Annotated in this window: 60 protein-coding genes (2 of these 60 only partly in view); 29 read left to right on the top strand and 31 right to left on the bottom strand. The window is 70.7% G+C overall.

The window, feature by feature from the left end:
• A protein-coding gene (locus GXW71_RS15660; protein ID WP_211853466.1) for a TorF family putative porin crosses the window boundary here: on the top strand, positions 1-419 show its 3' portion. Its footprint begins 382 nt before the window's first position; 419 of the gene's 801 nt are visible here — the last part of the coding sequence; its start codon lies off the left edge, out of view; its stop codon occupies positions 417-419.
• 133 nt (positions 420-552) lie between these two features.
• Positions 553-1,524 carry a S1C family serine protease gene (locus tag GXW71_RS15655; protein WP_211853465.1) on the top strand — a complete coding sequence of 324 codons (972 nt, stop codon included), beginning with the start codon at positions 553-555 and terminating at the stop codon, positions 1,522-1,524.
• A 49-nt stretch (positions 1,525-1,573) separates the two neighbouring features.
• Here GXW71_RS15655 and GXW71_RS15650 read toward each other — a convergent pair whose 3' ends face one another.
• A complete protein-coding gene (locus tag GXW71_RS15650) occupies positions 1,574-4,747 on the bottom strand; it encodes a glycerophosphodiester phosphodiesterase family protein (RefSeq protein WP_211853464.1) in 3,174 nt (1,057 codons plus the stop codon).
• 253 nt (positions 4,748-5,000) lie between these two features.
• Positions 5,001-5,915: a LysR substrate-binding domain-containing protein gene (locus GXW71_RS15645; protein ID WP_211853463.1), complete on the bottom strand. Its 915-nt coding sequence runs from the start codon at positions 5,913-5,915 to the stop codon at positions 5,001-5,003.
• Positions 5,916-5,977: 62 nt separating this feature from the next.
• On the opposite strand from GXW71_RS15645, the gene GXW71_RS15640 reads away from it, so the two are divergent.
• Together GXW71_RS15640 and GXW71_RS15635 are read left to right on the top strand one after the other, a co-directional pair.
• Positions 5,978-7,156, top strand: coding sequence for a mandelate racemase/muconate lactonizing enzyme family protein (locus GXW71_RS15640; RefSeq protein ID WP_211853462.1), 1,179 nt, complete (start codon positions 5,978-5,980; stop codon positions 7,154-7,156).
• Between the two features lie 50 nt (positions 7,157-7,206).
• On the top strand, positions 7,207-8,187 hold the full coding sequence (locus GXW71_RS15635) for a Bug family tripartite tricarboxylate transporter substrate binding protein (RefSeq protein WP_211853461.1): 981 nt from the start codon (positions 7,207-7,209) through the stop codon (positions 8,185-8,187).
• A gap of 21 nt (positions 8,188-8,208) precedes the next feature.
• Here the strand turns inward: GXW71_RS15635 and pdeM are convergent, their stop codons facing one another.
• From pdeM to GXW71_RS15615, 4 genes are all read right to left on the bottom strand, one after another.
• Positions 8,209-8,946, bottom strand: coding sequence for a ligase-associated DNA damage response endonuclease PdeM (gene pdeM, locus GXW71_RS15630; RefSeq protein ID WP_211853460.1), 738 nt, complete (start codon positions 8,944-8,946; stop codon positions 8,209-8,211).
• Complete coding sequence (locus tag GXW71_RS15625) at positions 8,943-11,483, bottom strand: ligase-associated DNA damage response DEXH box helicase (protein WP_211853459.1); 2,541 nt, start codon at positions 11,481-11,483, stop codon at positions 8,943-8,945. Before GXW71_RS15625 ends, pdeM begins: the two co-directional genes overlap by 4 nt.
• Positions 11,484-11,688: 205 nt before the next feature.
• Entirely contained in the window at positions 11,689-12,861 is a 1,173-nt protein-coding gene (locus GXW71_RS15620; RefSeq protein WP_211853458.1) for a mandelate racemase/muconate lactonizing enzyme family protein, read from the bottom strand.
• 5 nt (positions 12,862-12,866) lie between these two features.
• A complete protein-coding gene (locus tag GXW71_RS15615) occupies positions 12,867-13,853 on the bottom strand; it encodes a Bug family tripartite tricarboxylate transporter substrate binding protein (protein ID WP_211853457.1) in 987 nt (328 codons plus the stop codon).
• A gap of 94 nt (positions 13,854-13,947) precedes the next feature.
• Between GXW71_RS15615 and GXW71_RS15610 the strand changes: the two genes are divergently transcribed.
• The 6 genes from GXW71_RS15610 to bfr all read left to right on the top strand — a co-directional run bounded on the left by GXW71_RS15610 (position 13,948) and on the right by bfr (position 19,706).
• Positions 13,948-15,000, top strand: coding sequence for a ligase-associated DNA damage response exonuclease (locus GXW71_RS15610; RefSeq protein ID WP_211853456.1), 1,053 nt, complete (start codon positions 13,948-13,950; stop codon positions 14,998-15,000).
• Positions 14,997-16,604, top strand: a complete 1,608-nt coding sequence (locus GXW71_RS15605; protein ID WP_211853455.1) for a cisplatin damage response ATP-dependent DNA ligase — start codon at positions 14,997-14,999, stop codon at positions 16,602-16,604. Before GXW71_RS15610 ends, GXW71_RS15605 begins: the two co-directional genes overlap by 4 nt.
• 50 nt (positions 16,605-16,654) lie before the next feature.
• On the top strand, positions 16,655-17,443 hold the full coding sequence (locus GXW71_RS15600) for an HpcH/HpaI aldolase family protein (protein WP_211853454.1): 789 nt from the start codon (positions 16,655-16,657) through the stop codon (positions 17,441-17,443).
• Positions 17,444-17,818: 375 nt separating this feature from the next.
• Entirely contained in the window at positions 17,819-18,862 is a 1,044-nt protein-coding gene (locus tag GXW71_RS15595; RefSeq protein ID WP_211853453.1) for a Fe(3+) ABC transporter substrate-binding protein, read from the top strand.
• Positions 18,863-18,885: 23 nt separating this feature from the next.
• Positions 18,886-19,065: a (2Fe-2S)-binding protein gene (locus tag GXW71_RS15590; protein WP_211853452.1), complete on the top strand. Its 180-nt coding sequence runs from the start codon at positions 18,886-18,888 to the stop codon at positions 19,063-19,065.
• Between the two features lie 134 nt (positions 19,066-19,199).
• On the top strand, positions 19,200-19,706 hold the full coding sequence (bfr, locus tag GXW71_RS15585; RefSeq protein ID WP_211853451.1) for a bacterioferritin: 507 nt from the start codon (positions 19,200-19,202) through the stop codon (positions 19,704-19,706).
• 30 nt (positions 19,707-19,736) lie between these two features.
• On the opposite strand, the gene GXW71_RS15580 is transcribed toward bfr, so the two are convergent.
• On the bottom strand, positions 19,737-20,087 hold the full coding sequence (locus tag GXW71_RS15580) for a phage holin family protein (RefSeq protein ID WP_211853450.1): 351 nt from the start codon (positions 20,085-20,087) through the stop codon (positions 19,737-19,739).
• Between the two features lie 135 nt (positions 20,088-20,222).
• Positions 20,223-21,905 carry an ABC transporter permease gene (locus GXW71_RS15575; RefSeq protein ID WP_211853449.1) on the bottom strand — a complete coding sequence of 561 codons (1,683 nt, stop codon included), beginning with the start codon at positions 21,903-21,905 and terminating at the stop codon, positions 20,223-20,225.
• A gap of 51 nt (positions 21,906-21,956) precedes the next feature.
• Between GXW71_RS15575 and GXW71_RS15570 the strand changes: the two genes are divergently transcribed.
• Positions 21,957-22,379: a tetratricopeptide repeat protein gene (locus GXW71_RS15570; RefSeq protein WP_211853448.1), complete on the top strand. Its 423-nt coding sequence runs from the start codon at positions 21,957-21,959 to the stop codon at positions 22,377-22,379.
• 18 nt (positions 22,380-22,397) lie between these two features.
• Here the strand turns inward: GXW71_RS15570 and GXW71_RS15565 are convergent, their stop codons facing one another.
• The gene (locus tag GXW71_RS15565) at positions 22,398-23,357 is read right to left on the bottom strand and encodes an N-carbamoyl-D-amino-acid hydrolase (protein ID WP_211853447.1); all 960 of its coding nucleotides are present in this window, start codon (positions 23,355-23,357) and stop codon (positions 22,398-22,400) included.
• A 104-nt stretch (positions 23,358-23,461) separates the two neighbouring features.
• Here GXW71_RS15565 and GXW71_RS15560 point away from each other — a divergent pair, with 104 nt between their 5' ends.
• Entirely contained in the window at positions 23,462-24,445 is a 984-nt protein-coding gene (locus GXW71_RS15560; RefSeq protein ID WP_211853446.1) for a Bug family tripartite tricarboxylate transporter substrate binding protein, read from the top strand.
• An 85-nt stretch (positions 24,446-24,530) separates the two neighbouring features.
• Positions 24,531-25,124, top strand: a complete 594-nt coding sequence (locus tag GXW71_RS15555; protein WP_211853445.1) for a M23 family metallopeptidase — start codon at positions 24,531-24,533, stop codon at positions 25,122-25,124.
• A gap of 27 nt (positions 25,125-25,151) precedes the next feature.
• Here GXW71_RS15555 and GXW71_RS15550 read toward each other — a convergent pair whose 3' ends face one another.
• A complete protein-coding gene (locus tag GXW71_RS15550) occupies positions 25,152-25,454 on the bottom strand; it encodes a hypothetical protein (protein ID WP_211853444.1) in 303 nt (100 codons plus the stop codon).
• Between the two features lie 17 nt (positions 25,455-25,471).
• Positions 25,472-26,860: a dihydroorotase gene (locus GXW71_RS15545; protein ID WP_211853443.1), complete on the bottom strand. Its 1,389-nt coding sequence runs from the start codon at positions 26,858-26,860 to the stop codon at positions 25,472-25,474.
• Between the two features lie 157 nt (positions 26,861-27,017).
• Here GXW71_RS15545 and GXW71_RS15540 point away from each other — a divergent pair, with 157 nt between their 5' ends.
• Positions 27,018-27,791 carry a 3-ketoacyl-ACP reductase gene (locus GXW71_RS15540; RefSeq protein ID WP_211853442.1) on the top strand — a complete coding sequence of 258 codons (774 nt, stop codon included), beginning with the start codon at positions 27,018-27,020 and terminating at the stop codon, positions 27,789-27,791.
• 197 nt (positions 27,792-27,988) lie between these two features.
• On the opposite strand, the gene GXW71_RS15535 is transcribed toward GXW71_RS15540, so the two are convergent.
• Positions 27,989-28,894, bottom strand: a complete 906-nt coding sequence (locus tag GXW71_RS15535) for a LysR family transcriptional regulator (protein WP_211853441.1) — start codon at positions 28,892-28,894, stop codon at positions 27,989-27,991.
• Between the two features lie 148 nt (positions 28,895-29,042).
• Here GXW71_RS15535 and GXW71_RS15530 point away from each other — a divergent pair, with 148 nt between their 5' ends.
• From GXW71_RS15530 to GXW71_RS15505, 6 genes are all read left to right on the top strand, one after another.
• Complete coding sequence (locus GXW71_RS15530) at positions 29,043-30,581, top strand: MmgE/PrpD family protein (RefSeq protein WP_211853440.1); 1,539 nt, start codon at positions 29,043-29,045, stop codon at positions 30,579-30,581.
• Positions 30,582-30,583: 2 nt separating this feature from the next.
• Positions 30,584-31,087, top strand: coding sequence for a GNAT family N-acetyltransferase (locus GXW71_RS15525; protein WP_211853439.1), 504 nt, complete (start codon positions 30,584-30,586; stop codon positions 31,085-31,087).
• The gene (locus tag GXW71_RS15520; RefSeq protein ID WP_211853438.1) at positions 31,084-32,220 is read left to right on the top strand and encodes a bifunctional 2-methylcitrate synthase/citrate synthase; all 1,137 of its coding nucleotides are present in this window, start codon (positions 31,084-31,086) and stop codon (positions 32,218-32,220) included. Before GXW71_RS15525 ends, GXW71_RS15520 begins: the two co-directional genes overlap by 4 nt.
• Positions 32,221-32,611: 391 nt before the next feature.
• Positions 32,612-32,827 carry a hypothetical protein gene (locus GXW71_RS15515; RefSeq protein WP_211853437.1) on the top strand — a complete coding sequence of 72 codons (216 nt, stop codon included), beginning with the start codon at positions 32,612-32,614 and terminating at the stop codon, positions 32,825-32,827.
• Positions 32,824-33,462 (top strand): histone H1-like repetitive region-containing protein, encoded by a 639-nt coding sequence (locus tag GXW71_RS15510; RefSeq protein WP_211853436.1) that lies wholly within the window; start codon positions 32,824-32,826, stop codon positions 33,460-33,462. Before GXW71_RS15515 ends, GXW71_RS15510 begins: the two co-directional genes overlap by 4 nt.
• Before the next feature lie 76 nt (positions 33,463-33,538).
• Positions 33,539-33,997 carry a GNAT family N-acetyltransferase gene (locus GXW71_RS15505; RefSeq protein ID WP_211853435.1) on the top strand — a complete coding sequence of 153 codons (459 nt, stop codon included), beginning with the start codon at positions 33,539-33,541 and terminating at the stop codon, positions 33,995-33,997.
• A gap of 13 nt (positions 33,998-34,010) precedes the next feature.
• Here the strand turns inward: GXW71_RS15505 and otnC are convergent, their stop codons facing one another.
• From otnC to GXW71_RS15440, 13 genes are all read right to left on the bottom strand, one after another.
• The gene (otnC, locus tag GXW71_RS15500; protein WP_211853434.1) at positions 34,011-34,664 is read right to left on the bottom strand and encodes a 3-oxo-tetronate 4-phosphate decarboxylase; all 654 of its coding nucleotides are present in this window, start codon (positions 34,662-34,664) and stop codon (positions 34,011-34,013) included.
• Positions 34,657-35,916 carry a 3-oxo-tetronate kinase gene (otnK, locus tag GXW71_RS15495; RefSeq protein ID WP_211853433.1) on the bottom strand — a complete coding sequence of 420 codons (1,260 nt, stop codon included), beginning with the start codon at positions 35,914-35,916 and terminating at the stop codon, positions 34,657-34,659. The genes otnC and otnK overlap by 8 nt, the downstream gene beginning before the upstream one ends.
• Before the next feature lie 12 nt (positions 35,917-35,928).
• Positions 35,929-36,123, bottom strand: coding sequence for a hypothetical protein (locus GXW71_RS15490; protein WP_211853432.1), 195 nt, complete (start codon positions 36,121-36,123; stop codon positions 35,929-35,931).
• A 55-nt stretch (positions 36,124-36,178) separates the two neighbouring features.
• Positions 36,179-37,048 carry a methyltransferase domain-containing protein gene (locus GXW71_RS15485; protein ID WP_211853431.1) on the bottom strand — a complete coding sequence of 290 codons (870 nt, stop codon included), beginning with the start codon at positions 37,046-37,048 and terminating at the stop codon, positions 36,179-36,181.
• Entirely contained in the window at positions 37,048-38,091 is a 1,044-nt protein-coding gene (locus GXW71_RS15480) for a glycosyltransferase family 4 protein (RefSeq protein ID WP_246526605.1), read from the bottom strand. The genes GXW71_RS15485 and GXW71_RS15480 overlap by 1 nt, the downstream gene beginning before the upstream one ends.
• Positions 38,092-38,105: 14 nt before the next feature.
• Positions 38,106-38,528, bottom strand: coding sequence for a 6-pyruvoyl trahydropterin synthase family protein (locus tag GXW71_RS15475; RefSeq protein WP_211853430.1), 423 nt, complete (start codon positions 38,526-38,528; stop codon positions 38,106-38,108).
• Positions 38,529-38,541: 13 nt separating this feature from the next.
• Entirely contained in the window at positions 38,542-39,519 is a 978-nt protein-coding gene (locus GXW71_RS15470) for a zinc-dependent alcohol dehydrogenase (protein ID WP_211853429.1), read from the bottom strand.
• Positions 39,516-40,289 carry a RibD family protein gene (locus GXW71_RS15465; protein WP_211853428.1) on the bottom strand — a complete coding sequence of 258 codons (774 nt, stop codon included), beginning with the start codon at positions 40,287-40,289 and terminating at the stop codon, positions 39,516-39,518. The genes GXW71_RS15470 and GXW71_RS15465 overlap by 4 nt, the downstream gene beginning before the upstream one ends.
• Positions 40,290-40,322: 33 nt before the next feature.
• The gene (locus tag GXW71_RS15460) at positions 40,323-40,838 is read right to left on the bottom strand and encodes a hypothetical protein (protein ID WP_211853427.1); all 516 of its coding nucleotides are present in this window, start codon (positions 40,836-40,838) and stop codon (positions 40,323-40,325) included.
• A complete protein-coding gene (locus GXW71_RS15455; RefSeq protein ID WP_211853426.1) occupies positions 40,835-41,362 on the bottom strand; it encodes a permease in 528 nt (175 codons plus the stop codon). The genes GXW71_RS15460 and GXW71_RS15455 overlap by 4 nt, the downstream gene beginning before the upstream one ends.
• Before the next feature lie 158 nt (positions 41,363-41,520).
• Positions 41,521-41,925 (bottom strand): hypothetical protein, encoded by a 405-nt coding sequence (locus tag GXW71_RS15450; RefSeq protein ID WP_211853425.1) that lies wholly within the window; start codon positions 41,923-41,925, stop codon positions 41,521-41,523.
• Positions 41,922-42,269, bottom strand: coding sequence for a rod-binding protein (locus tag GXW71_RS15445; protein ID WP_211853424.1), 348 nt, complete (start codon positions 42,267-42,269; stop codon positions 41,922-41,924). The genes GXW71_RS15450 and GXW71_RS15445 overlap by 4 nt, the downstream gene beginning before the upstream one ends.
• A complete protein-coding gene (locus tag GXW71_RS15440; protein ID WP_408901826.1) occupies positions 42,269-43,375 on the bottom strand; it encodes a flagellar basal body P-ring protein FlgI in 1,107 nt (368 codons plus the stop codon). The genes GXW71_RS15445 and GXW71_RS15440 overlap by 1 nt, the downstream gene beginning before the upstream one ends.
• 292 nt (positions 43,376-43,667) lie before the next feature.
• Here GXW71_RS15440 and GXW71_RS15435 point away from each other — a divergent pair, with 292 nt between their 5' ends.
• Together GXW71_RS15435 and dksA are read left to right on the top strand one after the other, a co-directional pair.
• Positions 43,668-44,090 carry a flagellar assembly protein FliX gene (locus GXW71_RS15435; RefSeq protein ID WP_211853422.1) on the top strand — a complete coding sequence of 141 codons (423 nt, stop codon included), beginning with the start codon at positions 43,668-43,670 and terminating at the stop codon, positions 44,088-44,090.
• 142 nt (positions 44,091-44,232) lie between these two features.
• Positions 44,233-44,649: an RNA polymerase-binding protein DksA gene (dksA, locus tag GXW71_RS15430; RefSeq protein ID WP_211853421.1), complete on the top strand. Its 417-nt coding sequence runs from the start codon at positions 44,233-44,235 to the stop codon at positions 44,647-44,649.
• Positions 44,650-44,670: 21 nt separating this feature from the next.
• Here the strand turns inward: dksA and GXW71_RS15425 are convergent, their stop codons facing one another.
• From GXW71_RS15425 to GXW71_RS15400, 6 genes are all read right to left on the bottom strand, one after another.
• On the bottom strand, positions 44,671-45,384 hold the full coding sequence (locus GXW71_RS15425; RefSeq protein WP_211853420.1) for an SOS response-associated peptidase: 714 nt from the start codon (positions 45,382-45,384) through the stop codon (positions 44,671-44,673).
• Between the two features lie 13 nt (positions 45,385-45,397).
• Positions 45,398-46,192, bottom strand: coding sequence for an MORN repeat-containing protein (locus GXW71_RS15420; RefSeq protein WP_211853419.1), 795 nt, complete (start codon positions 46,190-46,192; stop codon positions 45,398-45,400).
• A 139-nt stretch (positions 46,193-46,331) separates the two neighbouring features.
• Positions 46,332-47,066, bottom strand: coding sequence for a flagellar basal body L-ring protein FlgH (gene flgH, locus GXW71_RS15415; RefSeq protein WP_211853418.1), 735 nt, complete (start codon positions 47,064-47,066; stop codon positions 46,332-46,334).
• 20 nt (positions 47,067-47,086) lie between these two features.
• Complete coding sequence (gene flgA / locus GXW71_RS35470) at positions 47,087-48,067, bottom strand: flagellar basal body P-ring formation chaperone FlgA (RefSeq protein WP_211853417.1); 981 nt, start codon at positions 48,065-48,067, stop codon at positions 47,087-47,089.
• An 11-nt stretch (positions 48,068-48,078) separates the two neighbouring features.
• Positions 48,079-48,864: a flagellar basal-body rod protein FlgG gene (gene flgG, locus GXW71_RS15405; RefSeq protein WP_211853416.1), complete on the bottom strand. Its 786-nt coding sequence runs from the start codon at positions 48,862-48,864 to the stop codon at positions 48,079-48,081.
• Between the two features lie 26 nt (positions 48,865-48,890).
• The gene (locus tag GXW71_RS15400) at positions 48,891-49,634 is read right to left on the bottom strand and encodes a flagellar hook-basal body complex protein (RefSeq protein ID WP_211853415.1); all 744 of its coding nucleotides are present in this window, start codon (positions 49,632-49,634) and stop codon (positions 48,891-48,893) included.
• A 245-nt stretch (positions 49,635-49,879) separates the two neighbouring features.
• Here GXW71_RS15400 and GXW71_RS15395 point away from each other — a divergent pair, with 245 nt between their 5' ends.
• The 7 genes in view from GXW71_RS15395 to GXW71_RS15365 are tightly spaced (at most 26 nt apart) and all read left to right on the top strand, a layout consistent with a single transcriptional unit that may run on beyond the window.
• The gene (locus GXW71_RS15395) at positions 49,880-50,365 is read left to right on the top strand and encodes a flagellar basal body-associated FliL family protein (RefSeq protein ID WP_211853414.1); all 486 of its coding nucleotides are present in this window, start codon (positions 49,880-49,882) and stop codon (positions 50,363-50,365) included.
• The gene (gene fliM / locus GXW71_RS15390) at positions 50,362-51,456 is read left to right on the top strand and encodes a flagellar motor switch protein FliM (RefSeq protein WP_211853413.1); all 1,095 of its coding nucleotides are present in this window, start codon (positions 50,362-50,364) and stop codon (positions 51,454-51,456) included. Before GXW71_RS15395 ends, fliM begins: the two co-directional genes overlap by 4 nt.
• Complete coding sequence (locus tag GXW71_RS15385) at positions 51,453-51,884, top strand: DUF6468 domain-containing protein (protein ID WP_211853412.1); 432 nt, start codon at positions 51,453-51,455, stop codon at positions 51,882-51,884. Before fliM ends, GXW71_RS15385 begins: the two co-directional genes overlap by 4 nt.
• Positions 51,881-52,558, top strand: a complete 678-nt coding sequence (locus GXW71_RS15380) for a MotE family protein (RefSeq protein ID WP_211853411.1) — start codon at positions 51,881-51,883, stop codon at positions 52,556-52,558. The genes GXW71_RS15385 and GXW71_RS15380 overlap by 4 nt, the downstream gene beginning before the upstream one ends.
• Positions 52,559-52,584: 26 nt before the next feature.
• Positions 52,585-52,971, top strand: a complete 387-nt coding sequence (locus tag GXW71_RS15375; protein ID WP_211853410.1) for a chemotaxis response regulator CheY — start codon at positions 52,585-52,587, stop codon at positions 52,969-52,971.
• The gene (locus tag GXW71_RS15370) at positions 52,964-53,569 is read left to right on the top strand and encodes a hypothetical protein (protein ID WP_211853409.1); all 606 of its coding nucleotides are present in this window, start codon (positions 52,964-52,966) and stop codon (positions 53,567-53,569) included. Before GXW71_RS15375 ends, GXW71_RS15370 begins: the two co-directional genes overlap by 8 nt.
• A protein-coding gene (locus GXW71_RS15365; RefSeq protein ID WP_211853408.1) for a hypothetical protein crosses the window boundary here: on the top strand, positions 53,569-54,045 show its 5' portion. 2,589 nt of this gene lie beyond the right edge of the window; the window shows 477 of its 3,066 coding nt (coding positions 1-477); its start codon is at positions 53,569-53,571; its stop codon lies beyond the right edge, outside the window. The genes GXW71_RS15370 and GXW71_RS15365 overlap by 1 nt, the downstream gene beginning before the upstream one ends.

The raw sequence follows: 54,045 nt of genomic DNA, 5'->3' as shown, positions 1-54,045 counted from the left end.
CCTATCCGGGCTACACCGCGCAGCCCGGCCAGTTCGAGCTGTCCTATCTTGAAGTCGGCGTCCGCGGGACCGTCGATGTCGGCAACGATGTCAGCCTGACCGCGGCGATCAATTATTCCCCGAACTTCTTCGGCCGCTCCGGCTCGGGCGTCTATCTGGAAGGCGGTGTCGACTGGAAGATCCCGGGGATCGACGTGACCTTGGGCGGCCGCCTCGGCTATCAGTTCATCGACCGCTATCAACGCTTCGGCATCGCGAATGATGGCTACCTCTGGTACGGCATCACCCTGTCGCGTGACATCGCCGCGGGGTTCAGCGCCTCGGTCGGCTTCTACGGCACCGATTTGAGCGAGCGGGAATGCGGCGGCCTCAAGATCTGCAACGCCCGTTTCGTCGGGACCCTGACCTGGAAGTTCTGATGCGGCCGCAGAAGGCTTCTGCGTGATCGGCCGGCGGGGCGAGGCTCCCGCCGGCCTTTTTTATGCTAGGCATAGGGTCAGGATCGCGGCGGCCGCCCTTGGCCGCCACCGAGACAGGACCAGGGGCCCGTATATGGCAAAGGATGATTGGGAGATCCCGGAGACCCTGCAGCCCGACCAGGGCGCGCTCGGCTTCGATCTCGCCCGGGCGCTTTCAGCGGTGGTCTCGTTGCGGGCGCAGGTACCGGAGGACGGCTTCACCGCGCCGGTCCTCGGGACCGACCGCGAAGGCAGCGGCGTGCTGATCCGCGAGGATGGGTTGTTCCTGACCATCGGCTATCTGGTGACCGAGGCCGAGAGCGTCTGGTTGCGCTTCGGCGACGGGCGGGTGCTGCCCGGGGTGCCGCTGGCGATCGACCAGGAGACGGGCTTCGGGCTGGTGCAGTCGCTGGGCCGCCCGCATGTGCCGCCGCTGCCGCTTGGCGACAGCGAGGCGCTGCAGGTCGGTGCGGAAGCGATCCTGGCGGGCGGCGGCGGCCGGGCGCATGCGCTGGCCTGCCGGCTGGTCGCGCGCCAGCCCTTCGCGGGCTACTGGGAATACCTGCTGGAGGACGCGCTGTTCACGGCGCCGGCGCATCCGGCCTGGGGTGGCGCCGGGCTGATCGGGCCGGATGGGGCGCTGATCGGCATCGGGTCGCTGATCCTGCAGGAAGGCGACGAGAAGCGGCGCAAGGACCTCAACATGGTGGTGCCGATCCACCGCCTGCGCCCGGTGCTGGATGACCTGTTGACGCGCGGCCGTCCGGACCGCCCGGTGCGCCCTTGGCTCGGCCTCTATGCGACCGAGGATGAGGAAGGGGTGACCATCGCCTCCCTGGCTCCGGGCGGGCCGGCGGAAAAGGCCGGGATCCGGGCCGGGGACCGGGTGGTGTCCGTGGCTGATGCCCCAGTCGATGATCTGGCGACGCTGTGGCGCGCGGTCTGGTCGGTGGGTGCCGCCGGCGCGCGCGTGCCGATGAAGCTGGCCCGGCGCAGTGCCATGCGGCAGATCACCGTGGTCTCCTCGGACCGCACGCAGTTCCTGAAGGCGCCGCGGCTGCATTGAGACCGGCCCGGCCGCGCGACGCGGCCGGGTTTTCTTCAGGGGCGAACCATCAGGCGACGATCATGATGTCCGAGGCCGAGAGGTCGGCCCGGGGCAGGCGGGCGATGAGGACCGCGTCCTCGGCACCCGAGCCGTCGGCATCCCACCAGAGCAGCTTCGCGCAGTCGTCGAACAGGAACTGCCCGCTTCCCTCCCGCGTGGTCCCCTCCGGGAGCTCACCATTGGCATGGACCACGTCGAAGCGCCGACGGGACAGGAGGCCTTCCTCGAGATCGCCGCCGAAGCCCGCCGCCGAGATCACGATCCGGTCGCCCCAGCCGAAGTCGCGGATGACATCATCGCCTTCGGCGGCGGTGTCATAGACGAACGCGTCCGCGCCTTTGCCGCCGTACAGGATATCGCTGTCCGCGCCGCCCTGCAGCGTATCGCTGCCCTTGCCGCCCCACAGCCGGTCGTCGCCATCCCCACCGCGCAGCCGGTCGTCCCCGGTGCCGCCGTCCAGCTCATCACCGCCCGCATCGCCCGCCAGGGTGTCGTCGCCGCGGCCACCTGACAGGTCGTCGTCGCCACTGCCGCCACCCAGGACGTCGTCGCCGCCTTCGCCCTTCAGGCGATCATCCCCGGCATTGCCGGTGATGCGGTTGTCGAGCCGGTTGCCCAGGACCGTGGCACCGGCATCGCCGCGCAACTCGGCATCCTCGATCCCGGCCGCGAGCACCAGCCTGTCGTCACCGCCATAGATCGCGGTGTCGATGCCGTCGCTCGCCTTGGCGCGGGTCAGCGCTTCGGGATCGAAGACCAGGATGTCGTTGCCGCCCTGCTGATTGGCGAGCGCGATCGCGCCGTCGCCAGCCTTGAGCTGGTCCACGACCTGGCGGCCGCTGCCGGGGAAATCGGTGAAGATGCCGTCGAAGCCGGCCAGTGCGATCTTGACGTATTCCTCGACCGGCCGCTGCACGCTGCCATCCTGGTTGAGGAACAGGAAGGGCTCCTCGTCGCGCAGCGTGAAGACCACCACCTCGAGGCCGGCGTCATGCGCCCAGTCGACGATCGGCACCACCTCGCCGGTGAGCTGGTTGGTGATCGTCGCGATGCCGTCGCCGTCGAAATCGACCGGCGCCGCGGCCGGCGCGGTGAGGTAGATATCCTCCTTGTAGGGGCTGATCGCCTCCGCATACAGCGCGGCCATCGCCTGGAAGGCGGCGGAGGAATAGAGGCCGCCGCCGCCGATCTCGGCGACCGTATCCTTGGTCAGCGCGAAGTCGAAGCCGTCGAACAGGCTCGGGTCCGCGCCGCGCGCGGCATTGGCCGGGTCGAGATGGAACAGGATGTCCGGCGAGTAGTTGTTGAACATGAGCTGCACCAGCGGCAGGTCGATGCCGGCGGCCGGCATGATCCTGGTCTGCAACTCGATCAGGTTGGCGATCTCGAAGGACTGGATCGAGACCCGGGACGGATCGGTGAAGTCATTCGCGACCAGCGTGTCGACCAGCAACTGGCTGGTGTCGACATGGATCGGCGTGCCGTCGGCATAGCTGCCCGCATATTCGAAATAGGTCGGGTGCTTGGTCTCCGGGATGATGCCGATCTGGCGGCCGGTCTCGGCCTCGACCTGCTTCACGAGGTCGATCACCTCCTCCAGCGTCGGGATCCGGAACTGGTCATTGTATTCGGCATTCTCGGGCCGGACCTGCGGGATGCGCTCGCGGGCATAGAGCGTCTTGATCTCGGCGAGGGTAAAGTCCTCGGCGAACCAGTCGGTGACGGTTTCGCCCTCGATCACCTTGGTGGTGCGGCGATCGGCGAATTCGGGATGGTCGGCGATGTCGGTGGTGCCACCGAGCATCGGCTCATGGCGGACGATCAAGTGGCCGTCCTTGGTCACCACCAGATCCGGCTCGATCACGTCGGCGCCGTGTTCGATCGCCACGCGGTAGGCCTCCAGCGTGTGCTCGGGCCGCGAGCCGCTGGCGCCGCGATGGCCGATGACGGTCGGCGCGTCGCCGGAGAGCGTCGGGAAGCTCTCGTCGATCGTGAGGTCCACCGAGACCAGCCGGTGATCGGAGGCGGGGAAGCCGTTCGGCAGCAGGGCCGGGTCGAAGGTCCCCGCCAGCGGGAAGAGCGGGTCGCCCGTTTCCGGCCAGAATACCTGGGCGTCGACGGGCGTCAGGCCATTGGTGGAGGGCAGCACGTAATCGGCGCGCAGATTGCCGGGCGCGCCATCGGCGAAGTCGGCGGTGTCCTGCGCGGGATCGCCGCCATGGCCGGCATTGGCGCCGCCCTGCAGCGCCGCCTGCTCGGCGCCGCCCGGGCTGGTCGGCACCAGGCTGCTGTCGATGATGGGATTGTCCAGCAACTGGTTGATCGCGGTGTCGACGCTGTCGCCATCCTTCGGGTCGGCGTTCATGTCGCCCATGATGACGAAGCGGGCGCCGGCCTCGAGCCCGCCGGTATTGCCCTGGTCGTCATAGATGTAATCACCCTGGCCGGGGGTGACGTAGTCGCTGATGAAGCGGATCTCGTCGGCGTTGCGCAGCCCGTTGCGGTCCTCCGCGCCATCGAAGGTCGGCGGCGTCGGGTGTGCGACGATGATGTGGATCACCTCGCCATCCACCAGCACCGGGATGTCCCAGTGGCTCTTGGAGGAGAGGCGCATCACCGCGAGCTCCTCCGGCGAATACCAGTCCTCCGGCGTCGCCGTGGTGGGATCGTCGGGCAGGCGCGCATCGGGCATGTCCTTCCAGAGGAAGGTCTGGAAGCTGCGGATCTGGTCGTAGAGGATCTCGTGCTTCGAGTAGATCGCCATGCCGTACTGGCCGGGATAGTTGCCGAAGCCGAGGGCGTCGTCGCCATAGCCCGGCGCGCCCGGCGCCGTCACCGCCTGACCGTTGTTGTTGAGGTCGAAGCCGGAGGCGATGCCGGTGTTGGAGGGCGCGGTGAAGGCATAGCCGAAGTTGATCGGCGTGCCGCCGCCATCGGCGAGGCCGAGGGTGTTCTGGCCGACTCCCAGATAATTGTCGCGGAACAGGTCGAGCGCCTGGTTGTCGGGGACGTAGTCGAACTCGTTGATCAGCACGATGTCCGGCGCGTTGCGCTGGATGACCTCGGCCACCGTCCGCGCCTGCTGGTTGCCGGGTGTCGACAGATCCGCAACCAACTCGCCTTCGGCGCTGCGATTGAGCGACGCGTTGAAGGTCGCGACGCGGATCGTGCTCTCGGTCATGCTGTGCTTTCCCCTGATGCCGTCCTGGCACCCTTGTCGGGTGGACCATGCCGGCGGGGATGCGACGCATCGATGACGCCGGGATGTGCGTGTTATGAACCGCCCGTCACCTCCCGATGAGGTGATCGGGTACGATCAAGGCGTCCTGGGAAACGTCTCCGGGGCCGAGATGATTCCCGGTGGCGTCAGGGAAGACATCGTCGCGCGAGACGGGCGCGATGGCAGCGGAACGCTGAACAGATGATCCGCCCTGTCAGGAGGACGCGTCTCCGGCTGTCCGCGCCTGCTGACCGCTGTCATCGAGCAGGCTCACAAAAGCCTGCGCCAGGCGGGACGGCACCCTGTGCCGGGCGAGCACCAGGCTGACATCCAGCAGAGTGCGCGGGCGCAAGGGGCGGACCAGCAGACCTTGGGCGCGCGCCTCCTGCAGCCCGAACCCGTCGAGCACGGCGATGCCGGCGCCGGCCCGCACCAGCGCGCAGGCGGCCGCGGATTGTGAGGTCTCGATGGCGATCCCGCCGGGAAGCCCGGCATCGGCGAAGGCGCGCGCCAGGATGGCACCCACCGGCTGCTGTGGCCCGAGCGAGATGATCGCGTGCTGCCGCAGATCCATGGCGTTGAGGATCCGCTTGTCCTTCAGCGGATGATCCGGTGGCAGCGCACACCCGACCTCGGAGGCCGTCAGACGCCGCGCCTCGATCCGCCGGTCCGCGGCCGCACCGAGGATCAGGCCGATATCGGCGCGATGATCGGCCACCATGTTGATGGTCTCGAGCGCCGTGTAGCTGCGCAGCACGACCGAGACGTCGGGGCGCGCATCGCGAAACGCCTTGATCGCCGGCGGCAGCATGGTGGTGGTCAGCGCCGGCACCGAAGCCACGGAGAGCTGACCCGAGCGGCCGGCGCGCAGATCATCTGCCAGCCGCTGCATGTCCTGCAGCGCCGTGAAAGCACCGATCAGCTCCGGCAGCAGCGCGTGCGCCTCGGCCGTCGCGATCAGGCGTTTCCGGTATCGGGTGAAGAGCGCGAAGCCGAGCCGCTCCTCGGCCTGATGCAGCATCTTGCTGGCGGCCGGCTGGGAGATCCGCAGCGCCTCCGCGGCGGCGGTGACGTTGCCGCACTCCATGACGGCACGGAAGACCTCGAGCTCGCGCAGGTTCAGCGTCATAACCACTTGTCTATGATATCGGGAAAACTGCTTATTTGACAGCATGACCGAGGATGCCGAGCGTGCCGTCGCGCCAGAACGCGATGGGGGAATACGTGCGGATCGTAGGGATCAACGGCTACCACGCCGGCTTCTCGCCGACGCCGGCGCTCGGCAACGCTTCCACCTTCATCCGCCGCCGCGACTTCCTGCTGGTCGAGCTGGTGACCGATGCCGGCATCAGCGGCTGGGGCGAGGTCTTCTCCTCGCCCTTCGCCGCGGCCGCCTTCATCAAGGCGAAGCTCGCCGGCCTGGTGCTCGGCCAGTCGCCGCGGGACTTCGGCCGCCTCTGGCGTTCGATGCTCGGGACCCTCGGCTATGACCGCCGCGGCGCCGCGATGATGGCCGTCTCCGCCATCGACATGGCGCTGCATGACGCGGCGGCACGCGCCGAGGGCATCAGCGTCGCGGCGCTGCTGGGCGGTGTGCTGCGGAGCCGGATGCTGGCCTATGCCAGCGGCCCCTTCATCGCCGAGCAAGGCGGGCCCTATGCGCATTACGGGGAGCATGTGGAGGGACTGCTGCGCCGCGGCTTCCGCGCCATCAAGCCGCGCGCGGGCGTCAGCCCCAGGGCGGATGGCGCCATGGCCCGAGCATTGCGGCAGCAGGTCGGCGACGACGTCGCGCTGATGGTCGACATCAACCAGGGCTACACGGTCGGGTCGGCGATCGAATCCGCGAAGCGGATGGAGGAAGCCGCCCTGCTCTGGATCGAGGAGCCGCTGCAGCCGGAGGACATTCCGGGCTACCAGGCGGTGGCTCGCGCGGTGCCCTGCGCCATCGCCGGCGGCGAGGCCCTGGCCAGCCTCGCCAGCTATCGCGACTTCCTGCAGGCCGGCACCTTCTCGGTGCTGCAGCCGGACCTCACGGTGTGCGGCGGCTTCTCGGGCCTGGCGCGTGTCGCGGCCCTCGCCGAGGCCTATGACGTGCCGGTGATGCCGCATGTCTTCGGCACGGTCGTGAACTTCCACGCCGCGCTGCAGATGGCGGCGCTGCTGCCGGCGCGCCGCGGCGGCGGGCCGCTGCCCTATCCCTTCATGGAATGCGACGTGACGCCGAACCCGCTGCTGACCCTGCTCGGCACGCCCGAACTCGCGGCGGACGGCACGATCGGCCTGCCGGAGGGGCCCGGCATCGGCATCGCGCTGGATGGCGCCGCCTTGGCGCCCTGGCTGACCGAGCACTGGCACCTCGCCCTCTGACGCAGCCCACGAGACGAGACCTGCGAGCGGCAGGCAACAGGGAGATACGGATGGATGTCATGATGATCCGGCGGCGCGGCCTGCTCGGCATCGCCGTCGCGCTGAGTGTTGCGCGGCCTGGCGCAGCCCAGGATTTCCCTGCGCGCCCGATCCGGCTGATCGTCCCCTATCCGCCGGGCGGCGCCACCGACATCACCGCGCGGCTGCTGGCGCAGGAGCTGCTGGCCTCGCTCGGGCAGTCGGTGGCGGTCGAGAACCGCGGCGGCGGCGCCAGCGTGACCGGGACCCAGGCCGTGGCGGTGGCAGCGGCGGATGGCCACACGCTCGGCGTCGTCGACACCGCCTTCGCCGTCAATCCCGGCCTGCTCCGCAGCCGGCTGCCCTATGACACCAGGCGCGACTTCACCTTCATCTCCCTGCTGGTGACCTCGCCCTTGGCGCTCGTCGTGCCTGCTGCAGCGCCGTGGCGGACGGTCGCGGAACTGGTGCAGGCGGCCAAGGCAAGTCCCGGACAATTGGCCTTCGGCTCGGCTGGGAACGGCACCGCGATCCACATGGCGGGCGAGCAGTTCCGGCAGGCCGCTGGCTTCACCTATGTGCATGTGCCCTATCGTGGCGGCGGGCCGATGATCACGGATCTGATCTCCGGGCGCATCCAGCTTGCCTTCGGCACCATCCCGGCGACCGCGGAGCATGTCAGGGGCGGGCGGCTGCGGGCGCTGGCGGTCACGGGCACGGCCGCCTCGCCGCTGCTGCAGGGCGTGCCGAGCATGGCGGAGGCCGGGCTGCCGCAGGTCGATGCGGCGCTGATGAACGGGCTGATCGGACCGGCCGGCTTGTCGCCCGCCGTCACTGAACGCCTCGCCGCCGCAGCGCGCGCTGCACTGGAGGTCCCCGCGACGCGGTCCCGCCTGTCCGAGCTCGGCTTCGATGTCATCGGCAGCACGCCCGCCGCCTTCCGCGACCGGATGCTCGCCGAGATCGCGCAATGGGAGCGCGTGATCGCGGCCGGCGGCATCGAAGCGGACTGACACAATCGGCGTCCCGGCGGCTCACGGGAGCAGGCGCAGGGCGGCGCGATCTCCGTCGGATGGAGTGGCTGCCGACGCCTGACGCGCCCCTGGCGCCAGCGGGAAGCTGAACAGCCGCCCGGTGCCCAGCAGCAAGGCGCGGCCGCCGCGCGGGAAGAGGCCGGCGATCGCGGGATCGCTCACCTCGAGCCCACCTGTATAGGCACCGAAGGCGGGCAGCAGCACGCGCCTGATATCGGTGACGAAGCAGGGGCGAGTGACGAAGCCGGCCCGCGTCGGCATCGCGGCCTTGGGATGCAGATGGCCGGCGATCTCGGCACCCTTCGCGGGCCGAGCCCCGGGGATGTGGCGGAAGGTGAAGGGACCATCGACCAACGCCTCGGCGGCCTCGCCCGGCAGGTCGCGCGGTGGCGCCGGGTCGTGGTTGCCGAGCAGCCAGGTCAGCGCCAGGCCCGAGACCATATGGGCGAAGCCCTGCGCGATGGTGGGCGCGAGCCGCGCCGCGCCCTGGCCGTCGTGAAAGCTGTCGCCCAGGAAGAGCAGCCGCTCCGGCCGGTGCCGGCGCAGCAGCAGGCGCAGACGCTCCAGCGTCTCGGCGCTGTCATAGGGTGGGATGAAGCGGCCGCGGGCAGCGAAGTGGCTGCCCTTCTCCAGATGCAGGTCGGCCACGACCAGGAGGCGCCGCGCCGGCCAGACCAGCGCGCCGGCGGGATCGAGCATCAGCCGCTCCCCGGCGATGTGCAGCGGCGCCAAGCTCATGCGCGGAGCGACTTCGGCACCGGGCGGCTGGTGCGGTTGCGGCGCTGGCGCTTATGGGCCGGCCGGTCCATGTCCCGGGCACGGATGCGCACGCCCTCGACGACCTCCGCCAGGGTTTCGGCGAAATGCTCCTCGCCGTCGGTCGCCCCCTCCACCAGCGCGGCGGCCTCGGCGAGCAGCGCGTCCTCGGCGCCGCCGGACACCCATTCATGGCCCTGCTCGATCAGCGCGGGGACCGCCAGCGGCGAGACGCGGTCGAGGCGCATGTGGCGGATGCGGCCGCGGGCGCGCGCCAGGATCATCGCGATGCGGCGGACATCGGTGAGGCCGGACGCGGCCTCGGCACGGGTCGCGCGCAGCAGCACGTGGTCCGGCTCGTGGCGGCGGAGCACGTCGTAGATCAGATCGGCGTTCATGGTCATCTGGCGGCCCGACTTCTCCTGGCCCGGGTGGTGCTTCTCGATCAGCCCCGCGATGGTCGCGATGTTGCGGAAGCTGCGGCGGAGCACGGAGCTCTCGGCGATCCACTCCTCCAGCGGCTCGCCGAGCAGCTCCTCGTCGAAGAGTGGCGCCACGTCCAGCGGCTCGAAGGCGGACCAGATCGCGAGGATGTAGTCGGTCGCGACATAGCCGAGCGGACCATAGCCTGCGCGTTCCATGCGCCTGGTCACCAGCATGCCGAGGGTCTGGTGCGCGAGCCGGCCTTCGAAGCCATAGGCGACCAGGAACCAGCGGCCGCCGCGCGGGAATGTCTCGACCAGCAGCCCGTCCGGATCGGGCAGCGCGCTGCGGTGCTGCTGCATGCGAAGCCATTCCTGCACAGGCTCCGGCAGATGCCCCCAGCGCCTGGGATCGGCGAGGAGCATCCGCACCCGCTCGGCGAGATAGGTCGAAAGCGGCATACGCGCGCCGGCATAGACCGGCACCCTGGGCTCGCCCTCGCCGCCGCGGGTCACGACGCAGGCGAGCGCATCCAGCGCCTCGTAGCGCAGCAACTGACCAGCGAAGAGGAAGCAGTCGCCGGGCACCAGGGTGGAGACGAACCATTCCTCCACCTCGCCCAGCACCGGGCCGCCGCGCAGCCGAACCTTGACCATCGGGGTCTCGACGATGGTGCCGAGATTCATCCGGAGCTGCCGCACGGCGCGGCTGTCGCGCACATGCACCAGCCCTTCGGAATCGCGGAACAGCCGACGAAAGCGGTCATAGGCCTGCAGCGCGTAGCCGCCATCCTCGACGAAACGCAGCACGTCGTCGAAGTCGCGGCGGGAGAGCGCGGCGTAGGGGCCGCAGCCGATGACCTCGGCGTAGAGGTCGTCCGGACGGAAGGGACCGGCGCAGGCCATGGCCAGCACATGCTGCGCCAGCACGTCGAGCCCACCGGGGCGGGGCGGCTCGCCATCCAGCTCGCCGGCCGCGACCGCTTCCTCGGCGGCGACGCATTCCACCACCTCGAAGCGGTTGGAGGGGGCCAGGATGGCGTGGGACGCCTCATCCATGCGGTGATTGGCGCGGCCGACCCGCTGCAGCAGGCGGGAGACGCCCTTGGGCGCCGCGATCTGGATCACCTGGTCGACGGCGCCCCAGTCGATGCCGAGGTCGAGGCTCGCGGTCGCGACAACCGCACGCAGCCGACCTGCCGCCATCGCCGCCTCCACCTTGCGGCGGGTCTCGATCTCCAGGCTGCCGTGATGCATGCCGATCGGCAGCGCATCCTCATTGAGCCGCCAGAGCGCCTGGAAGCAGAGCTCGGCCTGGGCACGGGTGTTGACGAAGACGATCGTCACGCGCGCCCCTTTGATGCGCTGATAGACCTCCGGCATCGAGGCGAGGCCCATATGCCCACCCCAGGGCAAGTGGCCTTGCGGCAAGAGCAACTCCAGCGCCGGCGGCGCGCCGGGCGGCGCGGTGACCAGGCGCACGCCCTCCGGCCCGCCGGTCACGGAGAGGAAGGCGCGCAGCGGATCGGGATGCGCGACCGTCGCCGACAGCCCGACACGGCGGGCATCCGGTGCCAGGGTGGCAAGACGGGAAAGGCAGAGCGCCAACTGGTCGCCGCGCTTGGTGCCGGCCAGTGCATGCACCTCATCGACCACGATGGCCGAGAGGCCGCCGAACAGTTTTCCCGCATCGGCCAGCGTCAGCAGCAGGGTCAGGCTTTCCGGTGTGGTCAGCAGGAAGTGTGGCGGGGCTTCCCGCTGCCGGGCACGGCGGTTCTGCGGCGTGTCGCCGGTCCGGGTTTCGATGCGGATGGCGAGGTCCATCTCCTGGACCGGCGCCATGAGGTTGCGGGCGATGTCGACGGCCAGTGCCTTGAGCGGGGAGATATAGAGGGTGTGCAGCCCGTCGCGCGGGTTCGCATGCAGGTCCAGGAGGCTCGGCAGGAAGCCGGCCAGCGTCTTGCCGCCGCCGGTCGGCGCGATGAGCAGCGCGCTCTCCCCGGCCTGCGCGGCGTCTGCCAGCGCCGCCTGGTGCGGCCGCAGCGACCAGCCGCGTCCGGCGAACCATCGGGCAAAAGGTTCCGGCAATGTTCTCATGGGCCCACCCGGTATGGACCGGAACCGGGCGTCGGGGGAAGGGGCCTCATACCAGCGGGCCGGTTTGCTGAACCGGCCCGAGGCCGCGAATGCGGCCCACCGGTAGTCCGGCGTCACGCCGGAGGCGTGCTCCTCGCACGACGCCGAGGGCGGCGGATGCCGCCCGCCCGGCGTCTGAGGGGGCCCTCGATAGAGGCCACGGACATCAGCCCAGGCGGGGGTCGAGCCAGGGCGGCGGCGGGGGCTGGTCCGGATCGGGGCGCCAGGGGGTTCGGAGCGCCTCGGCTAAGGACAACGCGACGCCGAGGCCGGGGCCGGCGGGCAGATCGGCGGCGCCGTCCCGGAAGGCCAGGGCATCGCCGCCCTCGACGAGCGTGAAGAAGCGTTCGGTCTCGCCGAACTGCACTTCCAGAGGCAGGAGGTTGGGCAGCGTCGCGCAGAGATGCAGCGAATGCGCGTGGCAGACCGGTCCTGTCGGGTTGTGCGGCGCGATCTCCACTCCGGCCGTCAGAGCGAGGGCGGCGATGCGGCGGATCTCCTCATGGCCGCCGGCATGCTTCATGTCCGGCATCAGCACGTCGTAGCAGCCGGCCTCGATCAGCGGGCGATAGGCTGCGAGGCCGGAGAGGGATTCGGCGCCGGCCAGCCGCATGCCGCGGTCATTGGCCATGTGGCGCAGGCGGCGGATCTCGGGGTGGTTGGCCTCGGCCACCGGGCATTCCAGCCAATAGAGACCGAAGGGGGCGAGGTCGCGCAGCAGCGCCGCCGCGCCGCCGGGGGAGAAGCGCCAATGCGCGTCCACCATGAGGTCCGCGGCGGGGGCGGCCTCCCGCACCGCGGCGATGCGCGCGAGGCCCTCGGCATAGGCGGCGCGCTGGCCGACGGGGTCGGTGGCGGCATCCTGCCAGACCATCGGCTCGAAGGGCGCGAGCTTGATCGCGGTGAAGCCGGCCTCCAGCGCGCGGCGGGCGGCCGCGGCGAAGCCCTCTGGCGTGCGGGGCGCGGCGCCGCGGTTGATATTGGCGTAGAGCGGGATGCGGCTCCGTAGCGCGCCGCCGAGCAGGGCGTGGATGGGCGCGCCGGCGGCCTGGCCGGCGATGTCCCACAGCGCTGCCTCGAAGGCGCTCTGCACGGTCTGGGCGACGAGGCCGCCCGGGGCGTGCGGCAGGAGCTGACAGAGGCGGTTGCGATGCTGCGGATCGGCGCCGCGATGCCGGGCCGCCAGGCGCGCGGCCTCCGCGGCGAGGCCGGCTTCCTGATTGGCGAGGGTGCATTCGCCGAGGCCGGTGAGGCCCGCGTCAGTCGCGACGGTCAGGAAGCACCAGATGGTCTTCGGCGTCACCTGGACGGGGTGGAAGCCGATGGCGGCTATTCTCATTTAGATCACTCCGCGCGAATGCCGGTGCGGGCAACGAGCCCTTTCCATTGGCCGATATCGGCTGCAATGCGAGCGCCGAATTCCTCCGGCGTTGAGGCCACCAACTCGCCGCCGAGCCCGCGCACCCGTTCCTGCATGCCAGAGGTCGCGCGCAGCGTGACCAGCGCCTCACGCAGCCGCGCGCGGATCGGCGCCGGCGTGCCGCGCGGCGCCAGGATGCCGTTCCAGGCGAGCGTCTCGAAGCCGGGGATGCTGTCGGCGACCGGCGGCACGTCGGGCAGGCCGGGCCAGCGGGTCCGCGCGGTGACGGCGATGGCAGCGAGCTCGCCACGCTGGATATAGGGCATGACATTGATCAAATTGGCGAACATCAGCGCCGTCTCGCCGGCGATGAGCGACTGCGCCATGGCCGGCGTGCCGCGATAGGGGACATGCACCACCTCCAGCCTTGCCGCCGCCTTGAACAGCTCCATCGACATATGCGCCGACGACCCGACGCCGCCCGAGGCGTAGTTCAGGGCGCCGGGCCGGGCGCGCAGCGCCGCGATCAGCCCCGGGACGTCGCCGACCGGCAGGATTCGGCGGTTGACCACCAGCACGTTCGGCCCCTGCACCAGCAGCGAGACCGGCTCGAAGGCGGTGGCGAGGTCATAGGGCAGGTCGGGATAGATCGCCGCGTTGATGCCGTTGGAGCCGGCATTGCCGAACAGGAAGCTGTAGCCGTCGGGGGCGGCGTTGAAGGCGGCCTCGACGCCGATGCGGCCGCCGGCGCCGCCGCGGTTCTCCACCACGAAGGGCTGGCCGAGGGCGGCCTGCAGCGCGGGCGCGATCAGCCGGGCGATCGTGTCATTGCCGCTGCCTGGCGCGTCGGGGAGGATCAGCCGGACGGGGCGGCTGGGCCAAGCGCCGGCCTCTGGCCCGGCGGCGCGCGCTGGCGCCGCGAGGGCAGGCAGGGCCAGGCCGAGCTGCAACAGGCCGCGGCGCCGGGGCATGGACGGCTTCTCCCAGGTCATGCGCGAGCCTGTGGCCGCGCGGTGTGACAGGCAAGACCCTGGAAAGCGCCGCCTGATTCCTCACATCCGATGGATGCCCCATCCCGCCACCTGGCTGCGCGTGACCGAGGCCGGGCTCTATTGCGACCCTGGCGATTTCCATATCGATCCCACCCGCGCGGTGCCGCGCGCCGTCATCACCCATGGCCATTCCGACCATGCCCGCCCCGACCATGGCGCGGTGCTGGCGACGGCGGAGACGCTGGCGATCATGCGGGCGCGGATGGGCGACGACCGGGCGGGTGCTGCGCAGCAGGCGATGGCGCCGGGCGAAGGCGTCATGCGGAACGGCGTCGGCATCCGGCTGGTCCCCGCCGGGCATGTGCTGGGCTCCGCGCAGGTGGTGCTGGACTGGCAGGGCAGCCGGGCCGTGATCTCCGGCGACTACAAGCGCCGCCCGGATCCAACCTGCGCGCCCTTCGAGCCGGTCGCCTGCGATGTCTTCGTCACCGAGGCGACCTTCGCGCTGCCTGTCTTCCGCCACCCGCCGGTGGAGCAGGAGGTCGCGAAGCTGCTGGAGAGTCTGCGGCTGTTTCCGGACCGGGCGCATGTCATCGGGGTCTATTCGCTCGGGAAATGCCAGCGGCTGATCGCGCTGCTGCGCCGCGCGGGGTGGGAGCGGCCGATCTATCTGCACGGCGCGCTGATGGCGCTCTGCGCGCTGTATGAGGAGCTCGGCGTGGCGCTCGGCCCGCTGCTGCCGGTGCCGTTGAGCAAGCGCGGCGCGCCGCCGACATTGGCTGGGGAGGTGGTGCTGGCGCCGCCCTCGGCCGAGACCACGCCCTGGGCGCGGCGGCTGGCGGAGCCGGTGGTCTGCGCCGCCTCCGGCTGGATGCGGGTGCGCCAGCGCGCCAAGGCGCGCGGCATCGAGCTGCCGCTGATCATCTCCGACCACGCCGATTGGGACGAGCTGCTCGCCACCTGCGCCGAGGTGGAGGCGCCGGAGGTCTGGGTGACGCACGGGCGGGAGGATGCGCTGATCCACGCGCTGTCGCTCCGCGACGTGCGCGGGCGGGCGCTGCACCTGGTCGGCCTCGGCGAAGAGGATGAGGGCGAAGCGGCGCCCGTGGAGACGGCGCCGGCATGAGCATCCCCGCCTTCGCCCATCTGCTGGAACGCCTGGTCTTCACGCCGGGCCGCAACGCCAAGCTGGCGCTGTTGCGGAACTGGTTCGCGGAGCAGCCGGATCCGAACCGCGGCATCGGCCTCGCCGCGCTGACCGAGGAGTTGAAGCTCGCCACCGCGAAGCCGGCGCTGCTGCGCGACCTGGTGGCGGCGCGCACCGATCCCGAGTTGCTGCGCCTTTCCTATGACTATGTCGGCGACTTCGCGGAGACGGCGGCGCTGATCTGGCCGGATCCGCATGGCAGGAACATGCCGCCGCCCGACCTCGCCGAAGTCGTCGAGGCCATGGAGCTGACGCCGAAAGCGGATCTGCCAGCGCTGATAGCGGATTGGATGGACCGGCTTGATGCCAATGGCCGCTTCGCGCTGGCGAAGCTTGTGACCGGGGGCCTGCGCGTCGGCGCCTCGGCGCGGCTCGCGCGCACCGCGCTCGCGGAATGGTCGGGCAAGGAGGTGACCGAGATCGAGGAGGTCTGGCACGGCGTCGCGCCGCCCTACATCCCGCTGTTCCGCTGGCTGGAAGGGAAGGGGCCGCGGCCCGATCCAGGCGCGGTGCCGATCTTCCGCCCGCTGATGCTCGCGCACCCACTGGAGGATGCGGATGTCGCGGCGCTGGAGCCTGCGGCCTGGCGCGCCGAATGGAAATGGGACGGCATCCGCGTGCAGCTCTGTGCAGCACCCGGCGGCGCGCGCATCTTCAGCCGCGGCGGCGAGGACGTCACCGCCGCCTTCCCGGAGATCGCCGCGGCCCTGACCTTCGAGGCGGTGCTGGACGGCGAGCTGCTGGTGATCCGCGGCGGCGCGGTCGCGCCCTTCGGCGACCTGCAGCAGCGGCTGAACCGGAAGGTGGTGACGCCGAAGATGCTGCGCGACTACCCCGCGGGCGTGCGCCTCTATGACCTGCTGACCGAAGGGGCCGAGGATCTGCGCCCGCTACCCTTCGATCAGCGCCGCGCTCGGCTGGAGGCCTTCGTCCTGCGGGAGCAGCCGGCGCATATGGACCTGTCGCCGCAGATCGCCTTCGCCTCGGTCGCGCAGCTCTCGGCGATCCGCGACGGGGCACGTGCGGCCTCGATCGAAGGGCTGATGCTGAAGCGCGCCGACAGCCCCTATGTCGCCGGGCGGCAGAAGGGGCTGTGGTGGAAGTGGAAGCGCGACCCGCTGACCATCGACGCGGTTCTGATGTACGCGCAGCGCGGCCACGGCAAGCGCAGCAGCTTCTACTCCGACTACACCTTCGGCCTGTGGCGCCCGGATGGAAATGGCGGGGAGGAGCTGGTGCCGGTCGGCAAGGCCTATTCCGGCTTCACCGATGAGGAGCTGGTCTTCCTCGACCGCTGGGTGAGGAACCACACCACCGCGCGCTTCGGCCCGGTTAGGGAGGTGGAGAAGGGCCTGGTGCTGGAGGTCGCCTTCGATGCGGCGCAGCGCAGCACGCGGCATCGCTCCGGCGTCGCGCTGCGCTTCCCGCGCATCGCGCGCATCCGCCGCGACAAGCCGCCGGCGGAGGCGGACCGGCTGGAGAATTTGATGCTGCTCGTACCTGATCGCAGCGCAGCGGATTGACCGCGCCCGCCTTGCATGGTGCGCTCCGCGGAACCGCAGGAGGAAACACCATGCCGCTCGTCACCAACCATGTCCGCAAGCGTCTGGAAGCGGGCGAGCTCGCGCTCGGCTTCGGCGTCCATCACCTGCGCGGCTCCGCCGTCGGCATGCTGGCCAAGGCCGCCGGCTATGACTGGTTATTCATCGACATGGAGCATGGCGCGACCTCCGTGCAGGAGGCGACGCAGATCGCGATCGCGGCACTGAACCAGGGCATCACGCCGATCGTACGCTGCTGCAAGGATGCGCTGTTCGAAGGCACGCGGGCGCTCGACAACGGCGCCATGGGTGTTGTCGTGCCGCATGTGGACAATGCCGCGGAGGCGAAGGCCGTTGCCGCCGCCTACCGCTTCCCGCCGGTCGGCACGCGGAGCTGGGGCGGCCCACCCTTCGCCTACAACTTCGCCTCGCCCAGCCCGGCTGAGGCGCAGGTGGAGCTGAACAAGGACATCTTCATCACGGTGATGATCGAGACGCCGGAAGCGGTCGAGCGGGCGGATGAGATCGCCGCCGTCGCGGGCATCGATAGCCTGATGATCGGCACCTCCGACCTCACCGCCTCGATGGGGATCGCGGGCCAGATCGGGCATGCCGATGTCCGGGCCGCCTATCAGAAGGTCTCCGACGCCTGCCGGAAGCATGGCAAGGTCATGGGCATGGGCGGCGTCTATGACGAGGTCTACGCCCCCCAATACATCGCCCTCGGCGCCCGCTTCCTGCTCTCCGGCTCCGACCACAACCTGCTGCTCGCCGGCGCCGGCCAGCGCTCCAAGTTCCTCCGCGGCCTGCAGCCCGCCTGAGACCTTCCGCCCCCCGGAACCAAGCGGCCGCAGGCCGCCACCAGCCTCTGCGGGGCGAGCGCAGCGATGCCCCGGGGCCGCGAATGCGGCCCCGCGCGCGACTGGCAGCGGCGCCGGGCACGCCCCGACAGCGCGAAAGCCAAGGCCGCGCATGCGGCCGCCGGCGCCTGAGGCCGATAAAGGACTCGATGCCCCGGGGCCGCGAATGCGGCCCCGCGCGCGACCGCCAGCCGCCGCCAACGCGCCCTGACAGCGCGGAAGCCAAGCCGCTGGAGGCGGCGCCGGCGTCTGAGGCCTGTAATAAGACTTATTCTCATTCAACTTGCGAGGCGTTCGCAGCTAGGCTATCCCTCCGGCTCTTGCCGGGGGATAGCCATGCACCGCCGTAGTTTCGTTCATCTGGCCGCCAGCGCCTTCGCCGTCTCGGCGCTGGCATTTCCTGCCTTGGCGCAGGCGCCATCCCAGGAGCTGAACATCTATTCGGCGCGGCATTATCCGACCGATCGGCAGCTCTATGACACCTTCACGCGCGAGACCGGCATCCGCATCCGGCTGGTCGAAGGCGATGCCGACCAGCTCGTCGCCCGCGTCCAGAGCGAGGGGCGCAACAGCCCGGCCGACGTCTTCATCACCGTCGACGCCGCGCGGCTGGCGCGTGCCAAGGAAGCCGGCATCCTGGCGGCGCACGGCTCGGCACTGATCAACCAGCGCGTCCCCGAAGCGTTGCGCGACCGGGACGGCACCTGGTTCGCGGTGACCCAGCGCGGCCGCGTCATCATGTACGACAAGGAGCGCGGCCTGCCGCAGGGGCTGGCCCGCTACGAGGACCTGGCGGATCCGCGCTTCCGCGGCATGATCTGCGTCCGTTCCGGCAGCCATCCCTACAACGCCGCCATGGTCGCCAGCATCCTGGCCGCCGACGGCGCGCCGGCGACCGAGGCCTGGGCGCGCGGCCTGGTCGCGAACTTCGCGCGGCCGCCGCAGGGCGGCGACCGCGACCAGTTTCGCGCCATCCCCTCCGGCCAGTGCCAGATCGCGATCTCGAACACCTATTACCTCGGCCATTTCGGCCGCTCCGAGAGCGCAGAGGACCAGGCGCTGTTCCGTCGCATCGGCGTGATCTTCCCGAACCAGGGCCAGGGGGATCGCGGCACGCATGTGAACATCTCCGGCGCGGCGCTGGTGACCACCGCGCCGAACCGCGCCAATGCGGTGCGCTTCCTGGAATACATGACCGGGCATGAGGCGCAGGAGATTTTCGCGCTGGCCAATATGGAATACCCGGTGGTAGCCGATGCCCCGCTGCATCCGGCGCTGCAGGCCATGGGGCGCTTCCGCGCCGAGCCGGTGAATGCCGAGCGCCTGGCCGCGAACGTGGCCGAAGGGCTGCAGATCATCCAGCGCGCCGGCTGGCGCTGAGCGGGGCCGGGGAATAGCGCGGCATGTATGTCTGCATCTGCAATGCACTGACCGATCGGCAGATTGGCGACGCGATCTGCGGCGGCGCCAAGCGGCCATGCGAAGTCTACACCGCCTGCAACAGCAAGGCGCAGTGTGGCGGTTGCACGCGGACGATCCTGTCGATCCTCCGCCAGGACCCACAGGAGGCCAAGGGATCCTGACCCTTGGCTAACTGCCTGAGAATGCTTGTTAACTGCGATCGCCAGTTTTGGGCGATCTGCGGGCAGGCTGTTACGCTTCCTTGCAACCGGGGTGACGCGGACGCTATGCCAAGCCTCTGACAGGAGGCCCGGCCATGCTGCGCGACCCGAAGGTGATCGAGCACCTCAACACCCAGCTCACCAATGAGCTGACGGCGATCAACCAGTATTTCCTGCATGCCCGCACCTTGCGCCACTGGGGCGTCACGTTGCTCGGCAAGAAGGAATACAAGGAATCGATCGAGGAGATGCATCACGCCGACTGGCTGATCGAGCGCATCCTGTTCCTCGACGGCCTCCCCAATGTGCAGCGCCTGAACAACGTGCTGGTCGGGCAGAGCGTCCAGGAAATCCTCGAATGCGACCAGAAGCTCGAGGAGAAGGCGATCAACGACCTGCGCGAGGGCATCGCCTATTGCGAGAGCGTGCGCGACTTCGTCTCCCGCAATCTGCTGCTGAAGATCCTGTCGGATGAGGAGGAGCACGCCGATTTCCTTGACCGGCAGTTCGACCTCATCAAGCGGATCGGGATCGAGCGCTACACCCAGCTCAACAGCGCCCCGGCGCCCGACCAGGACGAAGGTGGCGCCAGCTCGGATTGAGTGGGCCGCCGCGCCTGTCGGGCGACCGATTCAGGCCAGTTGCTGGCCGGCGACCAGCCGGCCGACGATCCAGGACACGATGGCGATGATGATGGCGCCAAGAAAGGCGGCGCCGAAGCTGGCGATCTGCATGCCGGGCATCAGCTTGGCGGTCAGCCAAAGCATTGCGGCGTTCACCACCAGGATGAAAAGCCCCAGGGTGAGAATGGTGAGCGGCAGCGACAGCACCAGCGCGATCGGCCGGATCAGCGCATTGACGATGCCGAAGACGACCGCTGCGATGATCATGTTGAGCGGGCCGCTGAAGCTGATGCCGCTGATCAACTGCGTCGTGCACCAGAAGGCGAAGGCGGTGACCAGCGTGTGGATGAGGAAGCCCATCGCGATCGATTCTCCCAGGGGTGGGGCCGGTAGCGCAGCCGGGTGGAGCAGACCGGCGGACACGGGAATCCGTCCGTGCCGTGAAGCCGGGGAAAAGACCACCCCGCCGCGGTCACGTTGCCGCCAGCCCGCTGGCTAAACCACCTCGCGCCGCCGCCGCATCGCCCGCGTCAGCACGATGATCGGCAGCAGGCCGACCAGCACGATCAGCAGGGCGGAGGTGCTGGCCTCCGCCAGCCGTTCGTCGGCGGCCAGCGTGTTCACCCGGACGGCCAGGGTATCGAGGTCGAAGGGCCGCACGATCATGGTCGCCGGCAGCTCCTTCATGGTGTCGACGAAGACCAGGATGGCGGCGCTCAGCAGCGCGCCCCTGGTCAGCGGCAGCTCCACTTCCCGGACCGCCTGGCCGGGCTTGCGCCCCAGCACCCGGGCGGCGGCGGTCAGCGACGGCTTCAGCCGGGCGAGGCCGGATTCGATCGCGCCCTGCGCGATCGCCAGGAACCGGACCACATAGGCGAAGAGCAGCGCCGCCATGGTGCCCGAGAGCAGCAGGCCGGTGGAGACGCCGAGATGGCGCCGCGCCCAATCATCCACCGCATTGTCAAAGGCGCCGAAGGGCACCAGCACGCCGACCGCGATGACCGAGCCCGGGATCGCATAACCGAGCCCCGCGATGCGGGAGGCGGCGGCGCGCAGCCTTCCCGGATGCAGCCGCGCCGCCCAGGCGAGCAGCGCCGCGACCGTGACGGCCAGCACCGCGGCGCCGGCCGAGAGCGTCAGCGAATTGATCGCGAAGGGCAGGAAGCGGTCGGGCGCCAGCGGATCGCCGACCTCGACCATCATCGCCAGCAGGGTGCCACCCGGGACGACGAAGCCGAGCAGCACCGGCAGCAGGCAGGCGATGATCGCGGCCGGCTGCCGCCAGCCGGAGAGCCGCACCGGGCGCAGCGGCGGCTGCCGCGTGGTCATCGGGTGATAGCGGCGGCCGCCGCGGGTCAGCCGCTCGGCCAGGATCAGCAGCGCCACGCAGCCCATGAGGCAGGCGGCGAGCTGGCTGGCGGCGCCGCGGTCGCCGAGGCCGAACCAGGCATCGTAGATCGCGGTCGTGAAGGTGCGGACCGCGAAATGCTGCACGGTGCCGAAATCGGCCAGCGTCTCCATCAGCACGAGCCCGAGCCCGGCGGCCAGCGCCGGCCGCGCCAGCGGCAGCGCCACATGCAGGAAGGTCCGCGCCAGCCCGTTGCCGAGCGTGCGGGAGGCTTCGAGCAGGCAGACGCTCTGCTGCAGGAAGGCGCTGCGGCAGAGCAGGAAGACATAGGGGTAGAGCACCATCGCCAGCATCATGGCCGCACCGGGAAGCGAACGGATCTCCGGGAACCAGTACTGGCCGTAGTGCAGCCCGGTGGTGTCCCGGATCGCGGTCTGCACCGGGCCGGCGACGTCCAGCAGCCAGGTATAGGCATAGCCGCAGACATAGGCGGGCATGGCCATCGGCAGCAGCAGCGCGACCTCCAGCGCCGCGCGGCCACGGAATTCGCAGGCGGTGACGATCCAGGCCGAGATGACGCCGGCGCTGCCGGCCATCAGCCCGACCAGGAGCGCGAGCAGGGCGGAGTTGCCGAGCAGCTCCGGCAGGATGGTGGTCCAGAACTGCCGCCAGACCGCGCCGGTCGGCGTCGCCGCCATGACCAGCACCGCGATGATCGGCCCCGCGATGCAGAGCGCCACGGGAAAGGCGAGGGCGGTCCAGAACGGAGCGCGGCGCCGGCGGAGCGGTGGCGGCACGGGCGTCAGGGTGATGGCGACTGGATGCGACATGTTTGCAACTCCGCTACCATGGAAGCCGGCGGAGCGGGAGCGGGGAGTGGCATGCGGCGCTGGACGTGGATCCTCTTCGGGATGGTCGTGGCCGGCGGTGCGACGGCAGCGCCGCCCGATCCCCCGGCCGACCCTGTCGCGGCCGACGCCATCCGCCTGATCGAGCAGGGGCGCCCCGGCCTTTCGGTCCCGATGCTGGAGGAGGTCCTGGCGAGACGGCCCGGCGATCCGGACCTACTCACCTATCTGGCGCTGGCGCTCCGCATGGAAGGCAGGCGGCAGGAGGCCGCGGCGCGTTACGAGCAGGCGCTCGATCGCGACGCGGCGCATCTGCCGGCGCTCGCCTATCAGGGCGTGCTCTTCCTGCAGATGGGCGATCGGGCGCGGGCGGAAGCGAACTTCGCCCGCCTGGTCGCGCTCTGCCCGCAGGGCTGCCCGGAACGCGAGGACCTGCGGCGTGAGCTCGCCCGCTGAGGGGAGAGCCGAGCGGCGTCAGCCCGGCGTCCAGACCGGGGGCGCGACGCTGCCGACCTGCTCCAGGATGCGGCCATAGGCCTCCGGCCGGCGATGGGCGGCGAAGTTGAAGATGGTGGTGCGGCCGAGGGTGCAGTCGTCGAGGTTGCAGTCGGCGGTGATCAGCTCGTCGCCCCAGCTCGTCGCCTGGGCCATGATCTCGCCCTGCGGGTTGACGATGATCGAATGGCCGAACAGCTCGTGCCCGTCCTCGGTGCCGCCCTTGGCCGTCGCGACGCCGAAGCAGGCATTCTGGTAGCAGCCGGCGCGGACCGAGAGGTGCGAATGCTCGACGCGCAGGTGGTGCGCCTCGAAGCCGCGGTTGTCCATGTTGAGCGACGGCGTGTTGTATCCGAGCATGACGATCTCGACCTGCTGCAGCCCGAGCACCCGCCAGGCTTCCGGCCAGCGGCGGTCGTTGCAGATCAGCATGCCGATATTGGCGTCCGTCCCGCCGATGGGGGCGCGGACCACCGGGAAGCCGAGGTCGCCCACCTCGAAATACCGCTTCTCCAGGTGCTGCACCTTGCGGATCGGGTCGAATTCCTTGTGCCCCGGCAGATGCACCTTGCGGTACTTCAGCGCGATCCCGCCCGAGGGATGCACATAGATCGCGGTGTTGAAGCGATGGCCGTCCGGGGTCTTCTCGGCATAGCCCAGGTGGAAGCCGATGCCGAATTTCTTCGCGGCCTCGAACAGCGGCGCTGTCTCGTTCGACGGCATCGCATGCTCGTACCAATTGTCGGCCTTGCTGATGTCTTCCTCGTACCAGCGCGGAAAGAAGGTGGTCAGCGCCAGCTCGGGGAAGACCACCACCTCGACGCCGCGGCGATGCGCCTGCTCCATCAGCCGCACCATGCGGCCGACTGCGACGTCGCGGCCCTCGGCCTTCTGGATGGGACCGAGCTGGGCGGCGGCAAGGGTGACGCGGCGGGACATGGCGGTGGCTTCCTTCGCAGATGCGGGGTGCATGGGAGCGCGAGCTTGCCCCGGTGACAAGCGCGCGCCGTTGCGGCATTTGGCGCAGCAGGAGGAAACCGCCCATGACCTCGCATCCGATCGGCCGCAGGGCCGCGCTTACCCTTGGTGGTGTCGCGCTCGCCGCGCCGGCGCTCGCGCAGAGCGGCGGCTATCCGAACCGCCCGATCCGCATGGTGATCCCATTCCCGCCTGGCGGCGGCAGCGATATCCTCGGGCGCCTGCTGGCACAGCGGCTGGGCGATGCGCTCGGCCAGCCGGTGGTGCCGGAGAACCGCTCGGGCGCCGGCGGCAATATCGGTACCGACGTCGTCGCGAAGGCGGCGCCGGACGGCTACACGCTGGTCACCGTGTTCAACACCATCGTGGTGAACCAGTTCGTCTTCCGCTCCATGCCCTTCGACCTCAGGCGCGACCTGGCGCCGGTGGCGCGCGTCGCGCTGGCGCCGACGGTGATCGCCGGCGGGCCGAAGCTCAGCGCCCGGAACCTCGCGGAGGTGGTCGAGATCACCCGCCGCCAGCCGGGCACCCTCAATCACGGCACGCCGGGGCTCGGCACCATCACCCACGTTTCGGCCGAGCTGATGGACAGTATGTCCGGTGGCAAGCTGACGCATGTGCATTATCGCGGCACCGGCCCGGCGGTGACGGCGGCCGTCTCCGGCGAGGTGGAGCTGGTCTCGGCGCCCTGGTCGGCGGTCGAAGGGCTGGTGCGCGGTGGGCAGCTCCGCGCGCTCGGCAGCCTCTCGGCCCGGTCCTCGCCCTTGATGCCCGGCGTGCCGACGGTCGCGGAGGCGGCGAACCTGCCGGGCTATGCGGTCGACAACTGGGGTGCGGTGCTGGCGCCGGCGGGGACGCCGGCGCCGATCCTGGCGCGGTTGCAGGACGCGCTGCGGCAGGCGATCGACACGCCGGAGGGGCGCCAGGCGCTGGCGGCGCGCGGCATCGAATCCGACTACGGCGACGCCGCGGTCCTGGCCCGCACCATCGAGGAGGATACCCGCCGCTGGGAGCCGGTGCTGCGCGCGGCGAATATCCAGGTGGAGTAGCCTCTGCTGAGCGAAGCGTGATTGGAACGATATCGCATCATGTCCTATGCGGGGCTTCTGTTCTGACGCCGCATGGAGATGGATGATGCTGTTCCCGCTCAAGTTCCGTCCGAAGGACTCCTACAAGGAAGGGATGCGCCGCTTCGGCGCCAATCGTGACCATGGGCGCCGCAAACATGCCGGCTGCGACCTCTATGCGCCGATCGGCACCCCGGTCTTCGCGGTCGCGGACGGCACGGTGATCGCCGCCTATCCTTTCTACCTCGGGAGTTGGGCGATCGAGGTCGATCACGGCACCTTCGTCGTGCGTTATGGCGAGGTGAAGCCGAAGGTCGCGCCCGGGATCAAGGCCGGCGCAAAGGTGGCGGCGCGTCAGTTGCTCGGCGAGGTCGGGCTGCTCAAGGGCCTCAAGATGAGCATGATCCATTTCGAGATGTTTTCCGGCGCGGCGAAGGGCCCGCTGACCGTGAAAGGCAACCCGCCCTATCAGCGGCGGAGCGACCTGATGGATCCGACGCCCTTCCTGGATGCGGCGGACATGCAGGCCGGCAAGCCGCCGAGCCCCTGCTTCTGGTTCCCCGGCCTCCAGACCGGCGGGCGCGGCTTCGGGCTGGATGCGGATAGCCGCGTCGGGCTTGCCCATGGCGGCGGCCAGTTCGGCTTCACCAACGGGATGTGACCCGGGCGCCTCCAAGGGCCGCGCCGCTCAGCGCGGCCCGAAGCGCCCGCCCTGAGCGCGCCAGGCGAGGGCGCCGCCGAGGGCGCCGCCGAGGCCGAGCGCCATCATCGTCATCTCCGGCCTGGGCAGAGTGTGGGCGGCCACATAGGCGGCGGTGAAGCCCGTCACCAGGGCGACCGCCACGGCGATCAGGAGTTGCCGCGCCCCAGGGCGCGGCGGCGCCGCCGCCGATGGTGCCTGGCGAGACGGGCGGGGCGGCCGTTTGATCCAGTGCCGCGGCGGCCGCGCGGCGCCGCGCGGCCCGCCGCGGCGCCGGTCATGTGCGCTCATGCCTGGTCCTGGCGCGCTCACACCTCACCCAAATAGCTCTCGCGATGCTGGCGCTTCACGAAACGGCCGACGCCGGGCACCGCCAGCACCCGCGACCCGTCCCAGATCGGATGTCCCCGCAGGAAGGTGGCGGCGACGCGGGCCTTCATGGCGCGGCCGTGATAGGGCGACCATCTCGCTTCCGGCCGGTCCTGGATGCTTCCTTCGTCGAAGGTGAAGTCGCCCTTCTCCAGCACGAGGAGGTCGGCGTCCGCGCCGATCCGGATGGCGCCCTTCTTGGGGAAGAGGCCGTGGAAGCGGGCCGGCCGCTCGGCGCAGTAGCGGGCCATTAGGGTAGGCGACAGCCCACGCTCGGCGAGCAGCGTGTACATCAATGGCGCGAAGCTCTGCATGCCGGTCAGGCCGGCGCCGCAGGCGAAGATGTCGCCGGCATAGGTCTTGCGCTCGCGCGGCCAGGGCGCGTGGTCGGTCGAGACATAGGCGACCTGCCCGGCTTCCAGCGCGCCCCACATGCGCTCGATCTCGTCCGCGGTGCGGAAGGGCGGGTTGCACTTGCCGAAGCCCTGCAGGCGCACGAGGTCCTCCTCGGTCATGCAGAGATACTGGATGCAGGCCTCGCCGGAGGCCTTGGCCCCCATGCGGCGGAACACCTCCGCGATCTCGAAGCCGCGCGCCAGCGAGGAATGCGCGATATGCACATGCGCGCCGGTCTCCAGCCCGATCTCGAAGATCTCGAGATCGGCCATGGTCTCGCAGAGCGGCGGGCGGGTGCGGGCATGCCAGATCGGGCCGGTATTCCCGGCCGCCTTCGCCTCGGCCGAGAGCCGCTCGACGATCTCCTGATCCTCGTTGTGGACGCCGACCATCAGACCGGTCTTCGCGATCTCGCGGAAGGCAGCGACCATGGTCGGATGGTCGATGCGCGGGAAACGCACCGCGTCATATTCATAGGTGGAGAGCTTGAAGGAGCAGACGCCGCCTTCCGCCATGCCGGCGATCGCATCGACGCCGCCGGTCTTGGTGATGGTGCCGTAGAGCGCGACATCGACATGCGCGGTCCGTTCCACGACCGCGATCTTCTCCGCGAGGATGCCGGCATCGGTCACCGGGCGCGGCACGTCATAGGGCATATCGACGCAGGTGGTGACACCGCCGGCGGCGGCCGACAGCGTCGCCCCCTCGATCCCGGCCCAGCCGAGGGCGCTGCTGGTGTGCATATGGCCGTCGACCAGGCCCGGCAGCACCAGCCTGCCGCGATGATCCCCGATCTCGGCGGCCGGTGGCGGCGCGCCCTGGCCGATCGCCGCGATCGCCTCAGCCCGCACCGCGACATAGCCGCCGTGCAGCACGCCGTCGGGCAGCACCAGGTCGCCGAGGATCACGCGGTCGAAGGGGGCGGTCTGCATCTTGGAGTCTCCTTACGGGCCGGAAGCTAGAGCAGATCCCCGCTCGGCGAAATCCGGGCCGGGTGGCGCGGCGCGGTCGCTTCAGCTTAACGCGATCACCCTCTAGGCTGCCTCGCGCCGGCCCGTCAGAGGTCAGGGCAGGAGGAAACGCATGCCTATGTCCACTCGTCCCGTCGCGCTGGTCACCGGCGCGCGCCGCGGCATGGGCCGCGCCATCAGCATCCATCTCGCCCGCCGCGGCTACGATATCCTCTGCGCCGACCACAGCGCCGAGGGGGCCGAGGAAACCGCACGCCTGGTCGAGGAGGCGGGCGGCCGCTTCGCCCTTCGCGAATGCGACCTTTCCGAGCTCGAGCAGATCGCCCCCATGGTGGACTGGGCCTGGAAGGAAGGGGGCGGCATCGAGGTGCTGGTGAACAACGCCGGCATCATGGCCTTCGTCCGCGGCGACCCGCTCGATGTCACGCCGGAGTCCTGGAACAAGGTGCTCGCGGTCAACAGCCGCGCGCCCTTCTTCGTCAGCCAGGCGGTGCTGCGGCGCATGCTGGCCGAAGGCGCGCCGGGCCGCGGCAACCGGGCGCTCGTCTTCATCTCCTCGGTCAATGCCGAGATGGCGAGCGCGAGCCGTATCGAATACTGCGCCTCGAAGGCCGCGACCGCGATGCTCGCGAAGGTCTGGGCACTCCGCCTCGCGGAGGCCGGCATCCCGGTCTACGACATCCGCCCAGGCGTGATCCGCACCGACATCAACGTCTCGGTTCGGGATGCCTATACGCGCCAGATCGAAGCCGGCGCCATCTCTCCCATCCGCCGCTGGGGCGAGACCGAGGATGTGGGCAAGGCCGTGGCGGGCCTCGTCTCGGGCGACATTCCCTTCTCGACGGGCGCTGCCTTCTATGTGGATGGTGGCCTGCACATCCCGCGTTTCTGACGCCGCGGCGCGTGGCGAGGTCTTTTCCGCCCCTGGCACGCTGGCCAGCACGGTTTGCCAAGCATCTTCACCCGCTCGGGCTGCGCCCGAACGGGATCTGCTTGGGCCGATGCCACCAGCATCGGCTGCGTCAGCCGACGCACCAGGGACGGAAATCCCTCGCCACGCGTCTCGCGGCGTTAGGGGGCGGAGCGGGCCTAGGCAAGCGGCGGTGCCGGGAACAGGCGGCGGGCGATCGCGATCGCCTCCGCCGCGGCGTCGCCGGCCTCCCCGTTCCAGGCGAGTGCGACGCCGGTGGTGGCGACCGGTCCAGCGAGCGTGCGGAAGGCGACGCCTGGCGGGCGCAGCGCCGCCATACCGGAACTGACCAGCGCGATGCCGAGGCCGGAGGCGCAGAGGCCGAGCTGCGCCATCGCCGATCCGACCTCGCGCAGCGCCACGGGCTCGAACCCCGCCTCGCGGCAGGCAGCCAGGATGCGATCGAAATAGATCGGGCTGATGGCGCGCGGCAGCATGACCATGGACTCCCCCGCGAGCGTGGCAAGCGGCAGCGGGCCGGTGCCGCCGGCCAGCGGATGCGCTTCCGGCAGCGCCACCACCAGCGCGTCGTCGCCGAGCGGCAGCACCCTGACCGGCGCCCGGTCGCGGTCGAGGCGGACCAGCGCGATATCCACCTCGCCGCGACGCAGCGCCTCCAGCGCATCGGCGGTGTCGAGCTCGCGCACCGCGACCGCGAGGTCGGGCCGCGCTTCGCGCAGCCCGCGCACCAAGGGCGGGAGGAAATCGAACAGCGCCGAGGTCACGCAGGCGAGTGCCAGCGGTGCCGAGCGCCCGGCGCGCAACTCGCGGGCGAGGGCCTCGAGGCGCGTTGCATCCTCGGCGAGCCGCCGGGCCAGCGGCAGCAGCGCCTCGCCTTCGCGTGTCGGGCGCGCGCCCTTGCGGCTGCGCTCGATCAGCCGGACGCCGAGCTCCGCTTCCAGCGCCTGGATCTGCGCGGTGAGCGGCGGCTGCGAGACACCGAGGCGGCGGGCGGCGCGGCCGAAATGCCCTTCCTCGGCGACGGCGAGGAAATGGCCGAGACGCCGGACGAGACGGAAATCCATGCAGCGCTTTCCAGGTTGGACCTCGGGGGAATTCATTCCCCCAGGCTCCATACCGAAATCCTATCGTGCTGCCCCGTCAATCGGAATGGACGCGGCAAGCGAGCGGGGCGACAAAGCCGCACTGCACGCGGCAGGAGGAGAATTGGCGTTGATCAAGCATCCCGTGAAAGTCCATCCGTCCAAGGCGCTGCTGAAGCGCGAGGACCAGCTCGCCTGGAAGATGGCCGCGGTCGCGACCGACAAGGTCGCGGTCGAGAAGCCGGTCCAGGAGATGATCATCAACCGCATCATCGACAACGCCGCAGTCGCCATCGCCGCGATCAACCGGCGGCCGGTGGTCTCGGCGCGCGGCATGGCGCTCGGCCATGCGAAAAAGGGCGGCGCCACGGTGTTCGGCGTGAAGCCCGGCACCACCGTTTCCCCGGAATGGGCGGCCTGGGCCAACGGCACCGCGGTGCGCGAGCTCGACATGCACGACACCTTCCTGGCCGCCGACTACTCCCATCCCGGCGACAACATCCCGCCGATCCTCGCCGTCGCGCAGACCATGGAACGCTCCGGCCGCGACCTGATCCGCGGCCTCGCGACCGGCTATGAGCTGCATATCGACCTCGTGCGCGCGATCTGCCTGCATGAGCACCGGGTCGACCACATCGCCCATCTCTGCCCCGCCCAGGCGGCCGGCATCGGCACCCTGCTCGGCCTGAAGCAGGAGGTGATCTTCCAGGCGATCCAGCAGGCGCTGCACACCTCGGTCACCTTCCGCCAGTCGCGCAAGGGTGAGATCTCCTCCTGGAAGGCCTATGCGCCGGCCCATGCCGGCAAGCTCGCGGTCGAGGCGGTCGACCGCTGCATGCGCGGCGAAGGCGCGCCGAGCCCGATCTACGAAGGTGAGGACAGCGTGATCGCCTGGGTGCTCTCCGGCCGCACGCAGGCCGACAGCAAGGGCCGCAGCACGGTCTACGACCCCACCTACTACGAGGTCCCGCTGCCCGGCGCCGGCGAGCCGAAGCGCGCCATCCTCGACAGCTACACGAAGGAGCACTCGGCCGAGTACCAGTCGCAGGCGCTGATCGACCTCGCCTTTCGCATGCGCGAGACGATCGGGAACCTGGAGGCGATCAAGACGATCACCATCCACACCTCCCATCACACGCACTACGTGATCGGGACCGGCGCGAACGATCCGCAGAAGATGGACCCGAAGGCGAGCCGCGAGACCCTCGACCACTCGATCATGTACATCTTCGCGGTCGCCCTGCAGGACGGGCGCTGGCACCACGTCGACAGCTACGCGCCGAAGCGCGCCGGCCGCGCCGACACGGTCCGCCTCTGGCACAAGATCGAGACGCGGGAGGATCCGGAGTGGACCCGCAAGTACCACTCCCGCGATCCCGACGAGCTCGCCTTCGGCGGCCGCGTCGAGATCACCATGAATGACGGCAGCGTGATCGTGGATGAGCTCGGCGTCGCCAACGCCCACCCGAATGGCGCGCGTCCCTTCGGGCGGGCCGAGTACATCCACAAGTTCCGGACGCTGACCGAAGGCGCCGTCACGGCGCGGGAGGCGAACCGGTTCCTCGAGGCGGTGCAGGACCTGCCGCGCCTGAAGGCCGGTGAGCTCTCGGCGCTGAACGTCGTGCTGCCCGCGGGCGGGCTGCTCGACGCGAAGCCCGGCATCTTCTGACGATGCCGCCGGCCGCGCTGCGCGACGCGGCGCCTGGGGATGCGCTGAGCCTGGCGCGCCTCCACCGCACCGCGCGCGCGGCCGCCTTACCGGGTCTCAGGGAGGTCCATTCGGAAGCGGAGGTCGCGCATTGGCTCGCGACCACGCTCATGGCGCGCCACGCGGTCCGCGTGGCCGTCGCCGCAGGGCAGCCGGTCGGCTATGTCGGCCACGGTCTCGATCCTCGACACGGGCCGATGCTGCTCCATCTCTACCTGGAGCCTGGCTGGTGGCGGCGAGGCCTCGGCTCCCGCCTGCTTGGCGAGGCGCTGGCCGCCCATGGCGGGCGTCTCTCGCTCTTCTGCATCGCGCGCAACACCGCCGCGCGCCGCTTCTACGAGCACCATGGCTTCCGCGTCGCCGGCTCCTCGGACGGCGCGGGTACGGAGGAAGGGGAGCCGGACATCCTCTACGTCAGGGATGCCGCGCTGCCGCACGACCAACATCGCACCGGAGAACACGCATGAGCGAAGCTACACCCGACATCAAGAAGGGCCTGGTCGGCGTCTATGCCGACGTCTCCGCCATCTCCAAGGTGATGCCGGAGACCAACAGCCTGACCTATGGCGGCTATGCCGTGCAGGACCTCTGCGAGGAGGCGAGCTTCGAGGAGGTCGCCTACCTGCTCTGGCACGGGGAGCTCCCGAACGCAGCCCAGCTCAAGGCTTTCCAGGCCGAGGAGCGCGCCAACCGGGCGCTGTCCCCGGCGCTGCTGCGCGTGATCCGGGAGATGCCGAGGGACGCGCATCCGATGGATGCGGTCCGCACCGCCGTCTCCTTCATGGGGATGGAGGATCCAGAGGCAGGCGATGTCTCCGATGCGGCGCAGCGGCGGAAGGCGATGCGGCTGCTTGCCAAGATCCCGACCGCGGTCGCCGCCGCCAACCGGCTCTCGAAGGGGCTGGAGCCGGTGGCACCCGACCCGGCGCTGCCCTATTGCGAGAACTTCTTCCAGGTCGTCTTCGGCCGCGTGCCGCAGCCGGAGGTCATCAAGGCCTTCGACGTCTCGATGATCCTCTACGCCGAGCACACCTTCAACGCCTCGACCTTCACGGCGCGGACGGTGACCTCGACCGGGGCCGACATCCACGGCGCCATCGCCGCCGGCATCGCGGCCCTCAAGGGGCCGCTGCATGGCGGCGCCAATGAGGCCGTGATGCACATGCTGAAGGAGATCCCAGGGCCGAACGAGGCGGCGAGCTGGCTCGAGGGCAAGTTCGACCACAAGGCGCTGGTGATGGGCTTCGGCCACCGCGTCTACAAGAGCGGCGACAGCCGGGTGCCGACGATGACCAAATACGCCGAGAAGATGGCGGAGGTGGTGGGCGACCGGCGCTGGATGGAGACCTCCCGCGTGCTCGCCCGGGTGATGCTCGAGAAGAAGAAGATCCACCCCAACCTCGATTTCCCGGCAGGCCCCGCCTACTACCTGATGGGCTTCGACATCCCGCTCTTCACGCCGATCTTCGTCTGCTCCCGCATCACCGGCTGGGCGGCGCATGTGTTCGAGCAGGGCGCCGACAACCGGCTCATCCGCCCGCTCTCCTGGTACACGGGCGTCGAGCAGCGCCCGGTGAAGCCGCTCTCCGAACGCGGCTGAGGCATCGTCGGCGGGTGCGCGCGAGCGCATCCGCCGATGCCTCCTTCGATGCGCGACCGCGTCGCGCGCGCCACAGCACGACAGGATGATGCATCGCGCGTGCGATTTTCGTGCGCGCGATGCGGATTTTGTTGACACGCATGTTGCGCGTGCAGATAGCGTGATTCGCGCGCGCACCATGTCAATGCGATTCGCACTTTCGAATCGTCGCGGTCGGCAACGGCGTCATGCCGCGACGGTGAAGGCGGAGCGAGGACAGCAGCCATGGGGCGCCGCAGCAGGGAAGGACGGTCCATGGACCGCAGGCTCATGGGAAGCGCGACACTGAGCGCGCGGCCCGCACCGCCGGATGCCGCGCCGCGTGCGCGACGCCCTGGCGGGAGAGAGGCCGATGAACGCGTCGCGCGGCGCCATGCCGCAACGCGCGACCGCATCGGCGACTGCGGAACCGGGACGGCACAGGGAACGAGCAGGCGCGCAACGGGATCCGCGCACCATCGTTCCTGCACGGCTGGCCCTGCTGTTCAGCCCAGGCGGAGGAGCGCGGCTGACCCCAGCGCAACACCGCACCACACCGGAACGCAATTCGGAGATCCTGACCACATGACCGATATCATCGAGACCACTGAGGGCGAGGCGACCGAGCCTCGCGCCCAGGCCATGGCGATGGCCGCGGCCAAGAAGACGGCGAGGAAGCCGGCGGCGAAGAAGGCCGCTGCCAAGAAGCCGGCCGCGAAGAAGGCTGCCGCCAAGAAGCCGGCGGCGAAGAAGACCGCTGCCAGGAAGCCGGCCGCGAAGAAGACCGCCGCCAAGAAGCCGGCGGCGAAGAAGACCGCTGCCAGGAAGCCGGCCGCGAAGAAGACCGCCGCCAAGAAGCCGGCGGCCCGCAAGACCGCGGCGAAGAAGCCCGCCGCCCGCAAGGCCGCGCCGAAAAAGGCCGCTGCCAAGAAGACCGCCGCCAAGAAGCCGGTGAAGAAGGCCGCCGCGAAGAAGACCGCCGCCAAGAAGCCGGTGAAGAAGGCCGCCGCGAAGAAGGCGCCGGCCAAGCGCGCCGCGGCGAAGAAGCCGGCCGCGAAGAAGGCGGCGCCGAAGAAGGCCGCTGCCAAGAAGGCGGCGCCGAAGAAGGCTGCTGCGCCGAAGAAGCCCTCCGCTCCGCGCAAGCCGCGCGCGAAGAAGGCCCCCTCTCCGGCGGCTGAGGCCCCGATGATGGACTCCCCGGCGACCGAGACGCCGACGACCTGACTGCGCTGAGATCCCGGCGAGGGGGCGTCGTCCACCAGCGTGGACGGCGCCCTTTTCGCATGGAGGGCCTGCCCGCATGAGCATCGCCACGCGCCGCCTGCTGCCCACGGATGCCCTGCCGCTGTTCGATGCCTATGCGGCCGAGATGCGGGGCCTCCTGCACGGTCGCGCCGCCGCGCGCGCCGCCGAAGCCGCCGCGCTGATCGCGGCGGCACCGGCTGCCACATTGCTCGGGGCCTTCGCCGGCGATGCTCCCATCGGCTTCCTGGTGTTGCTGGAGCTGCCGGAGATCGTCTTCGCGCGCTGCTGCGGGCAGATCGAAGACCTCTTCGTGCTGCCCGCCTATCGCGGCCGCGGCGCGGCACGTGCCCTGGTCGCGGCGGCGGAGGCCGAGGGCCGCGCCCGCACTTGGTCGCATATCCGCTGGTTCGTGCCCGAAGGCGATATGGCGGCAATCGCCCTTTATGACCGCATCGCGGCGCGCACCGACTGGCGCGCCTATATCCTGCGCCTGGAGCCGGACGCCTCGCTATAGATGGCGCTTCGCCTCAGCCGAAGGTCGCGAGCAGATCCTCGACCTGGGCCGGCGTCAGGCGCCTGAGCCCCGGCACGCCGCGCAGCATCAGCGCGAGCCTGGCCGCTTCCTCCAGCTCCTCCGCGGCATGGACGGCATCCTCCAGCGTGCGGCCGGAGACGACGGGGCCGTGATTGGCCAGCAGCATCGCCCGCGCATCCTTCGCGGCCGCATGGACGGCCGGCTCCATCGTCGCGTCACCGGGGCGGTAATAGGGGATCACCGGCAGCCGCCGGCCGACGCGCATCACGAAATAGGGCGTCAATGGCGGGATCGGCGCGTCGTCGCCCGGCACCGCCAGGCAGCCGATGGCCGTTGCATGGGTGGAGTGAAGATGCACGACGGCCCCCGCATCCGGCCGCGCCGTCAGCACGGCGCGGTGCAGGAAGACCTCCTTCGACGGCTTGTCGCCGCCGACATGCGACCAGTCGGGTGCCAGGCGGCTGATGCGTGCGGGATCGAGCCGGCCGAGGCAGGAGTTGGTCGGCGTCATGAGGTAGCCTTCGGCGAGCCGTACGCTGATATTGCCCGCGGTGCCGACCGAATAGCCGCGCTCGAACAGCGAGCGGCCGAGGATGGCGAGCTGCTCGCGCATCTCTGCTTCCTTGGCCTTGGCGTCCTCATGCATGGGCGAAGGCCTTCAGGAAGAAGTCGCGGGTGCCGAAATTGCCGGACTTCAGCGCCAGATGGATGCCGTTCGGCTCGGCATAGGTCCAGGGCACGCCAGGGTCGATCTCCGCCCCGATGCGGAGCGCGTTCACGCCGAGGCGGGTGACCACGGCACCGGAGGTCTCGCCACCTGCCACCATCAGCCGTCCGACGCCGCGCTGCACCAAGGCTTCCGCGACATTGGCGAGGACGTGCTCGACCAGGGCACCGGCCGCGTCGCGACCGAGCTTCGCCTGCAGCGCGGCCACCCGATCGGGTGGCGCGGAAGCGGCGATGATGATGGGCCGCTCCTCGGAGAGCTTGCCCTCCGCCCAGGTGAGCGCCTGGGCGGTCAGCACCGCTGCATCCGGCGTCTCCAGCGGGTCGAGCTCCAGCACCGGCGCATGGTCGCGTGCCAGCCCGATCTGTCCGAGCGTCGCGCGGGAGCAGGAGCCGGCGAGCACCGCGAGCGCGCCCTTGGCGGGCGGCAGCGTCGCCGCGTCCGGGCGGTCGGGCAGCAGGCCGGCGCGCCGGAAATTGCCTGGCAGGCCCATCGCCACGCCGGAGCCGCCGGTGACCAGGGCATGCGCCGCGACGGCTTCCCCGATCGCGACCAGATGCTCGTCGGTGATGGCGTCCACGATGCCGTAGCGGCGCCCGGATTCCGTCAGCCGCGTCATGGCCTGGCGGATGGCGAAGGCACCCTGGTCGACCACGGCGAAGGGAACCAGGCCGACGCTGGCCTCCGTCTGCCGGGCCAGGACGCGCACCAGGTTGGAATCGCGCATCGGTGTCAGCGGGTGGTTCTCCATCCCGCTCTCGTTCAGGAGTGCCGCGCCCACGAAGAGGTGGCCCTGGAAGATGGTGCGCCCGGCGGTCGGGAAGGCCGGGCAGGCGATCGCGAAGCCGGTGCCGAGGCGGGCGGCGAGGGCATCCGCCACCGGGCCGATATTGCCCTCATCGGTGCTGTCGAAGGTGGAGCAGTACTTGAAGAAGATCTGCCGCGCCCCGGCGCCGAGCAGCGCCTCGGCGGCGGCGAGGCTGTCCGCGACCGCCTGCCGTACCGGCACCGTCCGCGACTTCAGCGCGATGATGATGGCGTCGGCCTCCGGCAGCGGGCCACTGGGCACGCCGATCACCTGGACCGCCGTCATGCCGTTCTTCACCAGCGTGTTGGCGAGGTCGGTCGCGCCGGTGAAGTCGTCCGCGATGCAACCGAGCAGCAGGGCCATACTGGTTTCCCTTCAGAGAGGATCGCCGTTCTTGCGGCTGTAGGCCCATGCGCCATCAGGCGCCATCCGGGCCGCGAGGTCGTCGTCCGGATAGGTCACGGAATCACCGGGCGTGCGGTCGCCGACGATCTTGGCAGCGAGGTCCGGCGGGTCGTTGGTGAAACGGCGGGGCGGGACATCCCGGGCGGTCAGGGTGACTGGCGTCATGCGGTTCCTCCGCGCGACAGACTAGACCGGTTTCATGTCGCCGTGCGATGCCGCCCTATGCGGGCAGCGCCAGGATATCCGCATGCCCGATCCGGGCGCTGAGGCGCCCGGCTTCGGCCTGGGCCTGGCGATCGCGGATCCAGCGTTCGATCGCCGCTTCGCCGCGCCGCTCCCAGGCGGAGGCGGCGAGCGCATGGCCTTCGGCGAGGGCCGCGGCCATCGCGCCGTCGCGGCGGCCGATCACCCAGGGGCTCGCCGCACGGTGGACACTGTACCCGTGTCCGGCAAAGAGCCGCGTGATGGCCGCCGGTGCCCGGGCGCCGAGCGCGATGCCGGAAAAGCCCTTGTCGCGAAGCTGATCGCGGGCGAAGCCGCGGGCGACCAGCGCATCCGCCGGATGCGGCGGGGAGAAGCGCTCGCGCCCGTCGACATTCATCGCGGCGTAGAAGGGCAGGCCGTATTCCGCGACCGCATCGGCGAGATCCGCCAGCCAGTCCTCGGAGACGAGGTCGCAGAGCGCGGTGTTCACCACGGCGTCGACGCGATCGAGCGGCAGATTGTCCGGCGCGTCGTTGAGATCGGCGATCAGGCCCTCGACGCGCCAGGCGCCCCCCGGCGCATGCACCAGCAGGGTGCGGCGGTCCGGCGCGGTGACGGTCCAGCCGACCGCCTCGGCGCGGTAGCGGATGGTCTCGAAGGCGCGGGCGAGGAGCTCGCCATCCGCGTCGACCAACGTCCAGGCCTGGGCGCGGCCGATCCAGTGGCCAAGCCAGCGCAGCAGCGCGCCGGTGCCGGCGCCGAGGTCGAGGATGCGTGGCCGCGCGGGCAGCGCCGCGGCCAGCATGGTGGCCAGTTCGCCATTGCGGGCGCGGGCATCGAAGGGTTCGCGCAGGTCGAGCCAGTCGCCATTGAAGCTTTCAGGCATCAGCCGGGGTCCCCCAGCACGGCCGCGAAGGCTGCGGCGCGATCCGCCCAGCGCGGCAGCGCTTGGCCGCCCTGCCACGATGCTTCCGCCATCTGGGCGCGGATCGCCGTGTCGAAGATCGGGCGGCGCATGCCGCGCGAGAGGGAGGCATGGTCGCCAGGGGCCGCGGTGATGGCGCTGCCCGGCGGCACCAGCTCGGCGACCGCGCCGCCGGCGGTGATGGCCAGCGGCAGCCCATGCGCCATGGCCTCGGCGGCGACCATCCCATAGCCCTCCCAATGCGTGGCGAGAGCAAAAAGGTCGCTTCGGTGATAGAGGGCGTCGAGCGCCGGCGGGTCGAGCTCGCCGGCGAAGGTCACGCGGGGCGCGATCGCCAGTTCCTCGGCAAGGGCCGTGAGGCCGTGGGCATGCACGGGGTCGCGGGCAGCGCCCACGATCGTCAGGTGCCAATCCAGATCGGCGAGCTTGCCGAGCGCCCGCAGCAGCACGTCATGCCCCTTGCGCGGCACCAGCGTGCCGACGCTCAGGATCGCGCAGCCGGGGCCGCCGCTGCCGGCGGCGCGCCGGGCGGGATCGGTGCCGGGCTCGACCACCGCGATGCGGGCCGGGTCGACGCCGAATTCCTCCGGCAGGCGGCGCGCGGTGAGCGGCGAGGTGGCGATGAGGCGCGCGAGCTTCGGGAACAGCGCCCGCTCGCGGTGCCGCAGCGCCACGCGGTCGGCCTCCGGGAAGCCGGTCTCGAGCGCGGTCGGATGATGGATCAGCCCGACTGCGCTGCGCCCCGCCAGCGCATCTTCGACGGGCAGGAAGGCCGGCAGGCCGAGGCCGTCGATGACGATGCGCGCATCCGCGGGCACCGCATCCAGCGCCGCGCGGGCGGCGGCTTCCGCCGCCGCATCCGGCAGCGGATGGCGGCCGGCGAGCTCGACCACCTGCACGTCATGGCCGAGCGCGCGCAGCCCCTCGACCATGCGGCGATCATAGATGTAGCCGCCCGAGATGGTGTCGAAGGGACCTGGGACGAGAAGCGCGACCTTCATCATGTTTGCAGTTCGATTCAGACCTGCGGGCCCGTCGGACCGGCGACGGGACCTTCGAAGGCGGCCCAGGCGATGTGGCTCTCGCGCAGCAGCACCTTGAGGCCGGTGACCGCCTTGCCGCCTTCGCCCATGGCACCGCTGGCCAGCGCCTGGGAGAGCAGGCCGTGGATGTGCAGGCAGAGGAATTCGGTCGTGGTGTTCCGGCCGGCGAAGGCGGGCTCCGCGTCGAGGTTCCGGTAGTCGAGCCCGGCCAGCACCTTCCGCAGCTCATCCTTCGCGAGGCCGATATCGATCAGGAGGTGCAGGTCATCGAGCCGCGGCGCGCGGAACTCCGCCTCCACCACGAAGGTCGCGCCGTGCAGCCGCTGCGCCGGCCCGAACTCGGCGCCGCGGAAGGAATGGGCGATCATGATGTGGTCGACGACGGTCAGACTGAACATGCGGCACACTCTCTTATGTATAGGAGACAGTGGGGCAGAGCGGCGCGGGCTCTCCCGCGGGCGGCGACAGCAGGCCGGGCAGCGCCGCCGGCAGATCCGGGAAGCGGGTCGCGGGGCCGACCAGCGCATCGAGCCTGGGATCGGCGAGCAGCGCCAGCGCCAGCGCCAGCCGTTCCCCATGGGTGCGGCGGCCGCGCATCGCGGGTGCGACGGCGCCGACCTGGGTCGAGACGATGGACAGGCGCTTCGCATGGAAGGCTTCGCCGAGGGGCAGCGGGCACTCGCTGTCGCCGAACCAGCTCGCCTCCACGATCCGCGCCTCGAAGGCGCAGAGCTCCAACGCCCGGCGCAGGCCGGCGGGTGCGGCGGAGGCATGGATGACCAGGTCGCGCTCGCCGGGCACGTCCTCGGGCGCCGCGAAGCGGGCGCCGAGGGCTTCGGCGACGGCGCGGCGGTACGGGTCGATATCGGTCACCACCACCTCGGCGCCCGGGATCTGCGCGAGCAGGTAGGCCGCGAGCAGCCCGACCACGCCGGCACCGATCACCAGCATGCGTTCGCCGGCGAGCGGCCGCGCATCCCAGAGGATATTGAGCGCGGTTTCCATGTTCGCGCCGAGCGCGGCACGCGCATCCGGCACCGCATCGGGGATGGGGATGCACATGCCGGCAGGGGCGAGGAAGCGGTCCTGGTGGGGATGCAGGCAGAAGACGCGGCGGCCGGCCAGCGCTTCCGGCCCCTCCTCGACAATGCCGACCGCGCTGTAGCCGTACTTCACCGGGAAGGGGAAATCGCCGCCCATCAGCGGCGCGCGCATCACCGGCCACTGGCTTTCCGGCACCCGGCCGGCGAGCACCAGGCGTTCGGTGCCGCGGCTGATGCCGGTGACGAGGGTGCGGACGAGCGCCTGGTCCGACGCGCGCGGCGGCAGCACCTCCTCCCGGATCGCGCAGGTGCCGGGCGCCGTCGCCCAGAGGGCGCGCGCCTTCACCGGCAGACCTTCGGGCGCGCGCGGTCGAGCGGGATGTCGAGCAGGATGTCGGGTTCCATCGGGAAGACACGGAAGCTGGTGCGCAGCCCGTCCTCTATCCGTCCGGCCTGCGGCAAAGTGAAGGCGGGAATACCGGAGCCGAGCAGCACCGGCGCCACCGTCACATGCAGACGATCGAGGCAGCCTTCGGCGAGAAAGCGGGAGACGGTGACGCCGCCACCTTCGACGAAGAGCCGCGTCAGCCCCTCGGCGGCGAGTACACGCAACAGCGCGGGGATGTCGATCGCGCCGCTGCCCGCCAGGCGCAGCACGCGGGCATCGCCATGCATGGCGCCGGCAGGCGCGTCGGCGGCGACGACCAGCAGGGTCGGCGGGCCACCGTTGAAGACGCGGTGCGTGGGAGGCAGCCGGGCCCGGGCATCGAGCACGATGCGCATGGGGTCGGGCCCTGCGACCTCGCGCGTCGTCAGGCGCGGATCATCGGCGGCGACCGTGCCGGCGCCGACGATCACGCCATGGCAGAGCGCGCGCAGCCGATGCGTGTGCCGGATGTCGCCGGGCCCGCCGATCCATTGCGAGGAGCCGCTGGCGGTCGCGATCCGCCCGTCGAGCGTCTGGCACAGCCGCCCGATCACGCGGCAGCCATCGCCCGCCGCGGCCGGCGCGAGCACCGGCGCGAAGAGTTCGCCAAGCGAACCGGTGGGTACCGCGGCGCCGTCGCGGGCGCGCAGCACGGCCTGCCAGTCGCGATCCTCGCCCTGATCTCCCATTGCGCGGCGATATGCCCGAGGCCGGGCGCCCTGTCACCGGTGGAGCAGCGCATTGGGGAAGAAGGGCAGCAGCAGTTCCACCCCCAGTCCCGTCAGCACCGGCAGCGCCAGGCCCGCCAGCATGCGCAGCAGGACGAAGCGCGGGCCCAGCACCGGCAATTCCCAGGCGATGACGCGGTGAAAGCCGTAGATCGCCCAGCCGGTCACCAAGGCCGCCATCTGCGGCACGCCGGCGCCGGCCTTGGTGAAGGTCAGCACCAGGGGGAAGGAGACAAAGGGCCCGCCGGGGATGAAGCCGCCGGCCAGCGAGGCGATGAGGATGCCGGTCAGCCCGGATTCATGGCCGAGCCAGCCCTCCGCGATATCGGCCGGCACCAGCTCCGCCAGGAAGGCGGACATCGGCAGCGCGGCGGCAAAGAGGGGCAGCACCCGCAGCAGGCTGTGGCCGCCATCCTTCGCGGCGCGGATCGCCATGCCGCCACCGCGCCTGAGGCAGAAGCCGAAGGCGATCAGGGCCATCAGCCACAGCAGCCCCTGCGTCGCGCTCATTGCGGCGGCGTCCAGCGGATCGGGATCATCCGGCCGAGCCAGCCCGCGAGCAGCGGCAGCGGCAGCGTGACGAGGAAGCGCATGAGGGTGAAATCGGCGCCGAGCAGCGGCACCTCATAGACCAGCAGGCGCTGGAAGCCGTTCAGCGACCAGGCGAAGATGAAGGCAACCAGCGCGCCGCGATCCGCCCCTGCTTGGGCGAGCACCAGCACCAGGGGAAAGGCCGCCATCGGCCCGCCCGGCGTTGCCATGCCGGCGAGCGTCGCGATGGCGAGGCCGCGGATGCCGGCATCCGCCCCCATCCAGCGTGCCAGCGCCCCCGGTGGGACCAGTTGCTTCAGTGCGCCCGCGAGCAGCAGCCCGCCGATGATGGCCGGCAGGATGAAGAGCAGCATGCCGCCCGCCGATTCGAGCGCATGGCGGAAGGCGGCTGGCCCGCGCAGCTCATACGTGCCGATCGCGGCCGCGACGCCGATGACGCAGATGACGAGGAGGGCCAAGTTCTGGCGGAGGAATGCAGGCACCTCCCCAGGCTGCGCCTGCCGCCTTCACCCCGCAAGATGCTGCGCTGCAGTATATGAACGGCACGAGTACTTCGGCGAAGCCAAGCAGGCCGGATGGCCTGCGCCCGGCGTTGGAGGGGGCGTTGATCGCTCTTCGATCAACGCCGCAAGTGCAAGCCTTAGATCCGGGCGGAGAGCGCGAGGGCCGAGGCCGGCTGCTGGATCGGCCGCCGCGCCAGGTTCGCATAGCCCGGCAGCGGGTTCGCTGAGGGCAGCGCCGCCTGCGCGATGGTCTCGATCACCCGCGACTGCAGCGCGATGGCGCGCTGGAGCAGGCGGCGATTCTCTTCGCCGAGGGTCGCGATATGGGCGGCCAGCGCGCGCGCGACCGACTGCTCCGGCCCGACGGCGCGGGTACCGAGCTTCTGGCAGCTCTGCGCGGCGGCGGCGAAGGCATCGGTCGCGCGGAGCTTGTCGCCGGCGAGCTGGCCGGCCGTGGCCAGGTCGAGCTTGGCGAGCGCCGCATTCTCGGCGGCGAGCGCCTCGGCGAGCCGGTGACCGGCGCGGAGCAGGACGTCCATCATGGAGCAGGGTTCCCTCGGGTGGAGCGTGCGGACTGCACGCGGAGCATTTCGCGATAGACGGCATCGGCGATGCCGAAGCCGCCGCGGCGGGAGGCTGCCTGGGCAAAGGCATCGACGAGCATCGGCTGCCACTGCGCCTCGCCGGTGCCGCCGCCGAAGCGGCTGCGCGACAGATCCGCGGTGGCGAACATCGGCTGCAGCATCTGGCCGAGCATCTGGGCCTCGAACCTGCGGGCCGCTTCACGCATCCGCCCCTGGTCGGCGGAGGCGCGCGGGGCGCTGACGCCGGGCGCGGAGGGCGGGGCGAGGGCGGCCAGGGGGGCCGACGGGGCGGGGGCTGGCATCAGCGCAGCTCCAGCTCGGCCTGCAGGGCGCCGGCAGCCTTGATGGTGCGCAGGATGGTGATGAGGTCGCGTGGCCCGACGCCCAGGCTGTTCAGGCCACGGACCAGGTCCTGCAGCGTGACGGAGGCCGGCAGCACGCCCATCCGGCGCTCGCGCTGGTCGTCGACCTCGATCTGGGTGCGCGGCACCACCACGGTCTGCCCGCCGGAGAGTGCATTCGGCTGGCTGACCTGCGGGGTTTCGGTGACCCGGATCGTCAGGTTGCCCTGGGCGATCGCGACGGTGGAGACCCTGACGCCCGCACCCATGACGATGGTGCCGGAGGCCTCCTCGATCACCACGCGTGCCGCCTGGTCGGGCTCGATGCGAAGCTGCTCGATGTCGGTCATGAAGCCGACCGGGTCGCGGCCGGCCAGCGCGACGGAGACCGTGCGCGGATCGCTCGCGACCGCGATCTCGCTGCGCGCGGTGCGGTTGATGGCCGCGGCGATGCGGCGCGCCGTCGTGAAATCCGGATTGCGCAGCGCCAGGCGCAGCTGGTTGCGCCCGGCGAGCTGGAAGGGGATCTCCCGCTCCACGATGGCGCCCGAGGTGATGCGGCCGGAGGTCGGCACGCCGCGGGTGACGCTGGCGCCGGCGCCGCGCGCTGCGATGGCGCCGGTCGCGATCGCGCCCTGGGCGACGGCATAGACCTCGCCATCGGCGGCCAGCAGCGGGGTCACGATCAGGGTGCCGCCCTGCAGGTCGGTCGCGTCGCCGAGCGCCGAGACGGCGATGTCGATTCGGCTGCCGGGGCGGGAGAAGGCGGGCAGATTCGCCGTCACCATCACCGCGGCGACGTTGCGGGTGTCGAGCCGGGTCTCGTTGTCGCGGGTGTTGACGCCGAGCCGCTCCAACATGCCGACCAGGGACTGGCGGGTGAAGATCGCGTTGCGCAGCCGGTCGCCGGTGCCATTGAGGCCGACGACGAGGCCGTAGCCGACGAGCTGGTTGTCGCGAACCCCCTCCACATCGGCGATGTCCTTGATGCGGACTTGGCCGAAGGCGGCGGGCGCCACGAGCAGCAGCAGCAGCGCGAGGGCGATCTTCGCCTTCGGGAAAGGAATACCCGTCACTCTCCGGTCTCCGTTCTGGCGGGCGGCACGACTGCGCCACCGCCCAGGACGGACAGGGCAACCGCCGTGCCAGCCCTGGGACCGGTTTTTCAGGGCAGAGCCCGGCAAGGCTTGCCGGGACCCGGCGCCACCTGCCGGGGGGCGGCACGGGATGGTCGCCCGGAGCGGCCGGTTTGGAGTGAATTCACCCGAACCGGTGTAGATACGCGCAGGAACGAGAAAGGCTGGGGCGATTGAGGCGAGCGCGACAGCGCGAAAGCCGACCCGGGAACTGGAGTAGCCGATGAGCGGCATCCGAGGCATCACGCCGGGCAGCGGCCCGGTTGCGCCGGCGAGAGCGGGGCGCGGAGGCACCGCCTTCCGGCTGGGCGTCGCCGAGGAGGCACCGGCGGCACGCGCCGGCGCTGCGGCGGCAGCACAGGCGGTGGATTTTGGGCTGCTCTCTCTGCAGGAAGGCAGCACGGCCGAAGAACGCGACGCGCGGGCGCGCAAGCGCGGCCTGGCCCTGCTGGAGGAGCTGCAGGAGGTCCAGGTGGCGTTGCTGGGCGGGCGACTCGACCCCGCGCGGCTCGCCCGGCTGGCCAGCCTGTCGGGGGGCGAGCAGGCCGCCGATCCGGCGCTCGCCGAGGCAGTGGCGGCCATCGCGCTGCGCGCCCGGGTGGAACTGGCACGCCTCGAATGCGCCGGGCTTATGGCACGGGAGTGAAAACCGCGCCTCTTCAGGGCTTTGCCGAAATTCCCCCCCTTGGCTTGGATGGGGCCTCGCGCGTATAGAACCGGCGCCCAAGGGGGACCCTCGCGGATCGACCGCGGTGCGGCAGCCGGGCCCTGGGCGGGGGAAGACCGCGATGCTCGTGACGCTGCCGCCGGACTACAAACCCTCGGACGCCGAGGAGTTCATGAACCCCCTGCAGCAGGAGTATTTCCGCCAGAAGCTGCTGCGCTGGCGTCAGGATCTGCTGCGCGAGGCCGGGGAGACGCTGTCCTCCCTGTCTGAAGGGGGGATCACCGAAGCGGATCTCACCGACCGTGCCAGCGTCGAGACCGACCGGGCCCTGGAGCTGCGCACCCGGGATCGGGCCCGCAAGCTGATCAGCAAGATCGACCAGGCGATCGAGCGCATCGAGAACGGCACCTACGGCTATTGCGAGGAGACCGGCGAGCCGATCGGCCTGCGCCGGCTGGAGGCCCGCCCGATCGCGACCATGTCGATCGAGGCACAGGAGCGCCACGAGAAGATGGAAAAGGTCCACCGCGACGACTGATCGCGGTTCCCGGCTTCCCTCTCAGAACGGCGGCGGATCGTCCAGCTCCGGCGGCGGCACCGCCAGCGGGTCACGCTGCAGCAGCCCGGCATCGTTTTCCGCGAATTTCCCCACGCGGTTGTCAACTGGCCAGATTGCGAGCTCCTCGGCCAGGCAGGGTTCCAGCATCGCCAGCAGCTCGTCGGGCGTCGCCTCCTCCGCGCCAAGCCAGGCATCCCACAGCATCGGCGGCAGGATCGCCGGCATGCGCGGATGCACCAGCGCCTGTTTCGGGTTCGATTCGGTGGTGATGACCGTATAGGTGCGGAGCCAGCTGCCGTCCGGCTGCTTCCACCCTTCCCAGAGGCCCGCCACCAGCATCGGCTCGCCGGACGTGAGCGCTGCGGCATAGGCCTGCTTCCGATCCCCGTCCTTCCGCCATTCGTAGAAGCCATCCATCGGCACCAGGCAACGCCGCTTTACGAAGGCCTCCCGGAAGGAGGGCTTCTCCGCCAGCCCGTCGGCACGGGCGTTCATCAGCCTGGCCGCGCCCGTTGCATCCTTCGCCCAATGCGGCACCAGGCCCCAGCGCAGGGCATCGAGATGGCGCTCGCCACTTTGTGGGTGACGGCGGACCACCAGGCTCTCCTGCGTCGGCGCGATGTTCCAGGAAGGCGGATGGTTCGACGCCAGGGCGGACTCGGCGTACTGCGCCAGCTCGGCGGGAGGCCGGAACAGGAAATAGCGACCGCACATCAACCGGGCACCGTCACGGGCATTCCGCGATGTCGCGCCACATGGCGACCCGCGTGCCGCTCGCGGGATCGCGGAAGCAGCCATAGTTCCAGGTGCCCGCGAAGAGGCCGCGTTGCGTCTGATAGCTGCCCTGGCCATCCGGTCGGTTGTCGCGGATGCCGCCCTCGTAGCGGTCGCCGTTGCCCCAGGTATAGACGCCGCGCCCGGTCGCCAGATTGGCGATCAGGTCGCCCTCATAGCGGTCGCCATTCGTGAAGGTATAGACGCCGCGGCCCTGCGCGCGGTCGTCCACGATGCCGCCTTCATAGGTGTTGCCATTGGGGAACAGGATGCGGCCGCGGCCATTGCCGCGCCCGTCGCGGAAACTGCCGGTGTAGCGCTCACCGCCCGGGGCGATGGCGCTGCCTTCGCCCTCGATGCGGCCGCGGCGGAAATTGCCGGTCACGGTCCTGGCGCGCGCGGCGCCGTCCTGGGGCCAGGTGAAGCGCGCCTCGCCCGGGCCTTCGGCCGGGCCGCGCGGGCAGGCGCCGGTCCAGGATGCCGCGACGCCGGGCGCTGCGGTGTGAGTCCAGAGCCAGCAGCCACTCGCGGCATCGACCAGCCAGCCGGCGCCGCCGGGTGCTGCGAGCGCTGCGGCAGGTGGCGCGGCGGGGCGGGGTGCGGGGACCGCGCGGCGCGGCGCGGATGCAGATATTGCCGCCGCGACCGGCGGCGAGGCGACTGGCGACCCGCCATCGGCAGCGGGGGTGCAGGCCGCGGCCAGAATGGCGGCCATCGCCGCGCTGAGACCACTCTGTATCCGCGCCATGCCGGTTCCCCTCGAGTCCGGCTGGGACGCTAGATCATGGGCGGCCCGTCTTGAACCGCCCATGATCCATTCTCCGTTCTGGAGTGCGTGATTCACCGCCGCGGCCGTCCTGGCCGGCGACGATCACGCCCCGTCGGGGTCAGAAGGGCATCAGGATATCCATCACTTCCTGCCCGTAGCGCGGCCGCTGCACATCGCTGATGGTGCCGCGTCCGCCATAGGCGATGCGCGCCTCGGCCAGCCGGTCATGGCGCACCGTGTTGTCGGAGGCGATGTCCTGCGAACGGATGACGCCGCTGACCTGCAATTCCCGCAGCTCGCTGTTCACCCGCACCTGCTGGCGCCCGGCGACCACCAGGTTCCCGTTCGGCAGCAACTGCGCGACGGTCGCCGCGACGCGCAAAGTCACGGTCTCGTTGCGGCGGACGCTGCCATTGCCGTCGACGCCGCTGGTGCTGCTCGCCTCGACGAGGCGCGACGGGTCGATGGCGTTCGGCAGGATGCGGGTCAGCGAGCTCTCGAGGCCCAGGATCCGCGGCAGCCCCATGCCTTCGCTGTTGTTGCGCGCACGCTGGGTGCGGTTCTGCAGCTCCGCCTCGTCCTGGATGGAGACCAGGACAGTGACGATATCGCCCACCTGCGCCGCGCGCTGGTCGCGCAGGAAGGTGCGGCTGCCGGGACGCCAGAGGCTGTTCGCGACGGTCAGCGGCTCGCCCGGCGCCGGCATCGGCATGGTGACCGGGCGCCAGCGCGGATCGGCGGTCGGGCTGGTGATCGGGTCCATGTCCGGGTCGCGCCCGACGCGGGAAAGACGTTCGAGCGAGCCGCAGGCGGAGACGGCGAGGAGCGGCAGCAGGAGAAGAAGGCGGCGCATGGCGCGGGATCTCCGAGGGATCAGCGGGGGACGGAGGCGAGATAGGCGGGCGGCGTGCGCTGCAGCGGCACCGCGCCGGGCAGGACGCGCACCCGGCCCAGGCCGATGACGGTTCCTTCCACCACCAGGCGGGAGCCGAGGTTCATCACCGGCACCGTCTCCCCGACGGCGGCCGATTCCAGGGCCCGGCCGGCGGCGGTCAGCGAGATGCCGGGCGATTCCAGCACCAGGGTCACCGGCTCGTTGCGGATGACGAGGTTGGGCGCACCGAGATCGGCCTGGATGAAGGCGACCGCGGAGCCGATCGGGCGCCGGAGCTGACGGCCCACGACGTCCTCGAGCCGCTGCGAGGTGCCCCCGCGCACCCGCTCCGCGCGCATGCGGATCAGCCGCGCGTCGCCGGGGGTGACCACGTCGCCGAGCAGCATGCGGCGCGTCGCGACGACGACCGGCACGGTCGGCAGAGCCCGGCCGGTCAGCCGCGCGCGCAGCGCCGGCATGCCGTCGGCCATCACCACCAGCGTGGTGGCGAAGCGCTGGCTCGCCGGGTCGAAATGGCTGCCTTCGTAAGCGACCTGCACCGCCGCGGTGACCGGCACCATGGGCGGGATCAGCCCCGGCAGCTCCAGCTCCGCATCCTCGTCCATGCCGAGTTGGAGCAGCTCGGCCCTGAGCGCTTCCGTGATCTCCTCGCGGCCGACGGGGCGGCCGGGGCGTTCCACGACCACGCGTTCATTGGCGCTGAGCGGACGCCAGGCCAACCCATAGAGGCGCGCGATGGCGACGAGCTGCGGCGCTTCGATCAGCATGCGGCGCCCGGGCGGCGGCGCGGCGCCGAGCGTGACGTCGCCGCGTGGGCCGGCATTCTCGAAAAGATCGGAGAGACGGATCACCTCGCCATCGACCAGCGCGAGCGGCCGCACGGCGACCATCTCCTGGGCGGAGCCGCGGCGGGCGAGCGCCAGGGCGGGGAGGGCGGCAAGCAGGGCGCGGCGTTGCACGATCATCCCCCTCAGCGCATCGAGGTCAGGGTGCGGAGCATCTCGTCGCTCGCGGTGATGACCTTCGAGTTCATCTCGTAGGCGCGTTGCGCGGTGATCAGCGACGTGATCTCCGACACGACATTGACGTTCGAGGTCTCGACGAAGCCCTGCATCATCTGGCCGTAGCCCGGCTGGCCAGGTGCGGCCTGCTGCGGCTGGCCGGAGGCCGGCGTCGCCAGGAACATGTTGCCGCCGACGGCGTCGAGCCCGCCCTCATTGGCGAAGATCGCAAGCTGGATCTGCCCGACATTCTGCAGGGCCACCTGGCCGTCGAGCTTCACCAGCACCTCGCCCGAGGCGTTGATGGTCACGTCCACGGCGTTGGGCGGGATGGTGACGCCGGGCTGCACCACATAGCCCTCGGCGGTGACGATCTGCCCCTCGGGCGACAGGCCGAAGGTGCCGTCGCGGGTATAGGAGGTCTCGCCGGAGGGCAGCGTGACCTGGAAGAAGCCGTTGCCGCGGATCGCGAGGTCGAAGCGGTTCTCGGTCTGCTGCAGGTTGCCCTGCTCGCTGATCCGGTAGATCGCCGCCGTCCTGACGCCGAGGCCGATCTGCGCGCCGGAGGGCAGCACCGTGCCAGTCTCGGCGCTCTGCGTGCCAGTGCGGCGGAGGTTCTGGTAGATCAGATCCTGGAACTCGGCGCGCCGGCGCTTGTAGCCGGTGGTCGAGAGGTTGGCGATGTTGTTGGAGATGACCTCGACATTGGTCTGCTGGGCCATCATGCCGGTCGAGGCGATGTTGAGCGAGCGCATCGGCGTGTCCTTTTGGAGGTCGGGCGTCAGTTACGGGTGCGGAGCAGGCGGTCGATCACGCTCTGCACGCGCTGGCCCTCGTTCTCGGCGAACTGGGTCGCAAACTGGAATTCGCGGAGCTCGGCGGTGAGCCGGGTCATCTCGGCGATCGGCTGGACATTGCTGCCCTCGACCGCGCCCTGGATCAGGGCGGGGCGATCCACCGGCAGCGGCTGCTCGCCGGCGGCATCGTAATGCCGGTCCCCTTCGGCCCTCAGGCGCTGCGTGTCCTCGAAGCGGACCACGCGGAGCTTGCCGATCGGCCCGTTCTCGGAACGCACCGTGCCGTCGCCCAGGATCTCGATCCGGGTGTCGCCGGGCGCGATCGCCAGCGGCTGCCCCTGGTCGGAAAGCAGGGCATTGCCCTGCATGTCCAGGATCCGGCCGTCCGGGCCGAGGCTGAAGCGACCGGCGCGGGTGAAGCGCTCGCCGCGCGGCGTCTCGACGCCGAAGAAGCCGTCCCCGGTGATCGCGACGTCGAGCGGGTTGCCGGTCTGCTGGACCGGGCCCTGCTCGCCCTGCCGCCAGGTCGCACGGTCCTGGACATAGGCGGTGCGGCGGAGTGCCGCCGGCCCTTCGACACCGGCCGCGCGGCTGATCTGCTCCCCGAAGAGGGTGCGGTTGGCACGGAAGCCGGGCGTATCGGCGTTCGCGACGTTGTTCGCGAGCACCGCCGTCGCACGCTCCTGGAGCGTGAGGCGGGAGAGGATCACATAGCCGGCACTGTCCATCGTCGAACCCTCCGGCAGCCCAAGGGGGGCCGCGTCGGCGGGGATGACCGCAAGCCCCGTGCCAGCGGATGCGGCGGTTTGAGGCGGCGAGGGCTGCCCGGGGCCGGCAGTTTCTGCCGCGACCCGGCCGGAAGCTGCCCTGCAAGGCTTCCGCCCTGCCCAAACGGTCTCTTAAGCCTCCGGAGGGCATGGTGCGGATGCGACGGGGCAGAAGGCTCCGGCACGCAGCAGAAGGCGGAGAAGCGATGGCGGCCGAGGCCGGCAAGGCGGAAGGTGCGGAGGCACCCCCCGCGCGTGGCGGGCGGAAGAAGCTTGTGCTTCTGGCCCTGCCGCTGCTGCTGGCGGGGGCGGGTGCCGGGCTGTGGTTCTCCGGCGTGTTCGGTGCCGGTCATGCAGCCGAGGCGCCGCAGCGCGCGGAAGTGCCGCCGCCGGCCTTCATCGACATGCCCGAGATCATCACCAACCTCAATGTCCCGGGCCGCCGGCCCGTCTTCCTGAAGCTGCGCAGCAAGATCGAGGTCTCGCGCGGTGACGAGGTGCCGGCGGTGCAGGCGGCGATGCCGCGCCTGATGGACCTCTTCCAGACCTATCTCCGCGAGATGCGGCCGGAGGAGCTGCGCGGCAGCGCCGGCACCTATCGCCTCCGGGAGGAACTGCTGGCGCGCGCTAATATCGCCGTCGCCCCGGCGCGCATCACCGATGTCCTGTTCATCGAGATCATCGTGCAATGAGCGGCACCGGACCCGAGAGCGAAGAAGACCTGGCCGCCGCCTGGGGCGCCGCGCTGGAGGATGACGGCGAACCGGCCGCGCCCAGCCTGCCTGAGGCGACCCGCGTCCTGAACCAGGCGGAGATCGACAGCCTGCTGGGCTTCGGCGGCGGCGCCGGCGACGGCGAGGCGCTGACCGGAATCGAGCGCATCATCAGCTCGGGCCTCGTCTCCTACGAGCGCCTGCCGATGCTGGAGATCGTCTTCGACCGGCTGGTGCGGCTGATGTCGACGACGCTGCGCAACTTCACCTCCGATAACGTCGAGGTCTCGATCGACGCGATCTCCTCGCTGCGCTTCGGGGATTACCTCAACTCGGTGCCGCTGCCGGCGATGCTGGCGGTGTTCCAGGCCGAGGAATGGGACAATTACGGGCTGATCGTGGTCGACAGCCCGCTGATCTATTCGGTCGTCGACGTTCTGCTCGGTGGTCGCCGCGGCACCGCCGCGATGCGCGTCGAGGGGCGCCCCTACACCACGATCGAACGGACACTGGTGGAACGGCTGGTGACCGTCGTGCTCTCCGACCTCACCGATGCCTTCGAGCCGCTCTGCCCGGTCAATTTCCGCTTCGAGCGGCTGGAGGTGAACCCGCGCTTCACCGCGATCAGCCGCGCTTCCAACGCCTGCGTGCTGGTTAAGCTGCGCGTCGACATGGAGGATCGCGGCGGCCGGATCGAAATGCTGCTGCCCTATGCGACGCTCGAGCCGGTGCGCGAGATGCTGCTGCAGCAGTTCATGGGCGAAAAGTTCGGCCGCGACAGCATCTGGGAGACCCACCTGGCCGAGCAGCTCCGCGACACCGCGGTCGCGCTCGAGGTGGTGCTGGCCGAGCAGGTGATGCCGCTTTCGACCGTCCTCAATCTCAAGGTGGGCGACCGCATCGCGCTTGGCGTCACGCCGGGCTCGCCGGTGCGGCTGCGCTGCGGCGACGTCGCGATGTTCGAGGCGCAGCTCGGCCGGCGGGAGGAACGCCTCGCCGTCCGCATCGAGCGCGAGTTGCGCCAGGAGACGGCCGATCCCCGCCTGCCGACGGGGGAGGCATCGGCATGAGCGCTTTCGAATGGGGCCTGCAGCTCGTGCTGCTGCTACTGCTGGGGGCTGCGATCCCCTTCGTGATCCGGCTGGAGCGCGGCCTTTCGGCTTTGCGGCGCGACCGCGGCGCGCTCGATGGTTCCGCCCAGGGGCTCGCCGAAGCGGCGTCGGCGGCGGATGCGACGCTCCGTCGTCTTCGTGCGACGGCGGAGGAGGAGATCCGTCAGCTCGACGAACGCGCCGGTGCGGCGGAGCGGCTGCGCGATGACCTGCGCTATCTGACCGAGCGGGCCGAGAGCCTCGCCGATCGGCTCGATGTGCTGGTGCGCACAGCGCGGCCGCTGGCGGCCGAGGCCACGCCGGCTGCTCCGGCAACCGAGGATACTGCAGCGCCGCGCAGCCAGGCCGAGCGGGACCTGATGCGCGCCCTGAGGATGGCACGATGAGGCGGCCGCGCATCCTGCCCGTCGCGGTGACGGCGATGGGCGCCCTGTTCCTGCTGAAGGCGGAAACCCTGTGGCGCAGCGCCAAGGCGCCGTCTGGGCAGGCCGCAGCGTCGGCCGCCTTCGCGATGATCGCCCCCGCACGCGCCTCCGAGGAGACGCGCGCGCCGGCCGCCACCCCCGCAGCGGCTGCTGCACCTGCGCCGGCTCCTGCGGCGGCGCTTCCCCCTGCCGCGTCGCCCGCGGCCGCCCCCGATCCCGCCATCGCCGCGGAACGTGCCGTGCTGGAGCAGTTGCGCGCCCGGCGCGCCGAGCTGGAGGCGCGCGAGCAGGCCGCGGTGCAGCGCGAGGTGATGCTCGCGGCCGCCGAGCGTCGGCTGCAGCAGCGCATCGAGGAACTCAGCGCCATGCGTCGCCGGCTGGAGGCGATGGAGAGCGCCCGGGGCGAGCGCGACGAAGCCGGCTGGCGCGGGCTGGTGCGCCTCTACGAGAATATGCGGGCGCGCGACGCGGCCGCGATCTTTGACGATCTGGAAATGCCTGTCCTGGTACAGATCCTGGATCGCATGGGTGAGCGGAAGGCGGCACCGGTGATCGGCGCCATGCGCCCCGATCGGGCGCGGTCGCTCACCGCCGAGCTGGCGCGCTTCCGCGCTCAGCGCAACCCGAACAACTGAGCGAGCGGGAAGGCAGGAACTGAACCATGGCCCTTGATAAAAGCATCAATGTCCTGATCGTCGACGACTACCGGACGATGCTGCGCATCATCCGCAATCTGCTCAAACAGCTTGAGTTCGACAATGTGGACGAGGCGACGGACGGGCAGGAGGCGCTGTCCAAGCTGCGCGCCGGCAATTTCGGACTGGTGATCAGCGACTGGAACATGGCGCCGATGACCGGGCTCGACCTGCTCAAGGAAGTGCGGGCCGACCAGCGGCTGCGCAACCTGCCCTTCATCATGATCACCGCCGAGAGCAAGACCGAGAACGTGATCGCGGCCAAGGCGGCCGGTGTCTCCAACTACATCGTAAAGCCCTTCAATGCGGAGACGCTGCGCGAGAAGATCGAGAAGGTGCTGGTCCATGCCTGACGGCGGTATCGCTCCGGAAGACGATCGGATCGAAGCGGTGGTGCGCCAGATCCTGGTCAGCATGACTGGCGACCTCACCGCCAAGGAAGCGGTGCTGCTGGCCGAGCTGACGGCGCTTGGCCGCACCGTGGCGCGCGTCAAGTCGGAAATCGCGGCGCTGCAGGTCGACGACATCACGGGCAGCCACATCCCGAGCGCCACTGACGAGCTGGACGCGATCGTCGAGAACACCGCCAAGGCGACGAACGAGATCCTCGACGCCTGTGAGTTGCTGGAGCAGCTCCAGGGCAGCCTGCCGGCGGAGCCGGCGCAGCGGATGCAGGACGCGGTCACCCGCATCTACGAGGCCTGCAGCTTCCAGGACATCACCGGGCAGCGGATCAGCAAGGTCGTCGGCGCGCTGAAGGCGATCGAGGCGCGAGTGGACGCGGTGACCGGCGCCGCCAACGGCCGTGTCGCCGCCGCGCAGGCATCGGCACCGGCACCGGCGGTCGGTCCGGCGCTGACCCAGGGGCAGGCACTGGCCAATGGGCCGCAGCTTCCCGGCGCCGGCGTGTCGCAGGAAGAGATCGATCGTCTGCTGGCGAGTTTCGACTGATGCGCGCCGCGCGGCTTGCCCTCGTGGTCCTGGCGCTGGCGCTGCCAGCGCAGGCGCAAGAGCCGCGCGCGATCGCGCTGCGCATGGGCACCCATGCCGGATTCGGGCGCCTGGTCTTTGACCTACCGGCATCGGGCACGGCCTACCGCGCGGAGGTGCAGGGCGACCGCTTGCTGCTGCGCTTCGATGCACCGCCGCCGGCGCTGCCGGGGGCGAACCGCCTGCCGCGCAACATCCTGGGCCTCGCGATGGATGGCGACGCCGTGGTGGTGACCGCCGCCGCCGGGGCCCGGCTGCGGCATTTCCGCCTCGGGGAGCGCGTGGTGGTGGACGCGGAAAACGCGCCGGCCGCTGCGGAGCGCCCGGTCCGATCGCCGTCCACGCCGGCTGCCGCGACCCAGCAGCCTGCCGAGGCGCCGCGCCAGCAGGAGGCGCGCCGGGAACCCCGCCGCGGGGAGCCGCGCCGGCGGGATTCC

Source organism: Plastoroseomonas hellenica, from assembly GCF_018129085.1.
Lineage (GTDB): Bacteria > Pseudomonadota > Alphaproteobacteria > Acetobacterales > Acetobacteraceae > Plastoroseomonas > Plastoroseomonas hellenica.
This window is presented reverse-complemented; position numbering and strand designations above follow the sequence as displayed.

Coding starts and splice junctions, on each gene's coding strand:
- GXW71_RS15435 (WP_211853422.1), top strand. CDS start 43,668: ATGAGCGGCATCCGAGGCATCACGCCGGGCAGCGGCCCGGTTGCGCCG.
- bfr (WP_211853451.1), top strand. CDS start 19,200: ATGCTGCGCGACCCGAAGGTGATCGAGCACCTCAACACCCAGCTCACC.
- GXW71_RS15575 (WP_211853449.1), bottom strand. CDS start 21,905: ATGTCGCATCCAGTCGCCATCACCCTGACGCCCGTGCCGCCACCGCTC.
- GXW71_RS15395 (WP_211853414.1), top strand. CDS start 49,880: ATGGCGGCCGAGGCCGGCAAGGCGGAAGGTGCGGAGGCACCCCCCGCG.
- GXW71_RS15380 (WP_211853411.1), top strand. CDS start 51,881: ATGAGGCGGCCGCGCATCCTGCCCGTCGCGGTGACGGCGATGGGCGCC.
- GXW71_RS15560 (WP_211853446.1), top strand. CDS start 23,462: ATGACCTCGCATCCGATCGGCCGCAGGGCCGCGCTTACCCTTGGTGGT.
- GXW71_RS15425 (WP_211853420.1), bottom strand. CDS start 45,384: ATGTGCGGTCGCTATTTCCTGTTCCGGCCTCCCGCCGAGCTGGCGCAG.
- GXW71_RS15635 (WP_211853461.1), top strand. CDS start 7,207: ATGGATGTCATGATGATCCGGCGGCGCGGCCTGCTCGGCATCGCCGTC.
- GXW71_RS15620 (WP_211853458.1), bottom strand. CDS start 12,861: ATGAGAATAGCCGCCATCGGCTTCCACCCCGTCCAGGTGACGCCGAAG.
- GXW71_RS15615 (WP_211853457.1), bottom strand. CDS start 13,853: ATGCCCCGGCGCCGCGGCCTGTTGCAGCTCGGCCTGGCCCTGCCTGCC.
- GXW71_RS15450 (WP_211853425.1), bottom strand. CDS start 41,925: ATGATGGACGTCCTGCTCCGCGCCGGTCACCGGCTCGCCGAGGCGCTC.
- GXW71_RS15580 (WP_211853450.1), bottom strand. CDS start 20,087: ATGGGCTTCCTCATCCACACGCTGGTCACCGCCTTCGCCTTCTGGTGC.
- GXW71_RS15625 (WP_211853459.1), bottom strand. CDS start 11,483: ATGAGAACATTGCCGGAACCTTTTGCCCGATGGTTCGCCGGACGCGGC.
- GXW71_RS15400 (WP_211853415.1), bottom strand. CDS start 49,634: ATGGACAGTGCCGGCTATGTGATCCTCTCCCGCCTCACGCTCCAGGAG.
- GXW71_RS15655 (WP_211853465.1), top strand. CDS start 553: ATGGCAAAGGATGATTGGGAGATCCCGGAGACCCTGCAGCCCGACCAG.
- GXW71_RS15445 (WP_211853424.1), bottom strand. CDS start 42,269: ATGCCAGCCCCCGCCCCGTCGGCCCCCCTGGCCGCCCTCGCCCCGCCC.
- flgG (WP_211853416.1), bottom strand. CDS start 48,864: ATGCGCTCGCTCAACATCGCCTCGACCGGCATGATGGCCCAGCAGACC.
- GXW71_RS15480 (WP_246526605.1), bottom strand. CDS start 38,091: ATGATGAAGGTCGCGCTTCTCGTCCCAGGTCCCTTCGACACCATCTCG.
- GXW71_RS15570 (WP_211853448.1), top strand. CDS start 21,957: ATGCGGCGCTGGACGTGGATCCTCTTCGGGATGGTCGTGGCCGGCGGT.
- GXW71_RS15565 (WP_211853447.1), bottom strand. CDS start 23,357: ATGTCCCGCCGCGTCACCCTTGCCGCCGCCCAGCTCGGTCCCATCCAG.
- GXW71_RS15460 (WP_211853427.1), bottom strand. CDS start 40,838: ATGAGCGCGACGCAGGGGCTGCTGTGGCTGATGGCCCTGATCGCCTTC.
- otnK (WP_211853433.1), bottom strand. CDS start 35,916: ATGGCCCTGCTGCTCGGTTGCATCGCGGACGACTTCACCGGCGCGACC.
- GXW71_RS15610 (WP_211853456.1), top strand. CDS start 13,948: ATGCCCCATCCCGCCACCTGGCTGCGCGTGACCGAGGCCGGGCTCTAT.
- flgH (WP_211853418.1), bottom strand. CDS start 47,066: ATGCGCCGCCTTCTTCTCCTGCTGCCGCTCCTCGCCGTCTCCGCCTGC.
- GXW71_RS15540 (WP_211853442.1), top strand. CDS start 27,018: ATGTCCACTCGTCCCGTCGCGCTGGTCACCGGCGCGCGCCGCGGCATG.
- GXW71_RS15385 (WP_211853412.1), top strand. CDS start 51,453: ATGAGCGCTTTCGAATGGGGCCTGCAGCTCGTGCTGCTGCTACTGCTG.
- GXW71_RS15465 (WP_211853428.1), bottom strand. CDS start 40,289: ATGGGAGATCAGGGCGAGGATCGCGACTGGCAGGCCGTGCTGCGCGCC.
- GXW71_RS15605 (WP_211853455.1), top strand. CDS start 14,997: ATGAGCATCCCCGCCTTCGCCCATCTGCTGGAACGCCTGGTCTTCACG.
- GXW71_RS15375 (WP_211853410.1), top strand. CDS start 52,585: ATGGCCCTTGATAAAAGCATCAATGTCCTGATCGTCGACGACTACCGG.
- GXW71_RS15555 (WP_211853445.1), top strand. CDS start 24,531: ATGCTGTTCCCGCTCAAGTTCCGTCCGAAGGACTCCTACAAGGAAGGG.
- GXW71_RS15515 (WP_211853437.1), top strand. CDS start 32,612: ATGAACGCGTCGCGCGGCGCCATGCCGCAACGCGCGACCGCATCGGCG.
- GXW71_RS15545 (WP_211853443.1), bottom strand. CDS start 26,860: ATGCAGACCGCCCCCTTCGACCGCGTGATCCTCGGCGACCTGGTGCTG.
- GXW71_RS15505 (WP_211853435.1), top strand. CDS start 33,539: ATGAGCATCGCCACGCGCCGCCTGCTGCCCACGGATGCCCTGCCGCTG.
- dksA (WP_211853421.1), top strand. CDS start 44,233: ATGCTCGTGACGCTGCCGCCGGACTACAAACCCTCGGACGCCGAGGAG.
- pdeM (WP_211853460.1), bottom strand. CDS start 8,946: ATGAGCTTGGCGCCGCTGCACATCGCCGGGGAGCGGCTGATGCTCGAT.
- GXW71_RS15485 (WP_211853431.1), bottom strand. CDS start 37,048: ATGCCTGAAAGCTTCAATGGCGACTGGCTCGACCTGCGCGAACCCTTC.
- GXW71_RS15550 (WP_211853444.1), bottom strand. CDS start 25,454: ATGAGCGCACATGACCGGCGCCGCGGCGGGCCGCGCGGCGCCGCGCGG.
- GXW71_RS15590 (WP_211853452.1), top strand. CDS start 18,886: ATGTATGTCTGCATCTGCAATGCACTGACCGATCGGCAGATTGGCGAC.
- GXW71_RS15595 (WP_211853453.1), top strand. CDS start 17,819: ATGCACCGCCGTAGTTTCGTTCATCTGGCCGCCAGCGCCTTCGCCGTC.
- GXW71_RS15510 (WP_211853436.1), top strand. CDS start 32,824: ATGACCGATATCATCGAGACCACTGAGGGCGAGGCGACCGAGCCTCGC.
- GXW71_RS15490 (WP_211853432.1), bottom strand. CDS start 36,123: ATGACGCCAGTCACCCTGACCGCCCGGGATGTCCCGCCCCGCCGTTTC.
- GXW71_RS15520 (WP_211853438.1), top strand. CDS start 31,084: ATGAGCGAAGCTACACCCGACATCAAGAAGGGCCTGGTCGGCGTCTAT.
- GXW71_RS15525 (WP_211853439.1), top strand. CDS start 30,584: ATGCCGCCGGCCGCGCTGCGCGACGCGGCGCCTGGGGATGCGCTGAGC.
- GXW71_RS15420 (WP_211853419.1), bottom strand. CDS start 46,192: ATGGCGCGGATACAGAGTGGTCTCAGCGCGGCGATGGCCGCCATTCTG.
- GXW71_RS15600 (WP_211853454.1), top strand. CDS start 16,655: ATGCCGCTCGTCACCAACCATGTCCGCAAGCGTCTGGAAGCGGGCGAG.
- otnC (WP_211853434.1), bottom strand. CDS start 34,664: ATGCATGAGGACGCCAAGGCCAAGGAAGCAGAGATGCGCGAGCAGCTC.
- GXW71_RS15650 (WP_211853464.1), bottom strand. CDS start 4,747: ATGACCGAGAGCACGATCCGCGTCGCGACCTTCAACGCGTCGCTCAAT.
- fliM (WP_211853413.1), top strand. CDS start 50,362: ATGAGCGGCACCGGACCCGAGAGCGAAGAAGACCTGGCCGCCGCCTGG.
- GXW71_RS15535 (WP_211853441.1), bottom strand. CDS start 28,894: ATGGATTTCCGTCTCGTCCGGCGTCTCGGCCATTTCCTCGCCGTCGCC.
- GXW71_RS15475 (WP_211853430.1), bottom strand. CDS start 38,528: ATGTTCAGTCTGACCGTCGTCGACCACATCATGATCGCCCATTCCTTC.
- GXW71_RS15645 (WP_211853463.1), bottom strand. CDS start 5,915: ATGACGCTGAACCTGCGCGAGCTCGAGGTCTTCCGTGCCGTCATGGAG.
- GXW71_RS15370 (WP_211853409.1), top strand. CDS start 52,964: ATGCCTGACGGCGGTATCGCTCCGGAAGACGATCGGATCGAAGCGGTG.